Here is a 57,671-nt window from a genome sequence, read left to right on the forward strand (position 1 = left end):
ACGAGGGACAGAACCAGGGCAAATGAGGTTCGCACGGTGCTCGTATGAGCAACGGCCGTGCCACCGCCGGCGCCAGCTCGTGGCTAGTCGAACACTTCGACGATCACGACCGTGATGTTGTCGGGGCCACCCTTCGCGTTGGCGGCCGCAATCAAGTGCGCACACGCGCCCTGCGGGTCGCCACGAAATCGCGCCAGGGTGTCGGCCAGTTCCGCGTCGGGAACCATCCGCGTGAGGCCGTCGCTGCACAGCAACAGGCAGTCGCCCGCCGACACGCGCACTTCGTCCAGCTCCACTTCGACGTCGAGCTCGCGGCCCAGCGCGCGTAACAGGACGTTCTGGTGGACCGACGTCAGGCTCTGCTCGCGGTCAATCAGGCCGGCGCGCACCTGCGCCTCCACCAGCGAGTGATCGCTCGTCACCGGCTCGATCTGGCCGTCGTGCCAGAGGTAGGCGCGGCTGTCGCCGACGTGCGCAAGGCTCAGGATGTCGCCCTCGATCCAGGCGCTGACCACGGTCGTGCCCATGCCGGTGTGGACCTTGTCGGCCTCGGCGTGGTCGTAGATGGCGTCGTTCGCCGCGCACACCGCGTCGCCCAGACGCGCGGATCGCGGCAAACGGGCGCCGGCGGTCGTGACGCCAGGCGCTTCGTCGAAGAGGTCGCCGATCACCTTCACGGCGATCTGGCTGGCCACTTCTCCGGAGGCGGCGCCGCCCATGCCGTCGCACACCACGAACAGGCCTTGTTCGGGGCGCGCGAGGTAGGCGTCTTCGTTGATGGGACGGACGCGGCCCACGTCGGTCGCCGCCCCCACTTTCAATTGCATCGGGGGTATTCTCTCCGCATGAGATGGCTCGTCAAAGAAGAACCTGAAAACTACTCGTACGCGCGGTTTCAGGCCGACGGGAGCACCGTGTGGGCCGGCGTCAAGAACCCCGTGGCCCAGAGAAACCTGCAATCGATGAAGAAGGGCGAACCGGTGTTCTTCTACCACACCGGCAAGGAGAAGGCGGTCATCGGCACCGCCACCGTGGCGGTGGAGGCCTATCCGGACCCGAAGAACGCGAACCTGGTGGTGGTGGAACTGGCCGCCGGCAAGCCGCTCAAGCGGCCGGTGACGCTGGCGGAGATCAAGGCCGACAAGCGCTTCGCCGACATGCCCCTGGTCCGGATTCCCCGGTTGTCGGTTCAGCCGGTGACCGACGAGCAATGGGACATGATCGAGGCGATGAGCAAGTTCGCCTAGGCGGACTTACCCACCGAATCCAGCGCGTCCCACCGCGCCATGGCGGTGAGCAGCTCCCGCTCGATCGCCTCCACGCGCGTCACGGCTTGCCGGATAACGTCGGCACCCTCTTTGTAGAAGTCGGGCCTCGCCATCGCCGCCTGCAGCCGCTTCTGCTCCTCTTCGAGCGCGGCGATGCGCTTGGGCAGGTCGGCGTATTCCTTCTCTTCCTTGAACGACCGCTTGGACTTGGTCTTTGATCCCGACGACTGTCTGCCGGTTCCCGACGATTGCCTGGTAACTCCCGACGCTTCCTTGGTAAGTCCCGACGATTCTTTGGCAGCTCCCGGCAGTGCTTTTGACTGCCTGAGCCAATCCTCGTAGCCGCCGACGTACTCCTGCACCTTGCCGTCGCCCTCGAACACCAGCGTGCTGCTGACGACGTTGTCCAGGAAGCGGCGGTCGTGGCTGACGAGCAGCAGCGTGCCGGGCCATTCGACCAGTTGCGCCTCGAGGAGCTCGAGCGTCTCGAGATCCAGGTCGTTGGTCGGCTCGTCCAGCACCAGCACGTTGGCGGGCCGCGTGAACAGGCGCGCGAGCAGCAGGCGGTTGCGCTCGCCGCCCGACAGCGCCTTCACCGGCGAACGGGCGCGCTCGGGCGAGAACAGGAAGTCGGCAAGATAGCCGTGCACGTGCTTGGGCACGCCGTTCACCGTCACGGTGTCGGCGCCGTCGCCGACGGTGTCCACCACCGTGCGTTCCGGATCGAGTTGCTCGCGCTGCTGGTCGTAGTAGGCCACCTGCACGTTGGCGCCGCGCCGCACCTCGCCCGCCTGCGGCGGAATCTCCCCCAGCAACAACCGCAGGAGCGTCGTCTTGCCGGCGCCGTTGGGTCCGATCAAGCCGATGCGGTCGCCGCGCATGACCCGGAGCGAGAGGTCGCGGACCACCGGCGAGGCGCCGAACGAATGACTGAGGCCCTTCGCCTCGAACACCATCTTGCCGGACGGGTCGGCCTGGTCCACCTGCATGCGGACGTTGCCCATCTGGGCGCGGCGCGCCGCGCGCTCGGCCCGCATGGCCATCAGCGCCTTGACGCGGCCCTCGTCGCGCGTGCGCCGCGCCTTGACGCCGCGCCGCAGCCACACTTCTTCCGACGCCATCTTCTTGTCGAACTTGGCGTTCTGCAGTTCTTCGTTGGCCAGCCACTCTTCCTTCTTGCGCTCGAAGGTGGCGTAGTCGCCGGGCCACGAGGTCAGCGTGCCGCGGTCGATCTCGACGATGCGGGTGGCGACCTTTTCGAGGAAGGCGCGGTCGTGCGTCACGAAGATGACCGCGCCGGCGTAGCCCAGGAGAAAGGCTTCGAGCCACTCGATGGCTTCGATGTCGAGATGGTTGGTCGGTTCGTCCAGCAGCAGCACGTCCGGCTGGCTCACCAGGGCGCGGGCCAGCAACACGCGCCGCTTCCATCCGCCCGACAGCGTGTCCACGATCGCTTCGGAGGGCAGCCCCAGCTTGGTCACGATCAGCTCGACGCGCTGCTCGAGGCTCCAGCCATCACGCTCTTCCAGCTCGTGCTGGAAGTTCCCCAGCCGCGTCATCGCCTCTTCGCTGTAGTCGGTGGCCACCTCGACGGCGGCGTGGTGATAGTTGGTGATCAGGCTGGAAAGGTCACCCAGCCCGTCGGCAATCACGTCGAAGACCGGCCGGTTGGCGGCCAGGGGCACGTCCTGGACGAGCCGGGCCACGCGCGCCCCGGGCTGGGTCCACACCGTGCCGGAGTCGGGCTTCAGGTCACCGCCGATGATCTGCATGAGCGTGGACTTGCCGGTCCCGTTGCGGCCGATGATGGCGATGCGTTCGCCGGGTTCGACCTGCAGGGCAGCGCGGTCGAGCAGCGGCAGGTGGCCGTAGGCGTGGGAGATCTGGTCGAGCACAACAAGTGGCATGGAACTCTCAAGCGTACCGCAAAACGGGCCATGGACTAGCCAGCCGCAGATTTGACGCAGATTACTGACGTCGGCGAACTCCTTGAGCCGATGCGGCGCCGTCATGCCCGGGGCGAGCTCGGCGGCTGCCCGCGTCGTCTGGGGCTAATCTGCGGCTGCCTGCGTCATCTGCGGCCCTGGTGTATTCTGCGGCCCATGAACACGCCGTTTCGACTTGCCTTGCTTGCCTTGGCCCTTCTGGTATCTGTGTTATCTGCGTCATCTGCGGCCCAGTCTGCGTCTGCGGCCCAGTCATCGGCGTTGGAGGCAGAAACCCTCCAGCACTTCCAGGCGCTGCTCAAGCTCGACACGCAGAGTCCGCCGGGCAACGAGGTCCGCGCGGTCGAGTACCTCAAGCAGGTGCTCGACAAGGAAGGCATCCCCTACCAGGTGTTCGCCAAGGACCCGACGCGGCCCAACCTGGTCGCGCGGATCAAGGGCAACGGCAAGAAGAAGCCCATCCTGATCATGGGCCACACCGATGTCGTCACCGTGGACGCCAAGAAGTGGACGCATCCGCCCTTCGGCGCCGTGCGTGAAGGCGGCTACATCTATGGCCGGGGCGCCGTCGACGACAAGGACAACCTGACCGCGGCGCTGATGATGATCCTGCGCCTCAAGCGCGAGGGGACGCCGCTGGACCGCGACGTCATCATGCTCGCCGAGTCTGGCGAGGAAGGGGCGCCGGACGTCGGCGCCCAGTTCATGGCCGACAATCACCTCGACGCGATCAACGCGGAGTTCTGCTTCGCCGAAGGCGGCGGCGTGGTCCGCGAGGGCGGCAAGGTGCGGCAGGCCAACGTCGGCACCACCGAGAAGGAGCCGCGGCCGATCGAGGTCATCGCGCGCGGCCCCGCGGGCCACGGCTCGGTGCCGTCGAAGAACAACGCCGTCACGCACTTGTCGGCCGCGGTGGGCAAGGTCGCCAACTGGGTGCCGCCGCTCCGCGTCAACGAGACGACCGGCGCCTACTTCCGCAAGCTGCAAACGATGGTGACGCCTGAGGTGGCCAGGGTCTACCGCGACGTGCTGAGCCCCGACCCCAAGGTGAACGGCCCGGCGGCCGAGTGGCTGCTCGAGAACCAGCCCGCGCACTGGTCCATGCTCCACACCTCGCTCGTTCCCACCATCGTCGACGCCGGGTTCCGCTACAACGTGATCCCCTCGGAGGTGAAGGCGACCTTCGACGTGCGGCTGCATCCGGATGAAGACCAGTCGAAGTTCCTGGACGAAGTGCGCAAGGTGATCAACGACCCCACCGTCGAAGTGCGGTGGTTCCGCGATCGCTACCGGCCGGCGGGCGGGTCTCGGCTCGACACCGAGGCCTATGCGGTGCTCGAAGCGCAGCTCAAGAAGCACTACAGCACCGAGGCGCTCCCCACCATGGGCACCGGCGCCACCGACATGTCGAACATCCGCGCGAAGGGCCCGCAGTGCTACGGCATCGGCCCCGCGATCGACACCGAAGACGGCCCCAAGGGCTTCGGCGCGCACAGCGACCAGGAGCGCATCCTCGAATCGGAGCTGCATCGCTTCGTGCGGTTCCAGTACGAACTGGTGATGGAGCTCGCGCGGGCCCGGTAGGGCCTTGACTTTCCGCGGTCCGGCAGGCAGATTTCTCTTCATTCGGCCCGGTCGCTCTCGTCCGTGCGTGTTCGTCGTCATTCAGCGCGTTGCTGCAAGACCTGTTGGGAGGCTAACCATGAAACGGCTAACAAGCGCGGTGGTCGCGGCGTTGTTCATCGTGACGGCAACGGCATTCGCGCAGCAGGGCACGGCGGATCTTCGCGGGAAGGTTGCCGACCAGCAGGGTGGGGCGCTGCCGGGAGTCACGATTGTGGCCCGGCATCAGGAAAGCGGGCTCTACCGCGAAACGGTCAGCGGGGCCGACGGCACGTTCTTCCTGAGTGCGATGGCCCCGGGGGTCTACGAACTGTCGGCTGAGTTGACGGGCTTCAAGAAGTACCAGCGGCGCGATGTGGAGCTGGCGGTCGGGCGCACCACGCAGTCCGACGTGCAGCTCCAGGTCGGCGGGATCGAGGAGTCGGTCACGGTCACGGGAGAGTCTCCTCTGGTCGATACCAGTTCGAAGGCGATCGGCGGAAACGTGAGCGCCAAGGAGTTCGTCGAGATCCCGAGCTTCAACCGCAACTTTGCCGGCTACCTGGGCCTGCTGCCGGGAGTCGTCGCCACGGTGTCGATGACCACGTTCGGCGCCGACTCGATCAGCGTGGCTGGCCAGAACGTCCGGAACGTCAACTACACGATGGACGGGTCCAACAACAACGACACGTTCAACGGCGGCAACGGCGGCGCCCAGGCCCGCGTGCCCCTCGAGGCCGTCCAGGAATTCCAACTGCTGACCAGCCAGTTCGACGCCGAGTACGGGATGTCGTCAGGGGGCGTGGTGAACTCGGTGTCGAAAGCGGGCACCAACAGCTTCCGCGGCAGCGTGTTCGGGTTCTTCCAGGATGAGCGCGGCACGGCCCTCGACTATTTCGCGGCCAAGCAGGGGCTCGAGAAGCCGGCGACCAAGCAACAGCAATTCGGCGGCACGCTCGGCGGCCCCATCCTGAAAGACAAGATGCATTTCTTCGCCAGCGTCGAGCGCGTCATCCTCGACGGCGGCGTCACGATCAACATCCCCAGCCGCCCGGACCTGAACCGCACGGCGTTCGAGAACACGCGGGTCTGGAACACCTACCTCCGCGTCGATCACCAGTTGACGTCCAACCACACCTACGGGGTCCGCTGGCTTCGCGAGACCTCACCGCAACCCGTACAACTGCTGGACACCTGGACGGAGCCCCGCACCGAGGCCGAGACCGACGTCGATTGGACCGTGGTCGGCAACCTCAGTTCGGTGATCGGATCGACCAAGGTCAACACCTTCCGGGTCTCCGCGGTGAAAGAAGACGTCTTCTTCGGCAACCCGAATTTCAACAGCAACGGCCACGACCAGAAGATCCTGTTGCCAACGCTCAACCACCTGAACTTCAGCGACCAGCAGAGTGCCCGCGCGAACCGGCGGCTCGACGTCGCCTACGGTGCCGACAACGTGTTTGCGTGGTTTGTGCCCAACAAGGCGGGTGACCACGACCTCAAGTTCGGCGTCAACTACCTGTATTCGACGCTGCGGGTCGAGGACTACGGCAACATGAACGGCACCTTCACCTTCAACCAGGACCAGCCGTTCAACGCCGCCAATCCTCGCACCTACCCGGAACGGCTGTCGGTGCGCGTCGCCAACCCCGTTAACTTCCTGATGAAGGGCCACTTCATCGGCATGTTCGCGCAGGACAAGTGGAAGGTGAAGGACCGGCTCACGATCAGCGCCGGCGCACGCTACGACATCGAGGTGCTGCCCACGCCCAACCGGGACAACCCGCTGTCTTCCGGCGATCCGGACAGTTACCCAATGGACTCGAACAACATCGCGCCCCGTCTCGGTTTCAACTACACCATGGACGCCGAGGGACGGTCGGCCCTGCGCGGCGGCGTCGGCCTGTTCTATCAACGCACGTCGTACACGTTCCTGACCAACATGTTTTCGAACGGCCGTAATTCGAGTTCGTTTACGGTGCAATTCCCGACCAATAACATCGATCCGGGGCCGCGCGCCGGCACCATTCCGACCGACCCGATGCTGCGCAACGGACCGGTCGTCAATCACGCGGCGATCGATGCGCTGTTTCCACCGGGGACGACCCAGCGGAATGTCGGCACGGTCCGATTCGACAATCCCGATCGGCAGGTCGCCTGGTCGAGACAGTACAGTCTCGGATACGAACGGCAGATCGGCGCCAGCCTGGGCGTGGGAATCGATTTCATCCGGTCCGAACAGCGCGCGCAGTACATGCTGAAGGATCTGAACCCCGGCCGTCGGTCAACGGGCCTTGCCACCGGCAGCGTGACGCGCACCAACCCTCTTGTCGGCAGTGTCGGAGAGTTCGCCGCGCGCGTGGACACGCTCGTCAACGAAGGCTGGATCAACTACAACACGATTCAGGTCTCGGCGACCAAGCGGCCCACCAACGGCCTGATGGCGCGTTTCTCGTACGCCTACTCGCGCGGCCGCGGCAACACCGCCACCGGCCAGGGGGACACGATCAACTCGCAGTTCCTTGACGACCTGCGTCTGACGGGCAACGAAATCGGCCCGACCAATGTCGATCGTCCGCACATCGTCTCGTTGGCGGCCTCTTATGACGTGCCGCGCACGGGCGGGCTCAAGGTGAGCGGCGTCGTGCAGGCGCGCGCCGGCACGCCGTTCTCGCTAATCGACACGACGTTCGATGCCGACCAGAACGGCCTCACCGCGAACGAGTACCTTCCGGCCGGCACTTATCGTGGCACCGGCGAGGATGCGATCACGGTCGACTACAAGGGGGGACGCAACGGGGCGCGAGGGCCTAATTTCCTGAGTGTGGATTTCCGGGCTGGATACCAGATCCGGATGGCCGGCGTGCGCAGCCTCAACTTGTTCGTCGACGTCTTCAACATGACTAACGAACCGAACTTCGCCAACCCGTCCGGCGACCGGAGAGCGGCGGCGACCTTTCTGAGGTTGACCACGATCTTCAACGGCGGGCCGACCCGGACCGTGCAATTCAACATCAGGTACGGCTTCTAATGTGCGCGTCGGGCCCCCGCCTCGGGGGTCCGACTACCCACTCACTCCCCGGACGGACCACTAGTGCATCAGAAACTGAGGCATGATGCCTCGATGGCGATGAATCGCGGGTGGTCGTATCGGGAGCAAGTCGGGCCCGAAGGCGCCGGTCGCACCGTGCTCGACTACCTGGCCGCCACCCGCACCCACTCGACCGCCGCGGCATGGGCGGAGCGGCTGGGCCGTGGCGAGATCGAGATCGAAGGCGTGCGCGCCCGCGGCGCCGCGGTCCTTCGCCCCGGCCAGATCGTGGTGTGGCATCGTCCGCCCTGGGACGAGCCGGACGTGCCGTCGCGGTTCGAGGTGATCTACGAAGACGAGTCGATGGTGGCGGTAGACAAGCCCAGCGGCCTGCCCACCATGCCCGCGGGCGGGTTCTTGCAGCACACGCTGCTCCACCTGGTGCGCGAGCGGTATCCCGAGGCGAGCCCCATGCACCGGCTGGGCCGCTGCACCTCAGGCGTGGTGTTGTTCTCGCGGACCCACGAGGCGGGATCGGCGCTCGCGAGGGCCTGGCGCGACCACGCGGTGACGAAGACCTACCGCGCGCTCGGCACCGGCGTCGCGCACACGGACAGGTTCGAGATCGATGCCGCCATTGGCCCGGTACCGCATCCACTGCTGGGCGAGGTGGAGGCCGCCTCGGCGACCGGCAAGCCGTCACACAGCGTCGCGACGGTCCTCGAACGCGGAACGGATCGCACGCTGTTCAGCGTGGACATCACGACCGGCCGATCGCACCAGATCCGGATTCACCTCGCCTATGCGGGGCATCCACTGGTGGGCGATCCGCTTACGGCGAGGGCGGCACGATCAAGATCGACCCTGGACTCCCCGGTGACGGCGGCTACCTGCTGCATGCCGAGCACTTGCGCTTCGCGCACCCGATCACGGGGCACGCGCTACACTTGCACGCACCGCCGCCGGCCGCGCTCCGCACCACGGCCGAGGCATCCCTGGTCCGCTCCCACTAGAATCGAGACGCCATGCCGCTCAACCACTACATCACGCTTGGCCACTCCGGGCTCCGGGTCAGCCCGCTGTGCCTGGGGACCATGACGTTTGGCGAAGACTGGGGCTGGGGCTCCACCGTGGCCGAGTCTGAAGCCATCCTCGATCGCTTCCTGGAACGCGGCGGCAACTTCATCGACACCGCGAACGGCTACACCAAGGGCCACTCCGAAGTGATCATCGGCGACTACTTCGCCAAGTCGCCCGGGCGCCGCGACCGGGCGGTGATTGCCACCAAGTTCCTCACCAACCTCTATCGCGGCGACCCGAACGGCGGCGGCGCGGGCCGCAAGTCGATCATCGCGGCCTGTGAGCAATCGCTGCGCCGGCTCCGCACCGACTACATCGATCTCTACTGGATGCACTTCTGGGACCGCTTCACGCCAATCGAAGAGACGATGCGCGCGCTCGACGACCTGGTTCGGGCGGGCAAGGTCCGCTACATCGGCATTTCCGACACACCGGCGTGGAAAGTCGCCCAGGCGCAGACCCAGGCCCACTTCCGCGGCTGGGCGCCAATCATCGCGCTGCAAATCGAGTACTCACTCATCGAGCGCACGGTGGAAGGCGAACTGACGCCGATGGCGCTGGAGCTGGGTCTCGGCGTGACGCCGTGGTCACCGCTCCGTGGCGGCGTGCTGTCGGGGAAGTACACGCGCCAGAACCAGGGCCAACTGAAGGCCGACCGCGGTGAGCGGGTCACCAACTTCCTGACCGAGCGCACCTACACCATCATCGACGAACTGATTCGCATTGCCGGCGAGCTCAACTCGACGGCGGCGGCCGTGGCGCTGGCCTGGGTGCAGTCGCGGCCGGGCGTCGCCTCCACCATCATCGGCGCGCGCCGGCTCGATCAACTCGACCAGAACCTGGCCGCGCTCGACATCGTGCTCACCGAGGCGCACCTCGCCGCGTTGAACACCGTGTCGGCACCGACCCTCGCCTTCCCCGCCGGCTTCGGGCCGATGGCGGCCATGTTCGGGCAGGGCGGCACCACCATCAACGGCACGCCGTCGCAGATGTGGCCATTGCTGCCGCAGAGTGACGACGACCGTTACTGACCGGGAAGACAGCCGCAGATACGCTCGCGGGCGCGTGTCGCTTGTCTCAATGCAGCCGCAGATTACGCAGATTACACAGATTCAGCGACGGCCCGCCCGCGCGAACCGCATGCCGGAGGACCCGCGTCGCCGGGCGCGGGCGAACGAGGCTGCTACTGCGAATGACCGCGAGCGGTCACCGGCCAGACCACCTCCACGCGATCCTTGCGAATGCCGTAGATGTAGTCGTACAGGTTCACCACCGGATCGCAGTGCGGCACGATCAGCTCGAGGCGATCGCCCATCTTGTAGCTCTTGCTGGCTTCCTTGAACGTGATGGTGCCGAACTCGTCCGAGCCGGGGTTGTAGTCCATGCCCGGCTCGCCGATCACGCCGGGTCGCGGCACGTTGAGCGTGAGGGCCTTGGCGCCGGCGTCGGTGGTGAGCCGGCCCGGGAAGCGGTTGTTGACGATGGTGGCGAGCACGGTCAGCGATGATGCGAAATCCGAGTAGACCGGGTTACCGTCTTCGCCACCAATCGCCAGGTACTGCATGTCCATGAAGATGTAGCTGCCGACCTGCACGTCGGTGAACCCCGGCACGAGGTGCTGGATGTTGTAGGTGCCGGTGCCGCCGCCGCTGAAGATTTCGGTGTTGAGGCCGGCTCGCTTCATGGCCTCGAAGGTGCGCGCGTTGTCGTCGATGTTCTTGAGCGCGCGCTCCTTGCGCTCGGCGAAGCCGGTGATGTGCTGGGCGCCGCCGTCGTACGACAGCACGCCGCGGAGCTTCAGGTTCGGCAGCCGGTCCACAAGCTTGGCCAGGGCGAGGGCATCGTCGCCAGGCGGAATGCCGCTGCGAGTGCCCACCGCCATGTCGACCACCACGTCGGCCGTCACGCCCGCTTCTTTGGCGGCGGCGTTCAGGTCATGCGCGTTCGGCTCGTAGTCCACCGCCTGGATGAATTGCGGCGTGCGCTGGCGCAATTGCATAGCACGGCGGATCTTGTTGGCCGACAGGTTGCCGGTGGTCATGCAGATACGATCGAGGCCCTGCCCGGCCAGCGCCTCCGCCTCGCTCAGCTTGGCGGCGCAGATGCCGAGCGCGCCGGCGGCCATCTGCAGTTTCGCGATGGGCGCGCACTTGTGGGTCTTGGCATGCGGCCGGCTGCCGATCTTGTTGGCGGCCAGCGAGCGCTGCATCTTCGCGATGTTCCGCTCGAGCTTGTCGAGGTCGACGCACAGCGCCGGCGTGTCGAGATCCCACTTCGAGATGCCGGTGGTCATCGGCTTGACCGGCGCGAGAATCTCTTCCGCGGTGTAGCCCTTCACGGGCCTGGGGATCCACACGTGGGCCGCCGTGGCCGCCGATGTGGCGAGAAATGCGCGACGAGTCGAATGGGACTTCATGCTGGCTCCTGTTGCTTGTCCAAGGAAGACTGCCGCAGATTACACAGATTACGCAGATTCATCCACGGCAATCCCACGCGAACAAGGATGCCGGAGGACCCACGCCGGCCTTCGGCCGGCAGGTGAGGCCCCGGGCTACGAACCCGAGAGACATCGGAGCCCTCTTGGACGTCTCTCGAGGTTCGTGGCCGGGGCCTCACCGCCGTCGCCGGGCAAAGCCCGGCGACGTGGGTCCTCGTGCCTCTGCGTCTAATCTGCGCAATCTGCGGCCCGTTAAGACAGGCGCGGGCGGACCTTGCGGATCCACCACAGGATGAAACCGGACACGAACAGGATCGGCGGCCCAAGTCCGAACAGGAACCAGATGACCTTCCCGGTCTGGCCGCCGACGCCGCCGACGTGCAGCGGCGCCATCGCGGCCATCGCCGCATCCCCCATCGTTCGCCCGGACGAGGTCGTGGCCAGGCGATCCCCGGTGTATTGATCCAGGTAGATCGACGTGAGTTCCGACCCGGCCGGCGTTGGGCTCTCGTTGGCGAACATCACGAGGAACGCACCGCGATCGCCGAACGGCATCACCACTCGAGCGACGTGCTGTCCCGCCGCGAATCCCCTCGCCCGATCGAGCATCTGGGCCCACGACGGCGGGGTGTTGCCCGCCGCCGGCGCGCCCGACTGCGGCGACCGCGCCACCGTAATCGTTGACACGCTGTCCACGACCGCTCGCAATCCTGACGGGAACACGAACGACAGGCCGGTGACGGCAAACATGACGGTGAACGCCACGGTCCAGATGCCGATCGCGCGATGCAACTCCCACAGCACGCGGCGGCTTGGCCGCCATAGCCTTGGCGACGGCGGGCCGTCGCGGCTGGTGTCCACCATGAATCCCCGGCGCCAGGCCCTGGCGCCCGGCCACCAGATCACGAGACCCGTGGCGCACAGGATCAGGATGGCGAACGCGCCGGCGCCGTTGACCAGCCGCCCGGCGCGCCCACCCAACAGGTTGAAGTGCAGTTCCTGCAACGCCTGGATCGGCGTGTGGTCCGGCAGTTCGCCCAGCACGTCGGTGCTGACCGGATCGACCAGGACGGTCCTGAACTCGACGCCGCTCGTGACATAGGCGAGATAGGTGGGCCGTGACGTGGTGGGCGCCTCCACTCCCGACAATCGGTGCCGGGGATAGGCGCGGCTGACGCTCGCCATCACCGCCACGGGTTCGGCCAATGGGCCGGTGGCGCGAGCGGTGAACAGGTGGGGGTGCAGCGCCCGCTGCATGTCGATGCGAAAGACGAGCGCTGCCCCGCTGATGCCGATGACGAACACGTACAGGCCCGTCGCGACTCCCACGACGACGTGAATGTGGAAGAGGAGACGTCTCATCGCTGTCTCACTGCCAGCCGCGTTGTCAGCGGCGGGCGCCGAGATTGAAGCGCGCGCCGGCGACGACGGCGCGCGGCATCGCCGGATAGCCGAGCACGCTGTCGTAGGCCTGGTCGCCGAGGTTGTCGCCGCGAACGAAGAGCGTCAGCGTGTCGTGGACGCGGAGATCGAGCCCGAGCCCCATCACCGTGTAGCCGGGGTTGACCGTGATGTCGGTGGTGATGGCCGCCGGTCGCGCAGCGTTCGGCACGGTTCGGAGGAAGAGAAAGCTGTTGTCGTGCCGTTCGCCGACGAGCCGCGCATGGAAGGACACCGAGGCGCGGCCGCGGACCCACGACGCGCGGACGGCGCCCGAGTGCTTCGGCCGGCGCAGCAGCGGCTGTCCCGGCTGGAACTGCTGGCTGGTGCTGATGTTGGTGACCACGCGGTTGTCCACCAGGGCATAGCTCGCCGCCGCGGTGAAGCCGGCCACCGGACGCTGCAGCGCCCACTCCACTTCCCACCCATCCGCCTTCGAGCCGTCGATGTTGATGAGCTCGGCCACGCCGTCACCGACGCGGCCGCCGCGGTAGGCGATCTGATCCGTGTAGTCGTTGTTGAAGTAGGTCACCAAGGTATGGAACCGCTGGTCGGCGAACGTGGCTTCGACGCCGACATCACCGGTGCGCGCGCGCTCCACGGCGAGGTCCGGCGCCGGATCGGCGTAGGGACCGCCAAACCGATCGCCAAGCGACGGCGACTTGATGCCCTTGCCGAGGTTGCCGAACACCTTCACCGACGACACCGCGCCGCGACGGAAGGGCACGACGAAGCCGCCCACCGACAGCTTCGGGCTGAAGAAGGTGTCGAAGCCCTCCTTGCGGTCGAAGCGGCCGCCCACGGTGGCGAACCAGCGATCGCGGGCCGTGAATTGCTGCTGGACGAACGCCGAGTGGTTGGTGAGCCCCCTGCCGGCGCTGAGCGGGTCGCTCTCGCGCTCCCACTCGTACCCGGCGCTCAAGCGGTGGCCGGACCAGGCGTAGTCGGCTTGATACCGGACGGCCGGCCGGCGGAACTGCGACGTGCTGGTGAACGGAAAGTCGTACGACTGCCCGGAGGCCAGGAACTGTCCCGGCGCCGGCGTCGCGCCGGCGGCCACCAGGGCGTTGAACTCCGCGGCGTCAACCAGGCGCACCAGCCGCGTGCCGTTCGGGAAGATCGCGTTGGGCGTGCCGGCGAGCACGGCGTAGGTGACGACGCCGGGGTCGCTCACCGTGTCGGCCGACACGCTCTTGTAGCGGAAGTAGTTGAACGTCGCCGTGCCGGTCAGCCGCGATCCCAGCGAGTGCGACAGGTCGACGTGGCCCGAGAGGTCGCGCGTCTCGTAGGCGCCGCCGCTGTCCCGGGCGCCGTAGCTGATCGGCCCGACGGCCTTGCCGGAGCCCTTGGTGTAGCGCACCGCGCCGCGCACGCCGGCGCGGCGGCCGAGCGTGGCGCCCAGGCCCGCGTCAAACGCCGTCTGCTCGAACCGATCGTCTTCCGGCAACAGGTCCGCAAACGCGCCGCTGGACCGGCGATGCGAGATACCCGCGGAGTAGTCCACCGAACGGGACGCGCCGCCATTGAGGCGCAGGTCGCTGCGGAGGGCGCCGAACGAGCCGCCTTCGGCCGACCCGGTCGCCTGCGCGCCATCGCCGGCGCCGGCGCGCCTGGTAAAGATCTGCACCACGGCGCCCATCGCGTCGGATCCCCACAGGGAGGACTGCGCGCCGCGCACCACCTCCACGCGATCGATCTCGGCGGCGTTGATGCGGCTGAAGTCGAATCCGCCGCCACTCTGGTTGACGCGCACGCCGTCGATCAGGACCAGGTTGTAGTCCGACTCGCCGCCGCGCGAGAACATCGACGCCAGCGCGCCGTCGCGCCCGTTGCTCTCGATGTTCACGCCCGGCACGTAGCGGACCACGTCGGCGAGCGAGGCGCCGCCGAGCGCCTCGATGTCGGCGCGCGTGAATGCGGTCACCGACTCGGTGACATGGGCGCGACTCTCGGCCCCGCGCGCTGCCGTCACGACCAGCGCGTCGGCGACGCCGCCCAGCTGCAACGTCACGTGCTTCGTCACCGTCTGCCACCCGCCGGCCACCGCGATCACTTGATCGGCGAAACCGTCGCGGTGCACGCGCACTTCGACCGGCACGCCGGCCGGGAGGTCGAGGCGGTAGTGCCCGTCGGCGCCGGTCGCGGCGCTGGCAATTGAACGGCCGGCGGCGAGGGCCTCGACCGTGGCTCCGGCAACGACGGCGCCCGACGTATCGGACACGACGCCTTGCATGGCGATGCCGGCCGGCGCCGCCTGATCGATGCGGCGTCCGGCGTTAGCCGGACCGGCAGCGACCTGAAGAATGAACAGGAAAACGAGTACAGAACGAAACGGCAGGTACATGACCGCAGCCTCCTCGGGCCAGTCGAATGGTTGCTGCTTGGGCAGGTCTCCTGGCTTGGAGGATGCAGTAGTGGCTGCGGCTCGCTTCACCTTCCCCGGCAACACGCCGAGTGGCATTCGAAGCGAGCGTTCCGTCCTTACAGTGGCGGGACCGCGCCGGTGTTACACCGGACTTCCCTGTTAGGCCCTCGTGGGCACCCGAGCAAGGTCAGTTATATCACGCGGTCGCGCGTCAGTCGCGAACCAGGCCGGCGTTGCCGGCCATGGCCGGCTCGCGCCGGTGACGCATCGCGATCAGCTTGCCGACCGCAATCACGAAGATCGCGCCGGCCGCGGGAATGGCCAGGTGGAGCGCTCGCGAGGTCCCGTGCAGGAGCGGCGCCACCATCGGGTCGGTGATCGCCATGTCGAGCGCGGTCCAGCCGAGAATGCCGGCGCCAAGGGTGATGATGATCGGCCAGCGTTCCATCAGCTTCATCAACATGCTGGCGCCGAATACCACCAGTGGAATGCTGATCAGCAGCCCGAGGGCCAGCAGCAGCACGCTGCCCTTCGCCGCCGCCGCCACCGCCACGACGTTGTCGAGGCTCATCACGAAGTCGGCCACCACGATCGTCTTCACCGCCGCCCACAGGTGGTCCGCCGGGGCCACGTCGGCCTCGTCCGATTCGGGGAGCAGCAGCTTCACGGCGATCCACAGCAACATGGCGCCGCCGGCCAGCTTCAGATAGGGAAAGCGCAGCATCTGCACGGCGACCGCCGCCAGCAGCACGCGCAGGGCCACGGCCGCGCCGGCGCCCCAGAACACGGCGCGTTTCTGCTGCCGCTCTGGCAGCGAGCGCGCCGCCAGGGCGATGACCACGGCGTTGTCCCCCGACAGGATCACGTCGATGCCGATGATCGTGAAAAAGCCGGTCAGGAAGGCGGGCGTGAACAGTTCATCCATGACAGGGTAGCCCGATCATACCTTGAGGCCCGGCGGGGCGCTCCACGCTATACTGGATCCCGAACTTCCCTTGATTTCCTTCGCCAATATCAACAAGCAGTACGGCAAGCAGCTCCTGTTCGTCGACGCCTCGTTCCAGCTGAACCCCGGCGAGAAGATGGGGCTGGTGGGGCCCAACGGCGCCGGCAAGACCACGATCTTCCGGATGATCATGGGCGAAGAAGGCCCGGACGAGGGCGACGTCACCGTCCCGAAAAAGCTGACCATCGGCTACTTCCGCCAGGACGTCGAAGAGATGTCGGGCCGCTCGGTGCTCGACGAGGCCATTGCCGGCAGCGGCCGCGCCGGCGACCTCCATCACGAACTCGAAGAGCTGCAGCACGCCATGGCCGATCCGGCGCGCGCGCACGACATGGACAGGATCCTCGCGCGCTTCGGCGAGGTGCAGGAAGAGTACGACCACCTCGGCGGCTACGCCCTCGAAAGCCAGGCCCGCGAAGTGCTCCATGGCCTCGGCTTCGACGACGACCGCGTTGACGGCGACGTCGGCGCGCTGTCGGGCGGCTGGAAGATGCGCGTCGCCATGGCCCGCGTGCTGCTCGGCAAGCCCGACGTGCTGCTGATGGACGAGCCGACCAACCACCTCGACCTCAAGTCGATCATCTGGCTCGAAAGCTTCCTGAAGTCGCACGACGGCGCCCTGCTCATGACTTCGCACGACCGCGAATTCATGAACCGCATCGTCTCGAAGATCGCCGAAATCGACAGCGGCGAGATCACGCTCTACTCGGGCGACTACGACTTCTACGAGCGCGAGCGCGCCTTGCGCGAGGCCAACAAGGAAGCCGCCTACGCGCGCCAGCAGTCGATGCTCGCCAAGGAACAGCGCTTCATCGATCGCTTCAAGACCCACGCCGCCAAGGCCTCGCAGGTGCAGAGCCGCATCAAGGCGCCCGACAAGATCGAGAAGCTCGAGCTGCCCAAGCAGCGCGTGGTGGTGAAGTTCACCTTCAAGGATCCGCCCCGCTCCGGCGACCAGGTGGCGGTGATCGAGGGACTCGCCAAGGCCTACGGCGAGCGCGTGATCTACGAGGGCTTCAACCTCACCATCCGCCGCGGTGAGCGCTGGGCGGTGATGGGCCGCAACGGCGCCGGCAAGACCACGCTGCTCAAGATGCTCGCCGGCGCGCTGGCGCCCGACGACGGCGAGGTGCGGCTGGGCGCCAGCCTGAAGATGGGCTACTTCGCGCAGCAGTCGCTCGACCTGCTGGACGGCGATCTCACGGTGTTCGAGCAACTGCAGAAGGACTTCTCGCGGGAAGGCGTTGGCGCGCTGCGCTCGCTGGCCGGCGCCTTCCAGTTCTCGGGCGACGATGTCGACAAGAAGATCCGGGCGCTGTCGGGCGGCGAGAAGTCACGCCTGGTGATGGCGCGCATGCTCTTCGACCCGCCCAACTTCCTGATCCTGGACGAGCCGACCAACCACCTCGACCTGGCGACCAAGGAAATGCTGGTGGATTCGCTCAAGGCCTTCGAGGGGACGATGATCTTCGTGTCCCACGATCGCGCCTTCCTGCGCGGCATCAGCAACCGCGTGCTGGAGCTCGGCGGCGAGACCGGCACCGACACGCACCCGCACGCGTATCCGGGCTCCTACGTGGAATACGTCGAGCGCACCGGCCACGAAGCGCCCGGCATTCATTCCTAGCCCGAGCGGCGACCGCGCGAGGTGAAGCGCGTGAACGAAGTCGAACAACGGCTCTTCGACCTGACCAACGGGCAACGCCGCCGCGGCGGGCTCCGTCCGCTGGTCGAAGCCGCCACCTTGTCGCTCGCCGCGAGGCGCCACAGCGAAGACATGCTGCGCCGGCGTTTCTTCGCGCACGTCAACCCCGACAGAAAAACGCATGCGGATCGCATCAACGCGGTCCTGCAATGGACGTCGGGCGAAACGGCGGAGAATCTCTGGATGCGTTCGGGTCCGGTGACACCGGCGAACCTGACGGGCATTGTGGACGAGGCGATCAGGCAACTGATGGCCAGCCGCAGCCATCGGGCCAACATCCTGAACCGCCGCTACGACCACCTCGGCATTGGCGTCGCCCTGACCGCGTCCGAGGTGCGCGTGACCCAGCTGTTCGCTCGATTCGAACGCTGAGTCACGCGACCGATGCCTTAGCGGCTAGAAGTGCACGCGCACGCCGCCCCACACCAGGTAGTTGTTCTTGATGTCGTCGGCGTGATCGAGGAACATCCGCCCTTCGCCGATGAAGTAGACGGGATGCGACGGGTGGGTCCCGAGCGGGATGCCGAAGTGCAGCATCCACGCGGGGGTAACGGTGTCACTGCGGGTCACGTCCCAAAGCGACACGCCGGTCCCGATGAACGAGCCGCCGCCGACATACTTGTTCAGTTCCACGTCGGCGAAGACTTCGTGCTCGCGCACCTTCTTGTCGTCGGTGACGAGGCTCAAGGCCACGCCGAGGCCACCGGCCAGTTCCCAGTCGTTGTCGAAGCGCTTGGCGGCGCCGAACTTGAAGCCGACCAGCGGTGAGCACTGGGCGAAGTCGGTCGCGCCCGCGTTGGCGAGAACCGGCGAACCGTCAACGGTCGAGCGGCCGTCGATCGGGCGGACCCGGCGATCCTTGCCGCCGAGCACGTCGAAGAAGAACGGCGACGCCTTAACGCTGGCCACGGCCGGGGCCGTCTCCACGATGACGGGCGGCGCGGGCGGCGGGGGCTCGACCACCACCGGCGGCGCGGGCGGCGGTGGGGTCACCACCGGCGCGGGCGGCGGCGGAGCCGGTGCGGGCGGCGCCTCGCGACGGATCTCCTGCACCGACACCAGCGACAGGTTGCCGCATTCCTTCGGGACGATGAATGTATGGATGCGATTGTCGGCGGTCACCCGGAACAGGTAGGTCTTGAACGGCTGGCGTCCGGACCAGCGGAGCTTTTCGAGCCGGCTCGGCGTGCGATCGCGCCGTCCCATGTTCGGCCGGTAGGCCATCCACTCGATGGTGGCGCCGCGCTGAAATTCGCATTCGACCAGCACGCCATCCACGGGCGTCGCATCGCTGCATGACGCGATCACGGCAGCGGGCGCGCCGCTCGACAACACGGCCAGCACGGCATCGGCGGTTCCGCTCACGCCCGCGTCACCCAGGACCTTGCGGACGTCGTCCGCCATGCCTTTGGTCTCCGCCATGCGCTTGAGGCTCGCCGGGTTGGTCAGCTCCGGCTTGTGGAACGACGTCGAGCCGCCCAGCCGCGTCGCATTTCGGTAGCCGTCCGCGTCACGCGGCGGCTGGGCGGTGGCGACCGAGACCGACAGCAGCGAAACAACGGCCGCAAGCCCGGCGCCGATGGTGACACGTCTGATTACACTTGAGCTTTTTCCGTACATAACGCCATCCTTCGAGTCGCTGCGCCAAGGCCCTCGGCGCACGACAATAGTTTTTCCGGCGGTGGCGGAACCACTGCGGCGCGTCCGCTACCGCCGGTCGATACCCCCGACCCAGCCGGGCCGTGGGCTCTGCATGAAGAGATTGCAAGAGGGCTGCCGTCGCGGGCGCAGGCAATCCACACTGGGAGCACTCAAGTTGTCCCATCCGGTGCCTGATTCGGGCAGGTGGGAGGTCCAGCCGCACCGTATAATGCCGTGCTGGCGCGTCATGCCGGGGCGCCGGGCGGAGGACTTTTGATGGATCAGCACAAGCGAGCGCGGCGATCGTTGGTGACGGGCATGGGAGCGGCCGCGGCCGCCGTGGCCCTGGCAGGCACGCGGGTGGGCGCTCAAGCTCAGGCGCCGCCGCCGGCGCCACCGCCGGCCACCGCCTTCAAGCCGGTGCGTCACGACAAGGACGCCTGGTTGGACAAGATCCCCGGCAAACACCGCATGGTGCTCGACGTCACCTCGGCCACCGGCGTCGGCGAGGCCCTTGGCTTTGCCAACAACCTCTTCACCGGCAACAAGACCGGCTACAACCTGGACGATGCCGACCTGGCCATGGTGATCTGCCTGCGGCACTCCGCCACCGTCTTCGCGTTCACCGATCCCCTCTGGGCGAAATACGGCAAGGCGATGGCCGACGCGGTGAAATACACGTCGCGCACCGGTGAGCCGCCCACCACCAATCCTTACAACGCGGCACCGCGCAGTGCGTTCGATGGCCTGGCCAAGCGTGGCGTGCAGTTCATGGTGTGCGACACCGCCAGCCATCGCTTTGCCCGCATGCTGGCGGGCAGCGGCGACGGCGAAGCCGTCTACAAGGAGATGGCCGCGAACATGATCCCGAGCAGCCGCTTCATGCCGGCGGGCGTCGTCGGGACCACGCGCGCGCAAGAGTACGGCTACAGCCTGTTGTTCGTCGGGTAAGTTCCGTTCGTCGGGTTCGTGTCCGTTCGTCAAACCCGTCTGCGCAAGGGGGCCCAATGGATTCGATTCAGCGTCGTGGATTTCTCGGGCGGCTGATTGGCGCGGCGTCGGCGTTCGGCGTGTCGCTGGCCACGCCACTCGCCGCGTCGGCCCAGGCACCGGCGGCCGAGACGTGGCTCGCGGAGGTGAAGGGCACGCACCGGTGCGTCTTCGATTTTTCGAAGCACATGAACGGCGTCGGGCTCCTGCACATCCTCAACTACCTGAGCACCTATGCGGCGGCCTACAAGGCGGCGCCGGGTTCAGTGGGCGCCGTCGGGACCTTTTACGGCATCGGCCCGGGGGCCAGCATCTCGCTGGCGTTCAACGACGCGATGTGGGCGAAGTACGGGCTTGGTGAGTACGCCGGACTCAAGGACGCCGCGGGCAAGCCCTACGCGCGCAATCCATTTCACCGCCCGACCGCCAGCGAGTTGCATCTCTTGATGCAGGCCATGCAGACGCCCACGATTCCGATGTTCGCCGGCGCCATGCCCGCCCTCGGCATCGAGAGCCTGCAGAAGATGGGCACCAAGTTCCTGATCTGCGCCAACGCGCTCGGGGCGTGGTGCGGAGAACTCGAGGCGCGGGGCAAGGGCAAGTCGGCGGATCTCGACAAGGAACTCCGCGCCAACATGCTGCCGGGCGTGACCATCGTGCCGGCCATGGTGATTGCGATCGAACAGGCGCAGGCCGCCGGCATCGCCTACAACCGCCAATGAGGTTGGCGACGGGAACGACGAAATGATGGAGGCTCACATGAAGATACTGATGCGCACGGCCGCTGCCGCCGTGTTGTTGCTGGCCCCTGCCGCAGCGCTGGCGCAGGACCCGCGGATTGCCGACGCCGTGCGCGTGCTGCCGCAGGACCTGCGCGCCGGCGCGACCGTGGTCACCTACGACGCGGCGACGGGCGCCCGCACGGTGCTCCGCCAGGGCACCAATTTCATCGAGTGCCAGCCGACGATGGCCGACGGCTTCACGCGCTGCTATCACAAGTCGCTCGGCCCGCGCCGCGACCTCGAGGCGAAGCTGCGCGCCGGGAAGAAGACCGACGAGCAGATCGCGGCGGCCGTCGCCGAAGCGGTGAAGGCCGGCACGGTGCCGCCCAGCGCGCCCGCCATGATGTCGTACCGCGGCTACGACAAGCGCGACCGCATCCAGAACCTGTGGGTGATCTCGCTGCCCAACCGCACGCCCGAATCGGTGGGCGTGTCGATCGACAGCCAGCGCGACGAGGCGCTCGAGGGCTACGGGCTGCCCTGGATGATGCTGCCGGGCACGCCCGGCGCGCACGTGATGATCCCGATCAACCCCGCGGTGAAGGTCTCGGCCATCACCGACGTCGCCCCCACTGAAGTCGAGCAGGCCGTGCTGCCGCTGCCCGACGACCTGAAGGCCGGCGCCACCGTCTATAAGTACGACCCCAAGACCGGCGAGCGCATCACGCTGAAGAAAGGCACCAACCAGGTGGAGTGCACGCCGCGCGGCGCCGACGGCTTCACGTGGTGCTACAACGTCGTTGGCGCGGCGCGGCGCGACTTCTCGGCGAAGCTGCGCGCGCAGGGCAAGTCCGACAAGGAAGTGACCGAGGCGGTGGACGCGGCCACCAAGGCCGGCACGCTCAAGCCGACACCCTTCGGCACCATGTCATACCGGCTCTACGGCAAGAAGGATCGCATCCAGTTGCTGTGGGTGCTGTCGGTGCCCGGCGCCACGCCGGAGTCGATCGCCGTCTCGGAAGGCAGCCAGCGCGACGAAGCCCTCAAGGGCCAGGGCGTGCCGTGGCTGATGCTGCCCGGCACCCCGGGGGCCCACATCATGATCCCGATCAACAAGTAGCGTGGCCGATATCGCTGAAACCCGCGCCGTGCCCAGGGTCGATACCACCCTGGTGCACGCGCACGGGATCGCCGCCCTGGTGACCCTGCTTCTCTCGGTCACCTTCGGCATCATCGTCGCGTTCCAGTTGCTCTATCCGGATCTCGGCGCGGGCACGCCCTGGCTCAGTTGGGGACGCCTGCGCTATTCCCACACCCAGGGCATCATGCTCGGCTGGCTGGGGAACGCCTTCTTGGCGTTCCTGTACCACGCCGTGCCGATCCTGAGCGGCCGCCCGGTGACGAGCCCGCGGCTGGGCCGCTGGTTGTTCGCGCTGTGGAATTTTGCGGTCATGCTGCCAGGCTGGGTGCTGGTGCTGGCGGGCGTGAGCCAGCCGCTCGAGTGGGCCGAGTTCCCGCTCGTCGTTGACGCCGTCGTGGTCGTCTCCCTGCTGATGGCGGCGGTGCAGTTCCTGCCGCCGTTCTTCACGCGCGGGCTCGAATACCTCTACGTGTCGAGCTGGTACATCATCGGCGGCCTGGTCTTCACGCTGCTGGCCTATCCGATGGGCAACATCGTGCCGGAGTTCGTGCCCGGGGCGAGCGGCGCCGCCTTCAGCGGCCTGTGGATTCACGACGCGGTGGGGCTGTTCGTGACGCCGCTGGCGCTGGCCATCATTTACTTCGTGATCCCCGCCGCGACGCGGCGGCCCATCTACAGCCACTTCCTGTCGATGCTCGGCTTCTGGCTGTTGTTCTTCCTGTATCCGCTGAACGGCACGCACCACTACGTGTTCTCGGTGATCCCGATGTCGGCGCAGCTCGCTGCCATCACGGCTTCGGCGCTGCTCGGCGTGGACGTGATTATCGTGGTGGCCAACCTGCTGTTGTCGCTCCGGGGCGCGGGGGTGATTCCGAGGGATCCGGGCCTGCGCTTCGTGGCCACCGGCACCTACTTCTACCTGATCGTCAGCCTCCAGGGATCGATGCAGGCGCAGATGTCGATCAACCAGGCCGTGCACTTCACCGACTGGGTGGTGGGCCACTCGCACCTGGCCATGCTCGGGTTCGCGTCGTTTGCCGCGGCCGGCGGCCTGGTGCACGCGTGGCAGCGCATCCCATGGGCGCGCTACAACGCGCGCGCCATCAATCACGCCTACTGGTTGCTGGTGGCGGGATTGCTGTTGATGGTGGTGGACCTGACGATTGCGGGACTGGTGCAGGGGCGCCTGTGGTCCGACGGCGCGCCGTGGATCGAGTCGGTGCGGGCATCGAGGGTGTTCTGGGTGATTCGCGCGCACGGTTCCTCGTGGCTGCTGGCTGGCGGCTTCATCTCGCTGCTGGTGGGACTCACCACCGGCCCAAGGGGCGGCGGATTGACGGCGGTGGAAGACAGCGTCGGCGTTGCGCCGGTTGAGCAGATCGCGCCGAAGCTGGTGCCGGTCGCGGGAGGCGCGTCATGAGCACCACGCCGGGACGGGCCGTGCGCAAGGCCTATCTCGTGGCCAGCGTGGCCGGGGTGTTGTTCTTCGTGATGTCGGTGGGACTGCTCGGCGTGTGGCCCAGGCGCGTGATCGAGGCGCAGACGGCGGCGATGTCGCCCGAGCACCCGCTGGGCATGAGCGCGAGCGCGCTGCGCGGCCGCGCCATCTACGGCCGCGAAGGGTGCGCCTACTGCCACACGCAGCAGATTCGCTATCTCCACACCGACATGTCGCGGTTTGGCGCGCCGACGCTGGCGTGGGAAACGCGATTCGATTATCCGCACCTGTGGGGCACGCGGCGCATCGGCCCCGACCTGTCGCGCGCGGCAGGCACCCGATCGGCGGATTGGCACTTCGCCCACCTGTTCGCGCCACGGTCGGTGGTGACCGCGTCGGTGATGCCGGCATACCCGTCGCTCTTCGACGGCGCGCCCGACCGCCCGCGCCAGGCGGCACGCGACCTGCTGTCGTATCTCGAGACCCTGGGCCGCGCCCGCGAGATTGCCGGCCCCGAGGGCGAGGCCCACGCGCGCGAGGCGTGCAACTGCGCCGACGACGAGATGTTGCAGATGGCGTTTGACGGGCCCGTCAACGCCAACCCGGCGAAGACGCGGCGCGGCGGCGAGGTGCCGGCGCTGCCGCCTGCCGCCGACCTCGCCCGCGGGCGGCAGCTGTACGGCGACCATTGCGCCAGCTGCCACGGCAGCTCGGGCCAGGGCGACGGACCCGGCGCGACGGCGCTCAAGCCGCGGCCCGGCAACCTGGCCGAGCACGAATACAGCGACGCGCAGCTGGCGGAGGTGCTGTGGAACGGCGTGGCGGGCACCGCCATGCCGGCGTGGCGCGACCATCCACTCGCGGACCTGGCCGCGCTGGCCGCGGTGGTGAAAAGCTTTGCCGCCGCCCGCGCGGAGCCGGCACTGCCCGAGCACCTGGCCGAGATCGGCGCGCGCGTCTACGCCTCCAGTTGCGCGCAGTGCCACGGCCAGCAAGGCGACGGCCGCGGCACGGCGGCCGCGGCGCTGGCGATGGCGCCGGCTAATTTCCGGCAGCAGCGGCCCTCGCTCGACCTCAGCCTTCGCGCGCTGCGTAACGGCGTGGATGGGACGCCGATGGCACCGTGGAACTCGCGCCTGGGCGCCGACGAGATGCTGGCCGTTGCCCATCACGTCAGGGGCTTCTACGATGGGGGATCCCGATGATCACCGACCTCATCGTGGTCTCGTCGGTCGTGTTCACGGTGGCGTTCACCGCCGCGTGGTGGCGACGACCGGATTTTCGGGCCTGGATCGAGCGGCCCAAGTTTGATTTTCAGCGTGCCGTGCAGGGGTATGATCGCGCCCAGCGCCCGGACGGCGACATCAAGAGGAGCCACTCCGCGTGAGCACCGACGACACGCGTCCCGACCGTAGCGGCCTTGCCGCCGCCGTGGTGGTGTGCGCGGCGATTGGCGCCGCGGCCATCGCCGCCACCCTCTATTTCGGCGACGGGCGGTCCGCCGAGGCGAGCGCCGCACCGCCGGCCATGGCCACCGAGGAGTACGGCCGCCGCCTGTTGCGTGAGACGCCCGAGTTGCTGGGACAGGACCATCCCGATCCCGAGCGGCGCATGATCGGCAACCGCCTGGCGTGCGCGTCGTGCCACATCGACATCGGCACCGAGCCCGGCACGCTGACGCTGCTGCAGACCACCGAGCACTACCCGCGCTTCTCGGGCCGCCAGGGCGCGATGACCGACATCGAAGATCGCATCAACGAGTGCATGCAGCGCAGCATGAACGGCAAGCCGCTGCCCATGGACAATCCCGAGATGATCGCGATGGCGTCGTACCTGCGGTCGCTGGGGGCGCAGTACGCGGCGATGGGTGCCGGCTCGAAGAAGGCGCAGGAGCCTTCCACCTTCAAGACACCCAATCGCCGGGCCGACATCCTGATGGGCCAGGTCGTGTTCAGCACGAAATGCGCCACCTGCCACGGCAACGACGGCGCCGGGCTGCTCGCCACGGGCGACCTGCGCAAGGGCTACCTGTTCCCGCCGCTCTGGGGGCCCGACAGCTACAACGACGGCGCCGGCATGGGCCGCGTGCTCACGGCCGCCCGCTTCATCAAGGCCCGCATGCCGCTTGGCAAGGCCGACTTGGCCGACGACGAGGCGTTCGACGTGGCGGCGTTCATCAACAGCAAGCCGCGTCCCGAGATGCCGAACCTCGAGAAGGACTATCCGGACCCCGCCGCGAAGCCCATCGACAACGGCTACGGGCCCTACGCCGATCCGTTTCCGCAGGACCAGCACAAGTACGGACCGTTCCCGGAAATCGACGCGTATTACAAGGCGTTGAAGAAGCCCGGGAAGTAGGTTACTGGCCGGGAGGGCACTACTGGTCGGGAGGCAGCGATTGCTCGAGCATGCTGATGCAGCTCAGCGTGTTACGGGCGAAGCCGGCATGGCGGCGGCCCTTTCAGGGCCGCGATTGCGACCAGTCTTCCCACAGCAGACCGTCCACCCGCTCGAACTCGCGGACGTTAGCGGTGACCAGGGTGATCCCACGCCGCGCTGCCTGTCCGGCGAGAAGCGAGTCGTACGCACCGATGGCACGGCGTTCCTGTTCCAGCAACGCGCGCACCTCTCCGGCGGCACGGGCGTCGGCATCATCGAACGGCAGCACCTGGATGGGACCCGCGAGAAACGCCTGCACCCGCTCGGTGTTGTAGTCGCGCCTCGCGCTCTTGGCGACGCCGTACCACAGCTCGTGGATGGCCACCGTCGAGATACACACCACCGATCCTTCGGCCAGGGTCTCTTTGAACCGGCGTCGAACGGGCACGGACGACCCGTTGATCAATGCGATGCAGGCGTTGGTGTCGAGCGTGTATTCGATCACGGGAAGTCGGTGCGCGGCGGCGCCGCCGGCTGATTGCGGCCCTCGGGCATGAAGGGCTCAACGGCGTAGCGGTCGAGATCGGCAAACCAGTCGTCCACGTTCGACACCACCGGCTCGAGCAACACCCCGCGGCCTTGCCGCGTGACCCGTACTTCAGTGCCAGGGAAGCGGAATTCCAGCGGCAGGCGCACCGCCTGACTGCGACCGTTCAGAAAGAGCTTGGCGAGTTTACTCACGGCATGACACCTCAGACCGCAAGTATATATCAATGATATATACCAAGGCAACTCAGAAGCAAAACCATTTCAAATCAATATGTTGCGGGTCCCTGTCTTATGGCCGTGAGTAGGGGTCGATCACCGATAGTTGACGATCGGGGGCCGTCGTCAGCTCCGCCGGCAACATGGCCATCGGCTCGTCGTGGTCGAGGAATTCCCTGCAGATCCGGTGGAACTCGCCGGCGGTCTGCGTGCGGCGGATCTGATGCAGGAAGGACCCCGGCACGCCTTCGCCGAGATAGTTGAGGAACTTCTTCATCCGCTCGCATTGCACCTGTTCGGGCCTGTCGAAACCGGCCTGCGAGTCCCACAGGGCGCGAATGTAGTCCCCGACCTCGCGCCCCGTCGGCACGGTCACGGTCTCGCCGCGCAGCTGCTGGCGGATCTGGTTGAACAGCCATGGGCTGCGGATCACGCCGCGCCCAATCATCAGGCCGCGAGCGCCGGTGCGCGTCAGCAGGTCCTGCGCCTGGGCCGCCGAGTAGACGTGCCCGTTCGCAATCACCGGACACGACATGGCCTCGGCGGCCTGCCGGATGCGGTCGTAATGCACGGGCAGCCGGTACGACTGCGCCACCGTTCGCGCGTGCACCGTCAGGGCATCGAGCGAGTGCCGGGCGAAGATGGGCAGCAGCCGATCGAACTCCTCCACCGCCGAAAAGCCCAGCCGCGTCTTCACCGTGAATTTGATGTGGATCGCATCCCGCAGGGCGCCCAGGATGGCATCGATGCGGTCGGGCTCGCGCAGCAGCCCGCCCCCGGCGCATTTCCGGTAGACGATGGGCGCCGGGCAGCCGAGGTTCAGGTCGATGGCGGCCACCGGCAACTGCTGGAGGACCTTCGCCGTGCGGATGAGCGCCGGGATGTCGTTGCCGATCAGCTGGGCAATCACCGGCCGGCCAGTGGTGTTCGTGGTGATGTCGTCGAGAATCCGCTTCTCCGGCGTCGACGTCGAGTGCACACGGAAGTACTCCGTCCAGTAGACATCGGCGCCACCGTAACGATGGACGAGCGTCCAGAACGCGCCGTCGGTGACGTCCTGCATCGGCGCCAGCGCCAGCACTGGCTCGCGGCCCGAGAACAGCGTCACCCTGCGTGCTCCTCCCACACCTTCGCCACCTCCACGATCACGTCAACCGCCTTCTCCATGTCCTGCACCGAGACCCACTCGAGACGGGAATGGAAGTTCTGCTCACCGGCGAAGAGGTTCGGCGTCGGCAGCCCCATGAACGACAACCGTGATCCGTCGGTGCCGCCGCGAATGGGGCGCTCGCGGACGGCGAGGCCGGCCCGCGCAATCGCTTCGCGCGCATGCGCGACCACCAGCGGGTGCTGGTCAATCACCTCGCGCATGTTGCGATATGACTCCTCGACCACCGCCTCGAACGTGGCGCCCGCCACGCCGCCGGCCACGTCCGCGGCCAGCGCGCGAAGCCACGCCTCCTTCTCGGCCAGGCCCGCCGTCACGAAGTCGCGGACCAGCAGCTTGACGGACGTGCGATCAACGCCGGCCTCGACGACATACGGGTGAACGAACCCGGCGCGGCCGTCGGTCGTTTCCGGCGACAGCCGGTCGGCGGGCAACCGCTCGATGAACCGCGCCGCCAGCTTGATGGCATTCACCATGTGCCCCTTGGCGTAGCCCGGGTGCGTGTTGAAGCCGCGGAACGTGATGGTGATGGCGTCGGCCGAGAAGCTCTCGAACTCCAGCTCGCCACGCGGGCCGCCGTCCATGGTGTAGGCGTAGCGCGCGCCGAAGCGGGCGACGTCGAAGTACTTCGTCCCCTGCCCCACTTCCTCGTCCGGCGTGAAGGCGATGCGGATGGCGCCATGCGGAATCTCCGGGTGCGTCATCAGCCGTTCGGCCGCGGTCATGATCTCGGCGACGCCGCTCTTGTTGTCCGCCCCGAGCAGCGTCGTGCCGGATGCGGTGACGATGTCGTGGTCCAGGCACTCGCCGAGATACGGCGTGTCGGCCACCCGCAGCACCGCCGAGGCGTCGTCGGGAAGCACCAGGTCGCGCCCGTCGTAGGCGCGGTGAACCACCGGCTTCACGCCGGCGCCGCTCATCTCGGGCGAGGTGTCGACATGGGCGATGAACCCGATGACCGGCACGTCCGGCTTTCTCGTGGTCGCGGGGATGGTGGCCGTCACGTAGCCGTGCTCGTCGAGCTCGGCGTCGGCGACCCCCATCGCCCGCAACTCGGCGACCAGGTCGCGAAGCAGGACGAGCTGACCGGGCGTGCTGGGGTAGGTGCTCGCGCCTTCTCGAGACTGCGTGTCGTAGGTGACGTAGCGGAGAAAGCGTTCGAGTACCGGGCTCGGCTTGGACGTCCCTGTCGTCAAGCCATGCCCTCCCGCCGCGCCTTCATGACCAGCACCTTGTCGATGCGGCGGCCGTCCATGTCGATCACCTCGAACTGCATCCCGCCCCACTCGAAGTGGTCGGCGGCCTTCGGCACGCGGCCAAGGCGCGCCATCACGAAGCCGCCGATGGTGTGATACGCGCCGGCTTCTTCTTCGGGAAGGGGGTCGAGCGCGAAATGGGTCGAGACCGTCTCCATCGAGGCGGACCCATCGACCAGCCACGAGCCGTCGGCGCGAGCCACGAACTCCCCCACCGCCTCGGCCGCGTCCCCGGGCAGCTCGCCGACGATGGCCGTCAACAGGTCGGTGACGGTAACCAGGCCTTCGACGGCGCCGTACTCATCCATCACCAGCGCCACGTGCTTGTGCGATCCGCGAAACGACTCGAGCAGCTGCACCGCCGGCATCGAATCGGGCACGAACAGCGCCTCGCGCGTCAGCGTGCGCAGGTCGATGTTCACGCCCCGGAACGCCATCGGCAGCAGGTCGGCGGAGCGGACGATGCCGAGCACTTCGTCGAGGCCGCCGTGGCACACCACGAACTGCGTGTGCGAGTGGGAGGCCAGGAACTCGCGCAGTTCCTCCTCGCTGGCATCGACGTCGATCCATTCGATGTCGGGGCGCGGCGTCATGATCGCGGCCACCCGCTGGTCGCCGAGCTGGAACACCCGCTGGACGATGTTCTCTTCGGCGGCGCCGACCGCGCCGGTCTCCGCGCCCTGGCTGATCAGCGCCTTGATCTCGTCTTCGGTGAGGTTCGGCTCGGCGTTGCCCTTGATGCCGAAGATGCGCAGCACCAGGTTGGTGGACGCCGTCAGCAGCGCCACCGCCGGCGCGCCAATGCGCGACAGCGCGATCATCGGCCCGGCCACCCACGAGGCAATCGCCTCGGGATTGTTCAGGCCGATGCGCTTGGGCACCAGCTCGCCGATGATCAGCGACAGGTAGGTGATGGCCGCGACGACCAGGCCAAGGGCGATGATCTCGGCATAGGGCGCGAGCACCGCGACCTGCGCGATCGGCACGGCGAGCTTTTCAGCCAGGGTCGCGCCGCCGTAGGCGCCGGCGAGCACGCCGACCATGGTGATCCCGACCTGCACGGTGGCGAGGAACTGGTTGGGATCGTGGGCCAGCGCGAGCGCCGACTTGGCGCGCTCGTCGCCGTCTTCGGCGCGTTGCTGCAGCCGCACCTTCTTGGCCGCCACGACGGCGATTTCAGACATGGCGAACACGCCGTTGGCGAGGATCAGGATGAAGATGACGATGAGTTCGGTGGCGATGACCAATTCTACCCGTTCGGCCCCTGATTCCCGCCGCTCGACCGGGGCCGGCGAACCACCCCCGGAGCCGCCCGTATAGTCAGGTAGCCATGCTCACCCTGACCAACGTCCGTAAGACCTTTGGAACCACCGTGGCGGTCGATGGCCTTTCGCTCTCGGTTCGCAAGGGCGAGTTGTTCGGCCTGCTGGGCCCCAACGGCGCCGGCAAGAGCACCAGCGTCAGCCTGGCCGTGGGCCTGCTCACCCCCGACAGCGGCACCGTCGTCATCGACGGGCTCGGCAACCCGGCCGACCCCGCGGTGCGCCAGCACATTGGCGTCGCCCCGCAGGCGCTCGCGCTCTACGACCTGATGAGCGCGCAAGAGAACCTGCGCTTCTTCGGCGAGGTCTACGGCCTCTCCGGCGCGGCGCTGTCGAAGCGGGTGGCGTGGTGCCTGGACTTCGTCGGCCTCACCGAGCGCAAGAACGACGGCGTCGGCACCTACTCGGGCGGCATGAAGCGGCGCCTGAACCTGGCGGCGGCGCTCGTGCACGACCCGGAATTGCTGTTGCTGGATGAGCCGACGGTGGGCGTCGATCCGCAGTCGCGCAACAAGATCTTCGAGAACATCGAGGCGCTGCACGGCGAAGGCCGCACCGTGATCTACACGACGCACTACATGGAGGAAGCCGAGCGGCTGTGCCAGCGCATCGCGATCGTCGATGCCGGCAAGCTGCTCGGACTCGGCACGCTGCCGGAACTGCTCGCCACGCAGGGTGGCCCCGCCACGCTCGTCGTCACCACCAACGGCGCCGAGCATCGCGTGCAAACAGCAGATCCGCTGGCGGAACTCAATCGCCTCGCGGCGAAGGCGCCGATCGACGCCTTCCAGATGGAACGCCCCACGCTCGAGCAGGTGTTCCTGCACCTGACCGGCCGCAGCCTCCGAGACTGAGCCATGTCCAAGATCATTTCGCTCGCCCTCAAGGATCTTCGCCTCATGCCGCGCAGCAAGGGCGGCATGTTCTTCACGTTCGCGTGGCCGATCATCGTGACCGTGCTGTTTGGCTTCGCCTTCGGCGGCAACAGCAGCGGCGAACAATCGCGGGTGCGCATCGCCGTGGTCGATGAAGACAACAGCGATGGCTCGCGCCAGTTCCTGAAGGAGATCGAACAGTCGTTCGAGCTCACGCCGATGGCGCGGGCCGAGGCCGAAACTGCCGTGCGCCTGGGTCAGCGGACCGGCTACGTCGCCGTGAAGGCGGGCTTCGGGCGCGCCTCGGAGCGGATGTTCTACGGCACGCCGAGGGAAGTGGAGATCGGCGTCGACCCGGCGCGGAAGGCGGAAGCCGGGATGATCGAAGGGCTGCTGATGAAGCACGGCGCCGAGGGCATGCAGAAGGTGTTCACCGATCCCGCTGCCTCGACGCAAATGGTGGACCGGGCGCTGGCCGACTTGAAGGCGGCCCCCGCCGCGGCCGGCCGGGCGGCGCCGGTCGAGCGCTTTCTCGGCGAGGTCAAGACGTTCGTGAACACGCCGGCGGCGCCGGGCGACCCTGGCGCGCCGCGGGACCAGTGGCAGCCGCTCAAGGTCACGTCGAAGCCGATCGCGCGCGAACGGCGCGGGCCCGCGAACGCGTTCGACGTGACGTTCCCGCAAGGCGTGATCTGGGGCCTGATCGGCTGCGTCATGACGTTCGGCATCAGCCTGGTCACCGAGCGCACGCACGGCACGCTGGTGCGGCTGCGGATGGCGCCCCTGACACGCGCGCAAATCCTCGGCGGCAAGGCGCTCGCCTGCTTCGTCTCGATCATGGCCGTGGAGCTGGTGCTGCTCGGCGTGGCCCTCGCCCTCGGCGTGCGGCCCTCGTCCATGGCCATGCTGGGTCTGGCCGGGGTGTCGGCGGCCATCTGCTTCGTGGGCTTCATGATGCTGATCGCGAGCCTCGGCAAGACCGAGCAGACGGCGTCGGGCGCGGCCTGGGCGATCCTGATGCCGCTGTCGGTGTTCGGCGGCGCCATGGTGCCGCAATTCGTGATGCCGCAGTGGATGCAGGCGATCGGCGTGATCAGCCCGATCCGGTGGGCGATTCTCGCGATTGAAGGCGGGGTGTGGCGGCAGTTCACGCTGAACGAGATGGCGCTGCCGTGCGCGGTCCTGATTTTTGTGGGGATCGCGTGCTTCGCCGTGGGCACGCGGGGCCTGCGGGAAAGCTAGCGGCGCGAAAGGGTCAGACCCTCCCCTGCATCCCAGCGAGGGTCAGACCCCTTATACTCGCTGGGAATGTTCAAGCGGAAAACCGAGGGGTCCGTCATCTGCTCGTCGTGCGGCGTGCTGGTGGGCGTCAACGACGGCACTTGCTACAACTGCGGGCGGCGCAACCCCGGCCTCTGGGGTTTCGGCCCCGCGCTCCGCAGCCTCGGCAACGACCTCGGCTTCGTCCACATTGTCACCGGCGGCACGATCATCCTTTACGTGCTGTCGCTGGTCCTCTCGCGGGATGGCATCCAGGTGGGGCTGTCACCCTCCACGCAGATGCTCATCCTGCTCGGCGCGAGCGGCGCCTTCCCAGTGGTCGCGCTCGGGCGCTGGTGGACCTTCCTCACGGCGGGCTGGCTGCACGGCGGCATCCTCCACATCTTTTTCAACGTGCTGTGGATCCGCAACCTCGCACCCGAGATTGCGAACCTGTATGGCCCTGGACGGATGATCATCATCTACACCGTCTCGGGCATCACCGGCTTCGGGTTGAGCACGGCCTTGTTCCTCCTGCCCGTCCGGATCCCGTTTCTAGGTGGCGCCAACGTGACCGTGGGCGCATCGGCCGCCATCTTCGGACTGCTGGGCGCGCTGGTGCACTACGGCAAGCGCACGGGCAGCAGCCACATCGGCCAGTCGGGCCTGCAGTACGCGCTGTTCATGGGCGTGATGGGGTTCATCATGCCGGGCATCGACAACAGCGCCCATCTGGGTGGCTTTGCCGGCGGCTACCTCGCATCGATGATTCTCGATCCCCTCAAGCCGGAACGCGTCGATCATCTCGCCGTCGCGGTGGTCTGCCTGCTCGTCACGTTCATCGCCATCGTCGCGTCGGTCATCACGGCACTGCCGTACTTCCAGTAAATACAGGAGGGGTGGTCCACCGCACCAGGCCCTTCGACTCGAGCCGGTCGAGGGTGGTGTAGAACGCGCCGCGCGACGGCTCGTGACCCGACGCGCGCAGCACTTCGCGGCGGATCTCGATCGGCTGCGCCTTGGCATCGCACCGCAGGATGGCGAGCATCACCCGCTGTTCGAACTCGCCCAAAAATGCACGTCCCATGCTGTTAACCCGATACGAGTCTACAAAGTGAACGGCTCCCGACTGAACGATCATTCAGTCCATTGGAGTGGATCCATTCAATTATTTGGATAAGTCGCCATTGGTCGCTGGATTTGGCTCTTTGGCGACGAATTCAGGCCCAAAATCGACCCTGCGCGATTGTGGCGAGTGGCACAAATGCTGCTCTTTGGGACGTGAACCTCTCAGGTTGGGTCGAACTGCCGATAAGACGGGACGGCTCATGTGTTCGTTGAAATACGCCCCGGCGTTTTGGAGGAATGGGAATGACGTTTAGAACCGCGCTAGTCGCGTCGGCGCTGCTGCTCATCGTGGGCATCAGTACCGCCGCTGCCCAGCAGACCGGCGAAATCTTCGGTCGTGCTGCCGATCGTTCGGGAGCCGTGCTCCCGGGCGTGACCGTTACCGTGGCGGGCTCGGCCCTGATCCAGCCCCGCGTCTCGGTAACCTCGGAGACCGGCAGCTACCGCGTGCCCGAGCTGCCGATCGGCACCTACACGGTGACGTTCGAGCTGCCCGGCTTCCGCACCATGGTCATGCAGGACATTCGCGTCACCATCGGCTTCCGCGCCCAGGTCAACGGCTCGCTCGAGCTGTCGTCGGTGCAGGAAACCGTGACCGTGACCGGCGAAAGCCCGCTGGTCGACACGCGTGAAACCGGCACCAAGACCAGCTTCGACCTCGAGACGATGCAGAACATCCCGTCGGCGCGCGACCCGTGGGTCATGCTCGAGCGCACGCCCGGCATCACCATGGACCGCTCCAACGTCGGCGGCAGCCAGTCGGGCCAGCAGTCCGGCTACATCTCGCGCGGCGCCAGCACCGGCAACAACAAGTGGTCGATCGACGGCGTTGACATCACCGACATGTCGGCGACCGGCGCGTCCCCGATTTACTACGACTTCGACATGCTCGAGGAAATGCAAATCACGACGGGCGGCGCCGACGTCACCCAGCAGACCGGCGGCGTCGGCATCAACCTGGTGATGAAGAGCGGCACCGACAAGTTCAAGGGCTCGGCCCGCTACTACAACACCGACGAGAAGTTCCAGGCCGACAACGTCGATGACGAGATCCGCGCCGACGGCGCCGGCTCGGGCGCGCCGATCCAGAACATCCAGGATCGCGGCTTCGAAGTGGGCGGCCCGATCAAGGCCGGCAAGGCGTGGTATTGGGGCAGCTACGGCGCCCAGAACATCAAGGTCGGCGTGGTCGGCTTCTACAAGAACGACCCGGCCTGCGGTCCTCCCCGGCCGACCGAGACCGACGCGGTGCGCGCCTGTCTCCAGACCGACCTGACGGAGCTGAACAACTACAACTGGAAGCTCCAGTACGTGCCGTTCACCAACAACAAGCTGACGTTCCAGAACACCTGGGCGGAAAAAGTCCGCAACGCGCGCGACGGTTCGGTCACGCGCCCGGTCGAGACCACCTTCCGCCAGAAGGCGGTGTCGAGCGACTTCGGTGCCTTCGGCTGGATCACCGGTCCCTCGCCGTTCTGGAAGGCCAGCGATCAGCACGTGTTCAGCGATCGCCTGCTGATGGACGTGATGTGGTCGCACCTGGGCAACAACTTCGCCCTCGACTTCCACGAAGACTCGCTGCGCGACGTGCAGGCGGCCTTCGAGACCTCCACGGGCGGCTGGTCGCGTTCGTACCAGTCGTCGTCATTCCTGCGCCCGACCAACAGCTTCGACGTCACCAGCAGCTACTTCCTGCCGAATTCGATGGGCGGCGATCACGCGTTCAAGATCGGCTACCGCTGGCGCTCGGCCCACACCAAGAGCCTGAACCACCGCGGCGGCTTCGTCGATGCGCGCTTCACCAACGGCGTCGCCAACTCCGCCGACCTGTGGCGCGACGGCAACGCCATCGCCCACCTGGATACCCACGCGGTCTACCTGCAGGACACCTTCACGAAGGGTCGCGTGACGCTGAACCTCGGCTTCCGGTTCGACCGGCAGGACGACACGGCGATTGCCGCCGACGTGCCCAATAACCCGCTCGCGCCCACGCAGCTGCCGGCCATCAGCTTCCCCGGCGCCGATGCCGACGTGACGTGGAATGACTTCTCGCCGCGCGTGGGTATGACCTACGACTTCACCGGCGACGGCAAGACGGTGGGTTCGGCGTCCTACGCGGCCTACTACGGCCAGATGGCGCCCGGCCAGCTGTCGAGCGTGCTCGCCGCGACCGGCGCGATCTTCGTGCGCTACCCGTGGACCGACGCCAACGGCGACAAGTTCGTCTCGGCCAACGAGCTCGACTTCAACACCATCCTGAGCCGCAGCGCGGCCTACGATCCGGCGAACCCCGGCAACTTCCGCACCGCCGGCACGGTGGACCCCAACGTCAAGAACGACCAGACCCGCGAGTTCATCGTCGGCATCGATCGCCAGATCGGCAACGTGATGGCCGTGGGCGCCAGCTACATCTGGCGCAAGTACGATCGGTTCTTGTGGAACGATCGCACCAACTGGACCAGCGCAAACTACCGCTCCGTCGCCTACACCCCGACGGGCTGCCCGGCCGACGGCCGCTGCGAGCCGATCACCTACTACGAGCCCTCGAGCGCGCTGCCCGCGCCGTTCCAGTACACCAACGTGCCGGACCGCTGGCGCGACTTCAACGGCTTTGAGCTGACCTTCGCCAAGCGCATGTCGAACCGCTGGTCGATGAACGCCAGCTACGCCTACAACGACGCGGTGGACGTGTGGGATTCGCCCGCCTCGTATGAAGACCCGACCTGCACCGTGGCCAGCTGCCCCGGCGAGCAGGTCTACGCGCCGGAAGCGGGCGGCAGCGGCATCGACAACGTGTTCGTCAATGCCAAGTCGCTGGTCAAGGTGTCGGGCACGTATGCCCTGCCCTACGGCATCAACGTCGCCGGTTCGGTCAACTCGCGCCAGGGCTACCCCTTCCCGGCCGCCATCCGCACCCCCAACCGCGCCAACTCGGGCGGCCAGGCGGACGTCAACCTGGATCCGTTCGGCGACGTGCGCCTCCCCTCGCTGACCTCGGTGGACTTCCGCATCGACCGCAACTTCAAGTTCGGCCGCATCACCCTGCGTCCGACGGTTGACGTGTTCAACCTGACCAACGCCAACACCGAGCTGGCCCGTCGCCGCCTGCAGGCGTCGAGCGTGGCGAACAACATCAGCGGCATCATCGCGCCGCGGGTTGCCCGCTTCGGCGTCAGCGTCCGCTGGTAGCAGCGGCGTCGTAACAAACGAAGGGCCGGTGGGAGCGAATCCCACCGGCCCTTTTTCCTGTACTCCGCTTCGTGATGTGGCGTCAACCCGTCGAGCCAGCCCGCAATCTGTTCCCGCGACCAGCGGTGCTCGTCGTTCAGGTGCACCACGCCGTGATGCTCGTCAGCGATACGGCCTCCGTCAATCACCAAGTCGCCAAATCACGAGATCGAAATCACGAGATCGCCAAATCACGAGATCGCCAGATCAGAATCCCTTGCCCAACCGCTCTTGCAGTTTCTCGCGATAACCGCGGCTCAGTGTCAGCCGCGTGCCGTTCTGCAGCACCACCACATACTCACCGTTGAACCACGGCTGCATCTCCTTGATGCGGTCGGTGTTGACGATGCGCGAGCGGTGGATGCGGACGAAGCGCTGGGTATCGAGCCGCCCTTCCATGTTGTTCATGGTCTCGCGGAACAGGTGCGACTCGCCGCTGAGGTGCAGGCGCACGTAGTTGCCGGCCGCCTCGATCCAGTCGATTTCCTGCGTGCGCAGGAAGAACACACGGCCGGCCGACTTGACCACGAGGCGGTCGAGGCGCTGCGGCTCCGGTTTGATGTCCTGCACCAGCGCCATCAGCCGCTTGCCGAGGTCGCCGGCGCGGCGCCGTTCGAGGTGCTCGCGGGCGTGCTGCAGCGTTTGCGCGAAGCGGTCGCGGCCGAACGGCTTGAGCAGGTAGTCGATCGCATGCACTTCGAAGGCCTTGAGCGCGTACTCGTCGTAGGCCGTCACGAACACCACCGCCGGCGGCTGCTCGGCGCCCAGTTGCTGGATCACGCCGAAGCCATCGCACGCCGGCATCTGCACGTCCAGGAACACCAGGTCGGGATGTTGCGATTGGATGGCCGAGACGGCCTGGGTGCCGTCGGAATATTCCCCGACCACCTCGATGTCTTTCTCCTGGTTGAGCATCCCGATGATGCGCTCGCGCGCCATCGGCTCGTCGTCCACTACCACCGTGCGAATCTTGGTCACGCCACACCCTCCACGGCCCTGTCGTCTCTCACCTCAACTGCAAGCTCAGCCATCGGAATGGCGATGAGCACAAGCAACCCGCCCTCGGCAGGCTGCCGAAATTCAAACCGGTGCAGCGACCCGTACAAGTGACCGAGGCGCGACCGGGTATTCGAAAGCCCCACGCCGCGGTTGAAGTCAGTCAACCGCGCCGCCGAGAGCCCCACACCGTTGTCTTGCACGTCCAGTTCGAGCATGGCCCCGACACGGCGGGACCGGACCACGATTTGGCCAGGTGTGGGCCTGGGACCAATACCGTGCTTGATGGCATTTTCGACGAGCGGCTGGAGCAAAAGGTTGGGCACCAGGGCGTCCAGGGTGTCCGCCTGGATGTCGAATACAACAGAGAGACGGTCGCGGAAGCGAGTTTGTTCGATCTCCAGATACTTGGAGAGGAAGTCCAGCTCCTCTTTCAGCTCCACCTGCTGGACCCCGACCCGGTGGAGCGACATGCGGAGCAGGTCGCTCAGCCGCGCGATCATCGCGTCGGCGGCGTCCACGTCCCGGTGCATCAACGCCGAAATGGTGTTCAGCGTGTTGAACAGGAAGTGCGGCTGCATCTGCCGCTGGAGCGTGTGGAGCTGCGCCTCGACGAGGCGGGTTTCCATTTGCGCCGCGCTCAATTCCCTGGCGCGCGCCTGGTGGCTGTACCGGAGGGCGTGGCTGACGCCGACGATCGTCCAGTAGGTCATCATCTCCCAGTCGAAATTCAGGAAGAACATCCGCTGCGCTTCCATCAGCCACGAGTCGAGGGATTCGCCCACCACCCAGTAGGTGGCCATGCGCGAGGCCACGGCCATGGCCACGTGCAGCAGCGTCGCCGCGAACACGCCGGCGATGTGAATGGGGATCGCCGACTTGAACGTCGCCCGCTCGAAGGGAAACCTGTTCGACAGCCAGATGATGCCTGGCGTGAGCACCGCCCACGAGTACCAGTAGGTGAGGTTGAGCGCGAGCAACAGGCTGAAGGCCGCCGGCTTCGCGGTAAAGGTCGAGATGAAGTAGAACGCTGCGAAGGCCGAGAAGAACCCGAGCGCGGTGGCAACGCTGAAGATCACACGAACGGGCACACGTCCGGGAGTGGGAGCCATGACGGCACTATCGACTTGCCGCGGCCTGCGGTCAAGCAGGTTGCCACTCGTCACACCATTCGTCCCAGGTCGCCGCATCTCAACGGCGCTATAGCGAAGAGCGTGCCGCATCCGGTCAATGGGATTTGTCGCGTGTTTTCAGGGATAGGCCGCGTGACAGCGCGGATGAGATCCGGTGAATTGAAGAACCGCGCGGTTCAGTTGTTCGGTTTCAAAATCAAGAATCCCAAAGGTGGGACGGTCAGGCGGAGCGACCACGGATGCCCGTGCGCCGGTTCCGCCTCCGCGTTCACGTGTCCCGCGTTCCCCACGTTGCTGCCGCCGTACGCCTCGGCGTCGCTGTTGAGGAGCTCTCGGTACGCGCCAGGCGCGGGGACGCCCAGGCGATAGTCGCGGCGAGGCACGGGCGTGAAGTTGACGAGGGCGATGGTGAAGGCCCCCTCGTGAGCCCGTCTCATCAACGCAATCACGCTCCGCTCCGCATCGTCGCAGTCGATCCACGAGAATCCGGCCGGGTCGTTGTCGGCCTCCCACAGCGAGGGCTCCTCGCGGTAAACGCGATTGAGGTCGCGCACCCACCGTTGCAGGCCGGCGTGGCGAGGGTCGCCGAGCACTTCCCAGTCAAGCTGCCAGTCGTGGTCCCATTCGCGCCACTGGCCAATCTCGCCGCCCATGAACAGCAGCTTCTTGCCGGGGTGCACGTACATGTAGCCATAGAGCGCGCGCAGGCCCGCGTGCTTCTGCCACACGTCGCCGGGCATCTTGCCGAGCATCGATTTCTTGCCGTAGACCACTTCGTCGTGCGAGAACGGCTGGATGAAGCGCTCGCTATAGGCGTAGACCATCGAGAAGGTGATCTTGTTGTGGTGCCATTTGCGGTGGACCGGATCCTCCTTCGCGTAGTCGAGCATGTCGTGCATCCAGCCCATGTTCCACTTGTAGGTGAATCCGAGGCCGCCGGCGGCGATCGCGTGCGTGACGCCGGGCCACGAGGTGGATTCTTCGGCGCAGACCACGGCGCCCGGGCATTCGTGCTCGACCAGTTGGTTGAGGTGCTTGACGAACTCCACGGCCTCGAGGTTTTCGCGGCCGCCGAACCGATTGGGGACCCACTGCCCCTGTTCCCGCGAGTAGTCGAGATACAACATCGACGCCACGGCATCGACGCGCAGCCCGTCGATGTGGAACTCGCGGAGCCAGAACAGCGCGTTGCTCAGGAGAAACGAGCGGACCTCATGGCGCCCGTAGTTGAAGACGAGCGTGCCCCAGTCCTGGTGCTCGCCCTGCCGCGGGTCGGCGTGCTCGTAGAGCGCGGTGCCGTCGAAGCGCGCGAGTCCGTGCTGGTCCTTCGGGAAATGCCCCGGCACCCAGTCGAGCAGCACGCCGATGCCGGCCTGGTGAAACGCCTCGACCAGCGCCTTGAAGTCGTCGGGCGTGCCGAAGCGGCTGGTCGGCGCGAAGAAGCCAATCACCTGGTAGCCCCAGGAGCCGGTGAACGGATGCTCCATGATGGGCAGCAGCTCGACGTGGGTGTAGCCCATCTCCTTCACGTAGGGGACGAGCCGCTCGATCATTTCGCGGTAGGTCAGCAGCCGGCCATCGGCCGACCGCTGCCAGCTTCCGAGGTGGACCTCGTACACCGACATCGGCCTCTTCAGCCACTGCCCGCTGGCCGCGCGCGACGCCATCCAGTGGTCGTCTTTCCACGGGTAGGGCTCGTCGTGCCACACGATCGACGCGGTTTGCGGGGGCGGCTCGAAGCGGCGCCCGCACGGGTCGGCCTTGAGCACGGCGTGCCCGTCGGCGCCAATCACCTCGAACTTGTAGCGGTCGCCCTGGCCGAGGTCGGGCAGGAAGATCTCCCAGTAGCCGGACGGACGGATGGCGCGCATCGGGTGGACGCGGCCGTCCCAGCCGTTGAAGTCGCCGACCACGCTGACCCGCTGCGCGTTGGGCGCCCACACCGCGAAGTGAACGCCGCGGCGAATGCCATGGGTGATGGCACGGGCGCCCAGCCGCTCGTAGACGCGGTAGTGCGTGCCCTCGCCGAGCAGGTGGAGATCGAAATCGGTCAGCACCGGCCCATAGCGATACGGATCATCCATCTCGGTGGACGACCCATCGGGCCACACCAGCCGGAGGCGGTAATCGAAATCGGCCCGGCACTCGTTGGGCACCACCACCTCGAACAGGCCTTCCGGATGGAGGCGCGTGCAGGCGATGACGTCGGGCTGGCCAAAGGCCACCACCTCGAGGCCACGCACGTGCGGACGGAAGACGCGGATGGCGACACCCGTGTCCGCGTCATGCGGACCGAGGATGGCAAAGGGATCGGGATGCATGCCTCGCACGAGGGCGTCGATCTCGGTGCGCGCCAACTTCGAGGGCATATCCGTATGCTACTCTGCCAGCCGCCATGAACAGACGACGCTTCTTCTCGGCCGTGACCAGCGCCTTTGCCGCCGGCGCCGCCGCGCCCGCGCTGGCCCAGCAATCCGCGGCCGCGCCCGCCCGCATCGATCGCCTCCGCCTCGACGCCGCCGAGAGCATTTTCGGCGTGGACTTCACCGAGGCCGAAGAGCAGATGGCGCTCAACAGCGTCAACCGCAATCTCGACAGCTTCGAGCAGTTGCGCAAGCTCACCGTGCCGCTCGACACCGAGCCCGCCATCACGTTCAGGCCGTACCTGCCCGGGAAGCGGCCCACCGGCAAGGCCACTCCGGGGGCTCGTCTGCGCGTGACCAGGACCACGGTGCCCACCAGCCTCACCTCCGAACAGATCGCGTTTCTTCCGGTGACCGCCCTGGCGGCGTTGATCGAGAGCAAGCGCATCACGTCAACCGAGCTCACGAAGATCTATCTCGATCGGCTGAAGAAGCACGGCGACACGCTCAAGTGCGTGGTCACGCTGACCGAAGACCTCGCGCTCACGCAGGCCGCCGACGCCGATGCGGAGATCAAGGCCGGCAAGTACCGCGGGCCGCTGCACGGCATTCCCTGGGGCGCCAAGGATCTGCTGGCCGCCAGGGGCTACAAGACCACCTGGGGCGCGACGCCGTACAAGGACCAGGTCATCGATCTCGACGCCACCGTGGTCGAGCGGTTGCGCGACGCCGGCGCCGTGCTGGTCGCCAAGCTGTCGATGGGCGCGCTGGCGCAGGGCGGCGTCTGGTTCGGCGGCTCGACGCGCAATCCGTGGAACACGGAACGCAGCTCGAGCGGCTCGTCCGCCGGCCCGGGCGCGGCCACGGCCGCCGGCCTGGTCGGCTTCTCGATCGGCACCGAGACCCTGGGGTCGATCATCTCGCCGTCGGTCACCAACGGCGTCACCGGCCTGCGGCCGACCTACGGCCGCGTCAGCCGCCACGGCGCGATGGCGCTCAGTTGGACCATGGACAAGATCGGGCCGATGTGCCGATCGGTCGAAGACTGCGCGCTGGTCTTGAATGCGATCTACGGAGCCGACGGCCGCGACGACACCGTGACCGACGCGCCGTTCGAGTGGAACCCGGACCGTCCGATCGGGTCGCTGCGAATCGGCTACCTCCAGAAGGAATTCGAGTCGGGCCCGAACAACCCCAACCCGAGCGATGCGCAGCGGCAGGCCGCGGAGGCCCGCAAGGCGATGTACGCGCAGGCCCTCGAGGTGTTCCGCAAGGCCGGGGCGAAGCTGGAACCCCTCGCCCTGCCGGACTTCCCGACCGGCGCGATCGGCTTCGTGCTGAGCGCCGAGGCGGCGGCGGCGTTCGACGACCTCACCCGCAACAAGGAGCAACTGGCCACGCTGACGGCGCAATCACCCGGCGACTGGCCCAACACCTTCCGCAGCTCGCGGTTCATTCCCGCCGTGGAGTACATCCGCGCCATGCGGGCGCGGCGGTTGTTGATGCAGGAGATGGACAAGGTGATGTCGCAGTACGATGTCTTCCTGAGCCCCGCGCCCGGCAGTGCCAGCCTGCAAGTCACCAACCTGACCGGCCATCCCGCGCTCGTGCTCAAGTGCGGGTTCATCGACAACATGCCGGCATCGATCATGATCACCGGGCGGCTCTACGACGAGGCCACGGTCTGCCGCGTCGCGCTCGCCTACGAACAGGCGACCGACTGGCACCGCAAGCACCCGACCATATAGACCACGGTAGGGCACCCCTTTATGGGGTGCCGCCATTCCTGACGGCTACCGCAGGTGTTGGCCGGGCTTGAGCGTCTGGCTCGCCGGCGCCGGAGTGCCCGTTTCAACCCAGCGCACCAGGTGGTCGAACGCCTCGCGCACCGTCGGCAGGTACGACGGCCCCTCCCCCATCGCGTTCGCCACGTCCGCATCGAGCTTCATGCGCGATGTCGCGATGTATTGAAACGACATCACACCGTCATCGTCGCTCGACATGTGCCAGACACCTGCCACCTGGTACAGCCGGTGCGAGGCGCGCGGCTCCGCGCGTTCGGCATAGGCTCGGAGCTCGCGGATCACGAGGTCATCCCACGTCCCCACTACTTCGATGGTGGGCACCTGGATGCGGCCGGTGGTGTCTTCGACCGCCGTCTGCGGCCGCGCCGCCGCCACCACCGCGCCGGACCCGGTGTACGGCCACAGGCGCCGCGCCTCGACCGGCGTGCCAATGGCCTCGGCGTAAGAACGAATCTTGGGATCGGTCGCCGGGACTCCGGCATGCGCGCGCGGATCGATCAACGGCCACAGCGCCGCCATGCGCGTCATGCGATCGAGCCGCGTGACCAGGTCGCCGCCGGCGCCGGCGATGATCAGCGTGCCGGCAAACACTTTTTGCGGATCTTCCGCCGCGAGGCGGGCAATGCCGCCGCCCATGGACAGGCCAACCAGGTACACGCGCACCGGCGCGCGGCCGCCGAGGCGGGCGACCTCGCCTTTCACCAGGTGGGTGAACTCATAGGTGAGCTGCAGGCCACCCGGCGACGACATGGCGCCGTCACGATCGACGCTGGCATAGGCGAACCCGCGGGCCAACGCGTACTGCCCGATCACGTCGTCCAACGCCGTCTCGCTCGTCCCGAACACCTTGCCGGCGCGATCGACGCTGTTGCCGCCGGAGCCGCCGTGCGCGCCGATCACCAGGGCGCCATTCCATTTCAGAGGCGTTCGAATGACAGCGCGCTTACTGACAGATTTGCCACCAAGGCTGCCCGAAACCAAACCTTTGAATTGGCGACCGTCTTTTATGGACGTCTCGGTGTCTAATGTGAAGTGAGATTGCGCGAATGCGCCGCTGGTCACAGCAACCGCAAACAGTACGCTTAGGCACCATCGTTGCATCGGAGCATTGTATGCGCGACATCCTTCATCGTCTCGTGTTTGTCTGGACCACCATCGCATCGGTCGGACTGTTTGGAGACGGGCTCGCTGAAGCGTGCATGTGCCAGCCGGCGACGTGTGGCAATCTGACCCGCGCCGCATCGGTAATCGAAGCGACGGTGGAATCGATCGAGGCCGTGCCGGGCTCGCCAGCGATGCCCGCGAACGCGGCCAGCGCGTCGTCTTTGGGCGTGGGTTCGAAGATCGTGCGGCTGAGAGATGTGAAAGCGTGGCGCGGTGAAGCGCCAACGATGCTCGTGACTGGAGCCGGCGGCGGCGATTGCGGATACGAGTTCTTTCGAGCGGGCACCCGTTATCTGATCGAGACCAATCGGTTGCCCGGAGGCGGCTATGCCGTGAGCATGTGTTCGCTGGTACGCGAAATTCAGCACGCGCAGCCGCTGCTGGAGTATCTCAAGGCGCTCAACGACGGAGTCAAGGAGGTCAGGGTGATTGGCACCGTCGCGCGCATCACAGGATGGCCGCCGTATGAGGACGCGTTCAGGCCGGTCAAGGGCGCAGAGATCACGTTGTCTGGGCCGCGGCAGTTCAAGCGCGTCACCGATGAGGCTGGCGGTTTCGACGCGCGCGGCCTCCCTCCTGGCGCGTATTCGGTGTCGGCACGGGTCGACGGCGCCCCCCTGCGCGCAGATCGTCAGTGGAGCACTTTCGTGATCGAGGAGTCGCCGGCCTGCGTCCAGTTGAATATCCAGGTTCCGGCGACCGGACGCGTGGCGGTTGCCGTCCTCGGAGATGATGGCGCGCCGATGCCAGGGGCCTTTGTTTATCTGGAGTCCGCCGATCATGTTGATCGGGACGGACGCAGGCCGGGCTGGGGACTGACGTTGCCAGAAGGCCAAGCCGTGGTCCCGGACATTCCACCGGGCCGCTACATGATCGCGATCAACCCTGGCGTCGGGCCGTCGCCCGGGTCGCCTTACCTGGAGGCGTCGTCGCCGGTCTTCGTCATCGAAGATGGCAAGACCGCTACTCCACCGCCACTGCGACCTCGGCGCGCGACGAAGATTGCAGTCTCAGGGGTTGTCCGCGACGGCAGCGGCGCGCCACTCGCCGGCGTCGTAGTGGACCAGTGGATTCAGCTGATGAACGGCAGGCGAAGCAGCGACTGGCCTCATCCCAAGACCGACGCGGAGGGTCGGTTCGAAATGCAGCTGTGGAAGGATCAACCCTACGTTGTTACGGTCGGTCCTGAGCGGGACCCATGGGGCCGGATTGAGTTCGTCGCGGACGGCCGCCCGATCGCAGTCACCGCCCGGCCGCGTTGATGCGGCCGCCCACGCGGTTAAGATAGAGACATGACTACTGCAACGTTCGAGACCTCCGAGGGCACCTTCAAGGTCAAGCTCTACGACGACAAGGCGCCGAAGACCGTCGCCAATTTCGTCGGCCTCGCCGACGGCACCAAGGAATGGACCGACCCCAAGACCGGCAAACCGGTCACCCGGCCGTTCTATGACGGGCTGAACTTCCACCGCGTCATCGACGGCTTCATGATCCAGGGCGGCTGCCCGATGGGCAACGGCATGGGCGGCCCCGGCTACAAGTTCGCGGACGAGTTTGGTCCCGGGCTGCGGCACGATCGCGACGGCCTCCTGTCGATGGCCAACTCCGGCCCCAACACCAACGGCAGCCAGTTCTTCATCACGCTCGCGCCGACGCCGTGGCTCGACAACAAGCACGCCATCTTCGGCGAGGTCACCGAGGGCATCGACATCGTCCGCGCCATCGGCAAGGTCAAGACCGCCGCGCAGGATCGCCCGGCGAAGGAGATCGTCGTCAAGTCGGTGAAGATCGAGAAGAGCTAGGCGATGGACCGGCCTTCGCGCCCGCGCGTCGGCCCGGCCAGCCCCGATGTGCTGATGCCGCAGGTCTACGACGAGTTGCGGCGCCTGGCGGCGAATTACCTGCGGCACGAACGCCCGGGGCAGACGCTGCAGGCGACCGCGCTCGTGCACGAAGCGTTCTTGCGGCTCAACGCCGAGAAGAACCACCCCTGGAAGAACCGCACGCACTTTCTCGCCATCGCCGCGCTGTCGATGCGCCAGATTCTCGTGCAGCGCGCCCGCGCCCGCCACGCCGAGAAGCGCGGCGGCGACGCCCAGCGCATCACCCTCGATGAATCGGCGCTCGCCGAGGTCCCCGCCACCCAGCCGGCCGGCGTCGACGTACTCGCCCTCGACGCGGCGCTCGAACGCCTGGCCGCCTTGGAACCGCAGCAGGCGAAGATTGTCGAGTTGCGCTACTTCGGCGGGCTGACGGTCGAAGAAGTCGGCGAGGCCCTCGACATCGCCTCTGCCACGGTGAAGCGCCACTGGACGCTGGCGCGCGCCTGGTTACGCAAGGAATTGGCGGGCCCGCTTGACGCCTGAGCGCTGGCAACGCGTGGGCGCGCTGTTCGATCGCGCGATTGCCGAACCACCGGCCGCGCGCTCGACTGTCGTCCGCGCCTCGTCCGAACCCGCGGACATTCAGGACGAAGTGCTGGCCCTGCTGGCGGCGCACGACACCGGCGACGGGTTTCTCGAGCCGGCCGCCCTGCTCGAAGCCGGCGCCATGGTGGGCGCCTACCGCATTGTCCGCATCCTCGGCCGCGGCGGCATGGGCGTGGTCTACCTGGCCGACGACACGCGGCTGCACCGGCCGGTGGCGCTCAAGGCGCTGCCGCCGCACCTGTTTCGCGATGATCGCATGCGGTCGCGGCTGCGGCAGGAGGCCCGCGCCGCGGCGGCGTTGTCGCATCCCGCCATCGCCACGGTCTATGCGCTCGAGGAGGTCGGCGAACAGCCGTTTATCGCCTCCGAGTACCTGGAAGGCCGCACGCTGCGTGAAGAGCTCGCCGATGGCCCGTTGCCGCCCGATCGCGCCTTGGCCACCACGACGGAAATCGCCCAGGCCCTGGTCGCCGCGCACGACCGCGGCATCGTGCATCGCGACCTCAAGCCCGAGAACATCGTGCGAGGCCCGAACGGCTCGGTGAAGATCCTCGACTTCGGCCTCGCGCAGTTCGACACCGCGGCGCAGGACCTGGCGTCGGTCACGCGACTGACCGAACCCGGCGTGATGGCGGGGACGCCGCCCTACATGGCGCCCGAGCAGTTGCTTGGCCAGCCGACCAGCGCGCGCACCGATCAGTTCGCCTTCGGCGTGTTGCTGTACGAGCTGCTGACCGGCCGCCACCCGTTCGGCGACGGTTCGCTGCCCATGATCATCGCCCGTGTGCTGTCGGCGGAGCCCGAACCCGCGGACGCCATTCCGCCCGACCTGTGGCCCATCATCGCGCGCACGTTGCAGAAAAAACCGGCTGATCGCTTTTCAACCACCGCAGAACTCGCCAGCGCACTGGAGCATCTGGGCCCGCCTTCGCTCGCGCGGGAACCTGGCGCGAGCTACGGCGAGGTCGCGCCGAAGCGGCCCGCGGCCGCGAAGGCGGACACCCCAGGCACCTTGAATGGTGCCAGTGCCTGGTGGCAAACCCACCAACTCGTCGTCGCGCTGGTGTACTGGTTCATGGCGTGGCCGGCATGGGAGGTGCACAAGTGGACCGGCCGTTACGGCGTCCTCAACTTCCTGCTCACGCTCGTCACCATCATCGTCGCGGGCAACCTGCGATTACACCTGTGGTTCACGTCGCGCACCTTCCCGTCGGAACTGGCCGCGCAACGCGCCAACGTCTGGCGCGGCATCCGGGTGGCCGACTACGCGTTCGCGCTGATCATGACGGCCACCGGCCTGGTGATCGCCGACGCCCACACCGGATGGGGCGCGTTGTTCGTGGCTTTCGGCTTGGGTTCAGCACTCGGCTTCCTGGTCATCGAGCCGGCGACGGCACGGGCCGCCTTCGACACAGCTGCCGCCCGGCGGCGTGGATAGCGCGGATTCGCTCCGGGCACTAATTGGGCATTATGGCCAATTAGGGTAAAATACCCACCATGAGTTCCACCCTCACCGATCTGCCGCGGATTCCAGCCTCCGACGTCAAGAAGCGCGGATGGCGCGGGGTCATGCGCGCACTGGCGTCGAAGGGGCCAGTGGTCGTGACGAATCACTCGGAGCCCGAGGCGGTCATTCTCTCCGCCCAGGACTATGCACGCCTCCTCACGATCGTGAAAGAGACCGAGTCGAGAACGGAGGAGGGGCTGGAATCGCTCCGCCGCCGTTTCGACGAACGGCTCGCGGGGCTGCGCCAGCCCGGGGCCGGCGATCGGCTGCGCGCACTCAGCAGGAGCCCGGCGAGACTTCGCGGCAAGGTCAAGGCCGGTACTGGCTACTGATGGCGCGGCCGGTCCTGTACGTGCTGGCCGGCGTGAACGGTGCGGGCAAGAGCTCAATCGGCGGTCACCTGCTGACGCGCGCCGGTCTGGACTGGTTCAACCCCGACACGTTTGCACGCGAACTGATGGCGAGCACCAGCTGCGACCTGGAGTCGGCCAACGCACACGCGTGGACCGAGAGCGTGCGCCGGCTCGACGAAGCGGTGGCGCAGGGACAATCGTACGCGTTCGAGACCACCCTGGGCGGCCGCACCGTTGCCGCGCGAATTCAGGCGGCCACCGACACGCACGACGTGATCATCTGGTTCTGCGGGCTGGATTCTCCTGAGCGGCACCTGCAGCGGGTGCGTGCCCGCGTGTCTCAGGGTGGCCACGACATTCCCGAAGCGAAGATCCGGGCCCGCTATCCACGGGCCCAGCGCAACGTGATCGCCCTGATGCCACACGTGGCCCATATGCGCGTGTACGACAACTCCACGGAAGCGGCGACCGGCTTCCCGGTCCCCGATCCGTTGCTCGTGATGGAGTGGGAACATGGGCATCTCGTGCACCCTCCTGCGCACGACCCGGCCGCCCTCGGGCGCACGCCTGAATGGGCCAAGGCGTTGGTCGAAGCCGCGTTATCGCTCGACTTGCTGAAGGTCAAGGGCGAAAACGCGATATAAAGAGGCCGTGCTCGACGACCTCGTGAATGCCCTTCGCCAATGGCGGCGCACGCCCGTCGTCACCGCCGTGGCGCTGGTGTCGCTTGGCCTCGGCATCGGCGCCAACGTCGCGCTCTTCGGATTGGTTGACACGCTGCTGTTGCGGTCGCTGCCCGTGCGCGATCCGCAATCGCTCATCCGCTTCGCCTGGAACGACAGCCACTTTAGCGGCGCGGCCGACCTCACCATTGCCACGCGGGCGTGGGCGCACGTGCGCGACCAGCAACCGTTTGCCGAATCGGTCTTCGTCGTCGCCAACGATCGCGTGAACCTCGCGCGCGGCGGCGAGGCGCGCCATGTGCCGGCGCTGTTCGTGAGTGGCGGCGGCCTCGACGCGCTGGGCGTGCAGCCGACGATCGGCCGAACGCTACAACCGGCGGACGATCGGCCCGAGGCCCCGCCCGCCGCGATGATCAGTCACGCTTTGTGGCAGCGCGACTACGGCGGCCAGGCGAGCGTCCTCGGCCAGACGATCTTCATCAACGACCAGCCGTTCTCGATTGTCGGCGTCGCCCCGCCATGGTTCTTTGGCGTCGTCGTCGGCCAGGGTGCCGATGTGTTGGTGCCGGTGGCCGCGGAAACGGCGGTGCGCAGAGGGGCCGGCCTGGGCGAGCGGCGCGCCGACACGCCGTGGTTGACACTGTACGGGCGGCTGCGGCCCGGCCAATCCGCCGACGATGCGACCGCGCTGTTGCAGGGGTGGTCGCCTGAATTGCGCGACGGCCTGCGTGGTCCTGTCCCGGTCGGCACGGAGCCGGAGCCATTCATGCCATACGCCATTTCCGGCGCGCAGGGCATTTCGTTCCTGCGGTCGCAATACGAACGACCGCTCCTGGTCCTGCTGGCAGCGGTCGCTCTGGTGCTGCTGATTGCGTGCGCCAACCTCGCGGCCCTGGTGCTGGCGCGATTCACCGATCGCCATCACGAGTTGGGTGTCCGTCTGGCGCTTGGCGCGGGACGGGCGCGCCTGATGCGCATGCTGGTGGCCGAGAGCCTGTTGCTGTCGGCGGCCGGCGCCCTCATCGGCGTCTGGTTCGCGGATGTCGCGGTGGTAGCGGTGATGCCTTACCTGTCATCCAGCAGTACCCAACCAGCGGACCTGCGGGTCGTCATTGACGCGCGCCTGATGGCATTCGCGGCTCTGCTGGCTGTGGGTAGCGGCATCATCTCGGGCGTGGTACCGGCCTGGCGCGCCTCGAGGGTATCGCCACAACTGTCGATGGCGGCGTCAGCCAGGGGCGGTCTTCACGGCAGGCGCGCGGCGCGCAGCATGCGACTGCTGGTGGCGGCGCAGGTCGCGCTCTCGCTGGTGCTGGTGGCCGGCGCTTCGGTGATGGTCCGGTCCTTTGTCGCGCTGACCGCGAACGCGACCGGCGTCGAGCCCGACCGCGTGCTTGTCATGCGCATAAGTGGCGGTCTGGCCGGCGCCGACGCGGCGACCCGCTTCGATCGCATCGAACGCATTCGCCAGTCGCTGGGGGCGCTGCCGGGAGTCGAAGCCGTATCGGCGGGCATGTTCACGCCGCTCAGCGGCATCATGTCGGTGTCGCGGGTGGACGTCCCCGGGAGTCTCTTCAATCCCGCGAGCGGTAACGGCACGACCGTGCTGAACGGCCGGGGCAGCGGCTTCGGCCCCTTCAACCAGGTCCTGCCGGGATTCTTTCGTGTCGTCGGCACGCCGATCATCAACGGCCGGGACTTCGATGACCGCGACGGGCCGGCATCCCAGCCCGTGGCCATCGTGAACCAGGCGTTCGCGGCGCGTCACTTTGGCGACGGCAATCCGATCGGCCGGACACTCTCCGTCAATGGCAAGACGCTCGCAATCGTCGGTGTCGCCGCCGATTCGCGCCTCATGACACTGAAGGAGACGGCACCGATGGCGCTGGCATTCGGCGTGGTGAGCCAGGTGCTTACTACTGGCCCCATCCCCTCGCTTCGCTTCGCGATGCGCAGCCAGGATCCCGACGCCCTGCGTGCCCCGGCCGCTGCGGCCGTCCGCAACGTCGATCCCCGGCTGACTCTCGAGTTCAGGACGATGCGGGATGAAGCGGAGGCGTCGGTGAACCGAGAACGATTGATGGCGTGGCTAGCGGGCCTGTTCGCCGCGCTCGGCCTCACCATGGCGGTGACAGGCCTCTATGGCACGTTCACCTACGCGGTGGCGCGGCGCCGCGGAGAGATCGGTGTGCGCATAGCGCTGGGGGCCGCGCGCGCCGATATTCTGCGAATGGTGTTGCGCGAAGCCGGGGTCGTCTTGGCGATCGGCACCGTCATCGGACTCGCGGGCGCGCTCGCGAGCGGCCGCCTGCTGCAGAGCCTGCTGTTCGCGACCAGCGCGCGCGACCCCTGGATGCTCACCGTCGCCCTCACGGGCGTAGTCGGCGCGGCGGTGGTGGCCAGCCTGGTTCCCGCGCGGCGCGCGTCACGGATCGACCCGATCGCCGCTTTGCGGGAAGAATAGCAGCCATGATCTGGGATCAGGACACCGAACTGCATCGAGACCCGCCGGCCTGGTCGCTGACGGGCCGCATGTACCTGTGGGCCGACGGCTCGCCCGCGCACGTCCAGCAGGAGCGGTTCCGGTTGATGGGTTCGGGCTGGGAAGCCTACGCCTTGATCAGCCGCAGCACGCAGTCCGGCAACAAGTGGCTGCCCCTCACGCTCCGCCTCGAAGCGGACGTGCGGGCCCAGTGGGAACAATCCGGGATCGACGCGGTCAACCACATCTTCGAGCAGCTCTCGAACTACCTGCTGCTCCGCGAGTGGTACGACGACGACCTGGGTGTCCTCTACCTGAAGTAGTGCGCCAAGGGCGCCAGGCACCCTACTTCTTCTTTTCGTCGGCCGCCGGCAGTTGCGGAAGGCCGCTTGAACTCGAAGGCGCGATCAAGCCGGCCTGCGAGTAAATCAGCAGCTTCTCCCGCGTATCGACGATGTCGAGGTTGCGCATCGTCAGCTGGCCGATGCGATCCTGCGGCGTGAAGAACACTTCCTCACCCTTCTCCATCGTCAGGCGTTCCGGCTTGTAGGTCAGGTTCGGGCTCGAGGTCTCGAGAATCGAGTAGTCGTTGCCGCGCCGAAGCTCAACGGTCACCTCGCCGGTCACGGGGCGCGCGACCCAGCGCTGGGCGCTCTCGCGCAGCATCAGCGTCTGCGGATCGAACCAGCGCCCCTGATACAGCAGCCGGCCGAGGCGACGGCCGTTGTTGCGGTACTGCTCGATGGTGTCTTCGTTGTGGATGCCGGTGATCAGGCGCTCGTAGGCGATGAACAGCAGCGCCAGGCCCGGCGCCTCGTAGATGCCGCGGCTCTTCGCTTCGATGATGCGGTTCTCGATCTGATCGCTCATACCCAGGCCGTGGCGGCCGCCAATGACGTTGGCCGCCATGAACATGTCGAGCGCAGTGGCGAACGTCTTGCCGTTCAACGCCACCGGGTGTCCCTCTTCGAACCGGATGGTCACCGTCTCCGGCTTGACCGCGACATCCTCACGCCAGAACGCGACGCCCATGATCGGCTGGACGATGGTGATGCCCTTGTTGAGGAATTCGAGATCCTTGGCTTCGTGGGTGGCGCCGAGAATGTTGGAGTCGGTCGAGTAGGCCTTCTCGACGCTCATCTTGTACTGGAAGCCGTGCCGGATCATGTACTCCGACATCTCCTTGCGGCCGCCGAGCTCGTCGATGAACTGCTGGTCGAGCCACGGCTTGTAGATGCGGAGGTTCGGGTTGGCGAGCAGGCCGTAGCGGTAGAACCGCTCGATGTCGTTGCCCTTGTAGGTGCTGCCGTCGCCCCAGATGTTGACGGCGTCTTCGCGCATGGCGGCGACCAGCATCGTGCCGGTGACCGCGCGTCCGAGGGGCGTGGTGTTGAAGTAGGTCTGGCCCGCCGTGGTGATGTGGAACGCACCGCACTGCAGCGCCGCCATGCCTTCGGCCACCAGCTGCGCCCGACACTCGATCAGCCGCGCCTTCTCGGCGCCGTAGCTGATCGCCTTGCGGGGAATCTCGTCGTAATCGGCTTCGTCGGGCTGGCCGAGGTTCGCCGTATAGGCGTAGGGCACCGCGCCCTTTGCCCGCATCCAGTGCAGGGCGGCGCTGGTGTCGAGGCCGCCCGAAAAGGCGATGCCGACGTTCTCTCCGACGGGAAGGCTCTGAAGGATGTTGGGCACGTCTCAATGTTAATTCAGGAACCGTTCGATCTCTGCGACGACGCGCGAGGGCTCCTCTTCGTGGGGCCAATGGCCCGAGTGTTCGAGGCGGACCACCGAGGCGTGCGGCAGTAGCGCCTGCCAGCGCGCCAGGTGGTAAGGCTTGAAGGCGGTGTCTTTCATGCCCCAGAGCACCAGCGTTGGCACGCGCAGGCGGGGGAGCGCGTCCAGGAGTGACTGGTAATGCGCGCGCGATCCAAGCAGCGCCCGGGCCAGCGTATGCAGCACCTGGACGCGGGCCTCGCGGTCGCGGAACACCTCGAGATACTGGCGATGAATGGCCTTGGTCAGCAGCTTTCGATCGCCGTAGGCCGACGGCATGATCAGCCGCTGTGAGGCGTTGGCGTAGCGATAGAGGAAGCGCCCCACCGCGCCGCCGATCAGCTTCGCGGGTCCGGCCATGGCCCGGTCGTCATCGATGGGCCACGCGAACGTGTTGAGGATGACGAGCTTCCGGACCGGTGATGACGCGCGCACGGCAAGCGGCAGGCCGATGGGTCCGCCGAAGTCGTGCACCACCAGGGTGAACGCGTCCAATCCCAGCTGGTCCACGAACTCGCGGAGCGCTTCCGCATGCGCCTCGGGTGTGTAGGCAAAGCCCGGCGCGCGTTCCGACAGGCCAAACCCGAAATGGTCCGGCGCGACGCACCGATACCGTTTCGAGAGCGCGGCGATCACGTGCCGGTACTCGAAGGACCAGGTCGGCGTGCCGTGGACCAGCAGGACCGGCGGACCGGTGCCCTCGTCCACGTAGTGCATGTCCCCTGCTGACAGCGACACATGGCGGGACTGAAAGGGGTATGCCCCACGGTCCACCCACGAGGAATCAGGACTTATGGCCTCCCAATTTATGGAAGGCCATCCGATCTGTCCAGCCGCCGCGACTCGAACAGCGCTAGAGCCGTCCGGTCAAGACCAGCACCAACAGCACGATGAGGACGATCGTCAGCGTGCTGGTCGGGGCGTATCCCCACGAACGGCTGTGCGGCCATGCCGGGAGCGCGCCCAGGGCCATCAAGACGAGAATCACGAGGAGGATCGTTAACATACCCGGCTGAAAAGCAATTCGCGGTCCAACCCGGGGACGACCGATCCAGCGGCCGAGGGTGCCAAATAGTCAGCCCGACTGCCCAGATTGGGTAGCCACCGGGCCACTTCCGCGGAAGGCAGGGCCGGCGGATAGCCAAAATCGTGGCATCGATCTTGATGATGTCAGGAGCACGAAGACGACTGGTACTATGGTGAGCAACCGCGAGACCGTTACTCGGGACCGACATTGGTAGCCCGTCCGCACCGGCCGGCGCGACCTGTGCACACACTAGGGGCACGCCATCTGGGCAGGGTTCTTGGATTGCCGGAGGGCATCTGTTTCTCCATCGATGGGATGTTGAACTTCGGGACGGCGACAAGCCATTTCGCGACGAGTTGCTCAGCTCTGAGCGGCTCGAGGAGCGCGCGCTCGCCCTGGCGGCGAGCTTCACGGTCGATCCCAACCGGCGCCGCACGCGGAGTATCTATCCTCGGCTGACCCTGAACGCGCGCGTCCTGCGCCACGTCTACCAGACGCTGGCGGAAGACGTCCACGAAGGCGAATTCGTCACGCCGGCCACCGAGTGGTTCCTCGACAACTATCACCTCATCTCGGCGGAGATCGTCGAGATCCGCGAGCAAATGCCGCGGCGGTTCTACCGGGAGCTGCCGGCGCTGGCGACGCGCGAGAAAGCCGGCGACGCCCGCATCTACGCGATTGCCATCGAACTGCTGCGCCATAGCGACAGCCGGCTCGAGGTGCCGCAGCTGACCCAGTTCCTCAACAGTTACCAGCGCGTGGCGCCACTCACCATCGGCGAGCTGTGGGCGTGGCCGATCATGCTGAAACTGGCACTGATTGAGAACCTGCGCCGGCTGGTGTCGGAACTCCTGGCGTCAAGCACCGCGCGGCACGCGGCCGACGTCCACGTCGCCCGCATCGACGCCGGCTCGCCCGAGGCGGCGGTCCGCATTCCCGAAGACTCGCCCGACGCCTACCTCGTGCAGATGCTCCACCGCGCACGCGAGTACGACGCGCGCCGGTCGCCGCTGCGCGCGGCCCTGGAAGCCCACCTCATCGCCCGCAACACGGTCGCCGAGGAAATCGTGCGCGCGGAGCACCAGCGCCAGGCGACCAGCCAGGCGTCGGTGGCCAACGCCATCACCAGTTTGCGCCTGTGCGCGACCATCGACTGGCGTAATTACGTCGAATCGGTGAGCCTCGTCGACAGCGTGCTGCGCCGCGACCCGGGCGGGATGTACGCGCGCATGGACTTCCTGAGCCGCGACCGCCAGCGCCAGGCGGTCGAGGAACTCGCCGAGCCGAGCGGTGAAGCGCAGATCCGCGTTGCCCTCAAGGCGGTCGAGTCGGCGCGCCAGGCGGCGGAACGCAAGGTGCCGCGTGCCGCGGCGCACGTCGGCTACCACCTCGTCGGCAAGGGCCGCGAGGGCCTCGAGATTGACCTCGCCTATCGCCCGAAGCTTCGCCTCCGCATCCGGCGGTTTGGCCTGCGGCACGCCACCGGCGGCTACCTCGGATCGATCACGCTGCTGACGCTGCTGCTCGTCGCCGGCGGGCTGTGGTACGCGCGCACGGCCGGCGCGTCGCCGCCGTGGCTGGGCCTGGCCGCCCTGCTGCTGTTGATCCCGGCCAGCGATCTCGCCCTCAGCCTGGTGCAGCGGGTGGTGACATGGCGGGTGCCGCCGCAGCGGCTGCCGCGGCTCGACCTGACTGACGGCGTGCCGGAGGAGGGGCGCACCATGGTGGTGGTGCCGACGCTGCTGACCAGCGTGCGCAACGTGCAGCAGCGCCTCGAGCACCTCGAAGTGGTGGCGCTCGGCAACCTCGACCCCCAGGTGCACTTCGCGCTGCTCACCGACTTTCTCGACGCGCCGCAGGCGGAGATGCCCGGGGAAGAGGTGGTGCTGGCGGCCGCCCGCGCGGGCATCGAGGCCTTGAACGCGCAGTTCACCGGCGGCGGGCCGCGCTTCTTCCTGTTCCATCGCGAACGCCTCTGGAACCCGCGCGAGCAGGTGTGGATGGGGTGGGAACGCAAGCGCGGCAAGCTCGAGGAGTTCAACCGCCTGCTGCGCGGCGCCACCGACACCAGCTTCTCGACCCAGGTCGGGCCGCTCGAACTGCTGCCGGGGGTGCGTTACTGCATCACCCTGGACTCCGACACGCAGCTGCCGCGCGACGCGGCACGCGAGCTGATCGGCATCATCCTCCACCCGCTCAATCAGCCCGTCGTCCATCCGACCTTGAAGCGCGTGGTCGAGGGCTACGCCGTGCTCCAGCCGCGCGTCAGCGTGACCATGGCCAGCGCGGCGGGGTCGCTGTTCGCCCGGACCTACGCCGGCCACACCGGCGTCGATCCCTACACGACGGCGGTGTCGGACGTCTACCAGGACCTGTTCGGCGAGGGCATCTACACCGGCAAGGGCCTCTACGACGTCGATGCGTTCATGGCCGCGCTCGAGGGCCGCGTCCCCGAGAACGCGTTGCTGTCGCACGACCTGTTCGAGGGCATTCACGCCCGCGCCGCACTGGTCACCGACGTCGAACTGGTGGACGACTACCCCTCCAACGTGCTCGTGCACGCCAAGCGGCAGAACCGGTGGGTCCGCGGCGACTGGCAGATCCTGTGGTGGCTGTTCCCGTGGGTGCCGACGCGCACCGGCCTCGAGCGCAATCGCCTGCCGCTGATCTCGCGCTGGAAGATCCTCGACAACCTGCGGCGCAGCCTGGTCGCGCCGGCGCTGGTCGCGCTGTTCATCGCCGGCTGGGCGTTCCTGCCGGGCG

General features: G+C 67.2%; 49 protein-coding genes, 2 pseudogenes and 1 riboswitch (2 of these 52 cut by a window edge). Of the genes and pseudogenes, 28 read left to right on the forward strand and 23 right to left on the reverse strand.

The genetic code is table 11. From position 1 onward, the window contains the following. Positions 1–35 carry the 5' portion of a L,D-transpeptidase family protein gene (locus WC815_18975; protein MFA5910867.1) on the reverse strand. Its footprint begins 1,573 nt before the window's first position, so 35 of the gene's 1,608 nt are visible here — the first part of the coding sequence; the start codon lies at positions 33–35; the stop codon falls past the left edge of the window. Positions 36–83: 48 nt separating this feature from the next. Continuing rightward, entirely contained in the window at positions 84–827 is a 744-nt protein-coding gene (locus WC815_18980; GenBank protein MFA5910868.1) for a Stp1/IreP family PP2C-type Ser/Thr phosphatase, read from the reverse strand. A gap of 18 nt (positions 828–845) precedes the next feature. On the opposite strand from WC815_18980, the gene WC815_18985 reads away from it, so the two are divergent. Further along, positions 846–1,247, forward strand: coding sequence for an EVE domain-containing protein (locus WC815_18985; protein ID MFA5910869.1), 402 nt, complete (start codon positions 846–848; stop codon positions 1,245–1,247). Here WC815_18985 and WC815_18990 read toward each other — a convergent pair. From WC815_18990 to WC815_19000, 3 genes and pseudogenes are all read right to left on the reverse strand, one after another. Further along, positions 1,244–1,795, reverse strand: coding sequence for a hypothetical protein (locus tag WC815_18990; GenBank protein ID MFA5910870.1), 552 nt, complete (start codon positions 1,793–1,795; stop codon positions 1,244–1,246). The genes WC815_18985 and WC815_18990 overlap by 4 nt on opposite strands. After that, a pseudogene (locus WC815_18995) lies at positions 1,781–2,311 on the reverse strand (ATP-binding cassette domain-containing protein). The gene WC815_18990 and the pseudogene WC815_18995 overlap by 15 nt, the downstream one beginning before the upstream one ends. Then, positions 2,306–3,280, reverse strand: a pseudogene (locus WC815_19000) (ATP-binding cassette domain-containing protein). The pseudogenes WC815_18995 and WC815_19000 overlap by 6 nt, the downstream one beginning before the upstream one ends. Positions 3,281–3,475: 195 nt before the next feature. Between WC815_19000 and WC815_19005 the strand changes: the two are divergent. The 4 genes from WC815_19005 (at position 3,476) to WC815_19020 (ending at position 9,958) form a co-directional block, all read left to right on the forward strand. Continuing rightward, positions 3,476–4,798, forward strand: coding sequence for a M20/M25/M40 family metallo-hydrolase (locus WC815_19005; GenBank protein ID MFA5910871.1), 1,323 nt, complete (start codon positions 3,476–3,478; stop codon positions 4,796–4,798). 118 nt (positions 4,799–4,916) lie between these two features. Then, positions 4,917–7,847 carry a carboxypeptidase regulatory-like domain-containing protein gene (locus WC815_19010; protein MFA5910872.1) on the forward strand — a complete coding sequence of 977 codons (2,931 nt, stop codon included), beginning with the start codon at positions 4,917–4,919 and terminating at the stop codon, positions 7,845–7,847. A 93-nt stretch (positions 7,848–7,940) separates the two neighbouring features. Continuing rightward, entirely contained in the window at positions 7,941–8,945 is a 1,005-nt protein-coding gene (locus WC815_19015) for an RluA family pseudouridine synthase (protein ID MFA5910873.1), read from the forward strand. Beyond that, complete coding sequence (locus WC815_19020) at positions 8,873–9,958, forward strand: aldo/keto reductase (GenBank protein MFA5910874.1); 1,086 nt, start codon at positions 8,873–8,875, stop codon at positions 9,956–9,958. Before WC815_19015 ends, WC815_19020 begins: the two co-directional genes overlap by 73 nt. Positions 9,959–10,110: 152 nt before the next feature. Here the strand turns inward: WC815_19020 and WC815_19025 are convergent, their stop codons facing one another. From WC815_19025 to WC815_19040, 4 genes are all read right to left on the reverse strand, one after another. Next, entirely contained in the window at positions 10,111–11,343 is a 1,233-nt protein-coding gene (locus tag WC815_19025) for a DSD1 family PLP-dependent enzyme (protein MFA5910875.1), read from the reverse strand. A 273-nt stretch (positions 11,344–11,616) separates the two neighbouring features. After that, a complete protein-coding gene (locus WC815_19030; GenBank protein ID MFA5910876.1) occupies positions 11,617–12,726 on the reverse strand; it encodes a PepSY-associated TM helix domain-containing protein in 1,110 nt (369 codons plus the stop codon). A gap of 25 nt (positions 12,727–12,751) precedes the next feature. Then, positions 12,752–15,148, reverse strand: coding sequence for a TonB-dependent receptor (locus WC815_19035; protein ID MFA5910877.1), 2,397 nt, complete (start codon positions 15,146–15,148; stop codon positions 12,752–12,754). A gap of 22 nt (positions 15,149–15,170) precedes the next feature. Further along, a riboswitch (cobalamin riboswitch) is annotated at positions 15,171–15,365 on the reverse strand. A 15-nt stretch (positions 15,366–15,380) separates the two neighbouring features. After that, the gene (locus WC815_19040) at positions 15,381–16,094 is read right to left on the reverse strand and encodes a TerC family protein (GenBank protein MFA5910878.1); all 714 of its coding nucleotides are present in this window, start codon (positions 16,092–16,094) and stop codon (positions 15,381–15,383) included. Positions 16,095–16,164: 70 nt separating this feature from the next. Between WC815_19040 and WC815_19045 the strand changes: the two genes are divergently transcribed. Both WC815_19045 and WC815_19050 read left to right on the forward strand, forming a co-directional pair. After that, a complete protein-coding gene (locus WC815_19045; protein MFA5910879.1) occupies positions 16,165–17,802 on the forward strand; it encodes an ABC-F family ATP-binding cassette domain-containing protein in 1,638 nt (545 codons plus the stop codon). 30 nt (positions 17,803–17,832) lie between these two features. Next, positions 17,833–18,252: a CAP domain-containing protein gene (locus WC815_19050; GenBank protein MFA5910880.1), complete on the forward strand. Its 420-nt coding sequence runs from the start codon at positions 17,833–17,835 to the stop codon at positions 18,250–18,252. A 24-nt stretch (positions 18,253–18,276) separates the two neighbouring features. Here the strand turns inward: WC815_19050 and WC815_19055 are convergent, their stop codons facing one another. Continuing rightward, positions 18,277–19,500: a hypothetical protein gene (locus WC815_19055; protein MFA5910881.1), complete on the reverse strand. Its 1,224-nt coding sequence runs from the start codon at positions 19,498–19,500 to the stop codon at positions 18,277–18,279. A 255-nt stretch (positions 19,501–19,755) separates the two neighbouring features. On the opposite strand from WC815_19055, the gene WC815_19060 reads away from it, so the two are divergent. Genes WC815_19060 through WC815_19090 form a run of 7 tightly spaced genes read left to right on the forward strand, consistent with a single transcriptional unit; the run spans position 19,756 to position 26,170 of the window. Next, a complete protein-coding gene (locus tag WC815_19060; protein MFA5910882.1) occupies positions 19,756–20,472 on the forward strand; it encodes a hypothetical protein in 717 nt (238 codons plus the stop codon). 56 nt (positions 20,473–20,528) lie between these two features. Continuing rightward, positions 20,529–21,233 carry a hypothetical protein gene (locus WC815_19065; protein ID MFA5910883.1) on the forward strand — a complete coding sequence of 235 codons (705 nt, stop codon included), beginning with the start codon at positions 20,529–20,531 and terminating at the stop codon, positions 21,231–21,233. A gap of 37 nt (positions 21,234–21,270) precedes the next feature. Then, positions 21,271–22,353 (forward strand): hypothetical protein, encoded by a 1,083-nt coding sequence (locus WC815_19070; protein ID MFA5910884.1) that lies wholly within the window; start codon positions 21,271–21,273, stop codon positions 22,351–22,353. 1 nt (position 22,354) lies between these two features. Further along, on the forward strand, positions 22,355–23,794 hold the full coding sequence (locus tag WC815_19075) for a cbb3-type cytochrome c oxidase subunit I (GenBank protein ID MFA5910885.1): 1,440 nt from the start codon (positions 22,355–22,357) through the stop codon (positions 23,792–23,794). Then, positions 23,791–25,017, forward strand: a complete 1,227-nt coding sequence (locus WC815_19080) for a cbb3-type cytochrome c oxidase subunit II (GenBank protein MFA5910886.1) — start codon at positions 23,791–23,793, stop codon at positions 25,015–25,017. The genes WC815_19075 and WC815_19080 overlap by 4 nt, the downstream gene beginning before the upstream one ends. Then, positions 25,014–25,199 (forward strand): hypothetical protein, encoded by a 186-nt coding sequence (locus WC815_19085; GenBank protein MFA5910887.1) that lies wholly within the window; start codon positions 25,014–25,016, stop codon positions 25,197–25,199. Before WC815_19080 ends, WC815_19085 begins: the two co-directional genes overlap by 4 nt. Next, the gene (locus tag WC815_19090) at positions 25,196–26,170 is read left to right on the forward strand and encodes a c-type cytochrome (protein ID MFA5910888.1); all 975 of its coding nucleotides are present in this window, start codon (positions 25,196–25,198) and stop codon (positions 26,168–26,170) included. The genes WC815_19085 and WC815_19090 overlap by 4 nt, the downstream gene beginning before the upstream one ends. A 103-nt stretch (positions 26,171–26,273) precedes the next feature. Here the strand turns inward: WC815_19090 and WC815_19095 are convergent, their stop codons facing one another. The 5 genes from WC815_19095 to WC815_19115 form a co-directional block, all read right to left on the reverse strand. Beyond that, positions 26,274–26,696 carry a type II toxin-antitoxin system VapC family toxin gene (locus tag WC815_19095; protein ID MFA5910889.1) on the reverse strand — a complete coding sequence of 141 codons (423 nt, stop codon included), beginning with the start codon at positions 26,694–26,696 and terminating at the stop codon, positions 26,274–26,276. Continuing rightward, on the reverse strand, positions 26,693–26,932 hold the full coding sequence (locus tag WC815_19100) for an antitoxin (GenBank protein ID MFA5910890.1): 240 nt from the start codon (positions 26,930–26,932) through the stop codon (positions 26,693–26,695). The genes WC815_19095 and WC815_19100 overlap by 4 nt, the downstream gene beginning before the upstream one ends. 97 nt (positions 26,933–27,029) lie before the next feature. Continuing rightward, entirely contained in the window at positions 27,030–28,064 is a 1,035-nt protein-coding gene (locus WC815_19105; protein MFA5910891.1) for a tRNA-dihydrouridine synthase family protein, read from the reverse strand. Next, positions 28,061–29,320 (reverse strand): peptidase T, encoded by a 1,260-nt coding sequence (gene pepT, locus WC815_19110; GenBank protein ID MFA5910892.1) that lies wholly within the window; start codon positions 29,318–29,320, stop codon positions 28,061–28,063. The genes WC815_19105 and pepT overlap by 4 nt, the downstream gene beginning before the upstream one ends. Beyond that, positions 29,317–30,627, reverse strand: coding sequence for a hemolysin family protein (locus WC815_19115; GenBank protein ID MFA5910893.1), 1,311 nt, complete (start codon positions 30,625–30,627; stop codon positions 29,317–29,319). Before WC815_19115 ends, pepT begins: the two co-directional genes overlap by 4 nt. Positions 30,628–30,710: 83 nt before the next feature. On the opposite strand from WC815_19115, the gene WC815_19120 reads away from it, so the two are divergent. From WC815_19120 to WC815_19130, 3 genes are all read left to right on the forward strand, one after another. Then, positions 30,711–31,556 carry an ABC transporter ATP-binding protein gene (locus WC815_19120; protein MFA5910894.1) on the forward strand — a complete coding sequence of 282 codons (846 nt, stop codon included), beginning with the start codon at positions 30,711–30,713 and terminating at the stop codon, positions 31,554–31,556. Between the two features lie 3 nt (positions 31,557–31,559). Next, positions 31,560–32,819, forward strand: coding sequence for an ABC transporter permease (locus tag WC815_19125; GenBank protein MFA5910895.1), 1,260 nt, complete (start codon positions 31,560–31,562; stop codon positions 32,817–32,819). Positions 32,820–32,885: 66 nt separating this feature from the next. Next, positions 32,886–33,725, forward strand: coding sequence for a rhomboid family intramembrane serine protease (locus tag WC815_19130; GenBank protein ID MFA5910896.1), 840 nt, complete (start codon positions 32,886–32,888; stop codon positions 33,723–33,725). Here the strand turns inward: WC815_19130 and WC815_19135 are convergent. After that, positions 33,700–33,924: a hypothetical protein gene (locus WC815_19135; protein MFA5910897.1), complete on the reverse strand. Its 225-nt coding sequence runs from the start codon at positions 33,922–33,924 to the stop codon at positions 33,700–33,702. The genes WC815_19130 and WC815_19135 overlap by 26 nt on opposite strands. 284 nt (positions 33,925–34,208) lie before the next feature. Between WC815_19135 and WC815_19140 the strand changes: the two genes are divergently transcribed. After that, a complete protein-coding gene (locus WC815_19140; protein ID MFA5910898.1) occupies positions 34,209–37,154 on the forward strand; it encodes a TonB-dependent receptor in 2,946 nt (981 codons plus the stop codon). Positions 37,155–37,400: 246 nt separating this feature from the next. Here the strand turns inward: WC815_19140 and WC815_19145 are convergent, their stop codons facing one another. From WC815_19145 to glgB, 3 genes are all read right to left on the reverse strand, one after another. Beyond that, a complete protein-coding gene (locus tag WC815_19145; GenBank protein ID MFA5910899.1) occupies positions 37,401–38,171 on the reverse strand; it encodes a LytTR family DNA-binding domain-containing protein in 771 nt (256 codons plus the stop codon). Next, positions 38,168–39,301 carry a sensor histidine kinase gene (locus WC815_19150; protein MFA5910900.1) on the reverse strand — a complete coding sequence of 378 codons (1,134 nt, stop codon included), beginning with the start codon at positions 39,299–39,301 and terminating at the stop codon, positions 38,168–38,170. The genes WC815_19145 and WC815_19150 overlap by 4 nt, the downstream gene beginning before the upstream one ends. 197 nt (positions 39,302–39,498) lie before the next feature. After that, positions 39,499–41,691, reverse strand: a complete 2,193-nt coding sequence (gene glgB / locus WC815_19155) for a 1,4-alpha-glucan branching protein GlgB (GenBank protein ID MFA5910901.1) — start codon at positions 41,689–41,691, stop codon at positions 39,499–39,501. Positions 41,692–41,717: 26 nt separating this feature from the next. Here glgB and WC815_19160 point away from each other — a divergent pair, with 26 nt between their 5' ends. Next, the gene (locus WC815_19160; GenBank protein MFA5910902.1) at positions 41,718–43,433 is read left to right on the forward strand and encodes an amidase; all 1,716 of its coding nucleotides are present in this window, start codon (positions 41,718–41,720) and stop codon (positions 43,431–43,433) included. 45 nt (positions 43,434–43,478) lie between these two features. Here the strand turns inward: WC815_19160 and WC815_19165 are convergent, their stop codons facing one another. After that, positions 43,479–44,390: an alpha/beta fold hydrolase gene (locus WC815_19165; protein ID MFA5910903.1), complete on the reverse strand. Its 912-nt coding sequence runs from the start codon at positions 44,388–44,390 to the stop codon at positions 43,479–43,481. 212 nt (positions 44,391–44,602) lie between these two features. Between WC815_19165 and WC815_19170 the strand changes: the two genes are divergently transcribed. From WC815_19170 to WC815_19205, 8 genes are read left to right on the forward strand one after another with little or no spacing between them, the layout of a single operon-like run. Continuing rightward, positions 44,603–45,916 carry a carboxypeptidase regulatory-like domain-containing protein gene (locus WC815_19170; protein MFA5910904.1) on the forward strand — a complete coding sequence of 438 codons (1,314 nt, stop codon included), beginning with the start codon at positions 44,603–44,605 and terminating at the stop codon, positions 45,914–45,916. 30 nt (positions 45,917–45,946) lie between these two features. Further along, entirely contained in the window at positions 45,947–46,456 is a 510-nt protein-coding gene (locus WC815_19175) for a peptidylprolyl isomerase (GenBank protein ID MFA5910905.1), read from the forward strand. 3 nt (positions 46,457–46,459) lie between these two features. Continuing rightward, the gene (locus WC815_19180; protein ID MFA5910906.1) at positions 46,460–47,020 is read left to right on the forward strand and encodes an ECF-type sigma factor; all 561 of its coding nucleotides are present in this window, start codon (positions 46,460–46,462) and stop codon (positions 47,018–47,020) included. Next, positions 47,010–48,521 (forward strand): serine/threonine-protein kinase, encoded by a 1,512-nt coding sequence (locus WC815_19185; protein ID MFA5910907.1) that lies wholly within the window; start codon positions 47,010–47,012, stop codon positions 48,519–48,521. Before WC815_19180 ends, WC815_19185 begins: the two co-directional genes overlap by 11 nt. A 59-nt stretch (positions 48,522–48,580) precedes the next feature. Continuing rightward, entirely contained in the window at positions 48,581–48,922 is a 342-nt protein-coding gene (locus tag WC815_19190) for a type II toxin-antitoxin system prevent-host-death family antitoxin (GenBank protein MFA5910908.1), read from the forward strand. Further along, a complete protein-coding gene (locus WC815_19195; GenBank protein MFA5910909.1) occupies positions 48,922–49,587 on the forward strand; it encodes an AAA family ATPase in 666 nt (221 codons plus the stop codon). The genes WC815_19190 and WC815_19195 overlap by 1 nt, the downstream gene beginning before the upstream one ends. A gap of 7 nt (positions 49,588–49,594) precedes the next feature. Further along, complete coding sequence (locus WC815_19200; protein ID MFA5910910.1) at positions 49,595–52,090, forward strand: ABC transporter permease; 2,496 nt, start codon at positions 49,595–49,597, stop codon at positions 52,088–52,090. A gap of 5 nt (positions 52,091–52,095) precedes the next feature. Further along, complete coding sequence (locus WC815_19205) at positions 52,096–52,431, forward strand: hypothetical protein (GenBank protein MFA5910911.1); 336 nt, start codon at positions 52,096–52,098, stop codon at positions 52,429–52,431. A 22-nt stretch (positions 52,432–52,453) separates the two neighbouring features. Here WC815_19205 and argG read toward each other — a convergent pair whose 3' ends face one another. From argG to WC815_19220, 3 genes are all read right to left on the reverse strand, one after another. After that, entirely contained in the window at positions 52,454–53,800 is a 1,347-nt protein-coding gene (gene argG / locus WC815_19210; protein MFA5910912.1) for an argininosuccinate synthase, read from the reverse strand. A 9-nt stretch (positions 53,801–53,809) separates the two neighbouring features. Then, entirely contained in the window at positions 53,810–54,619 is an 810-nt protein-coding gene (locus WC815_19215; GenBank protein ID MFA5910913.1) for an alpha/beta fold hydrolase, read from the reverse strand. 115 nt (positions 54,620–54,734) lie between these two features. Next, on the reverse strand, positions 54,735–54,887 hold the full coding sequence (locus tag WC815_19220; GenBank protein MFA5910914.1) for a DUF3309 family protein: 153 nt from the start codon (positions 54,885–54,887) through the stop codon (positions 54,735–54,737). 377 nt (positions 54,888–55,264) lie between these two features. Here WC815_19220 and WC815_19225 point away from each other — a divergent pair. Then, positions 55,265–57,671, forward strand: part of the annotated coding region (locus WC815_19225; protein MFA5910915.1) for a protein ndvB (this coding region is incomplete at its 3' end). Its footprint extends 849 nt past the window's final position; 2,407 of its 3,256 annotated nt are in view.

The sequence above is a fragment of the Vicinamibacterales bacterium genome (assembly GCA_041659285.1).
Taxonomy (GTDB): Bacteria; Acidobacteriota; Vicinamibacteria; order Vicinamibacterales; family UBA2999; genus 12-FULL-67-14b.

Excerpts from the sequence above, each read along its gene's own strand:
- WC815_19195 (MFA5910909.1), top strand. The coding sequence starts at position 48,922 with ATGGCGCGGCCGGTCCTGTACGTGCTGGCCGGCGTGAACGGTGCGGGC.
- WC815_19140 (MFA5910898.1), top strand. The coding sequence starts at position 34,209 with ATGACGTTTAGAACCGCGCTAGTCGCGTCGGCGCTGCTGCTCATCGTG.
- WC815_19085 (MFA5910887.1), top strand. The coding sequence starts at position 25,014 with ATGATCACCGACCTCATCGTGGTCTCGTCGGTCGTGTTCACGGTGGCG.
- glgB (MFA5910901.1), bottom strand. The coding sequence starts at position 41,691 with ATGCCCTCGAAGTTGGCGCGCACCGAGATCGACGCCCTCGTGCGAGGC.
- WC815_19040 (MFA5910878.1), bottom strand. The coding sequence starts at position 16,094 with ATGGATGAACTGTTCACGCCCGCCTTCCTGACCGGCTTTTTCACGATC.
- WC815_19220 (MFA5910914.1), bottom strand. The coding sequence starts at position 54,887 with ATGTTAACGATCCTCCTCGTGATTCTCGTCTTGATGGCCCTGGGCGCG.
- WC815_19125 (MFA5910895.1), top strand. The coding sequence starts at position 31,560 with ATGTCCAAGATCATTTCGCTCGCCCTCAAGGATCTTCGCCTCATGCCG.
- WC815_19135 (MFA5910897.1), bottom strand. The coding sequence starts at position 33,924 with ATGGGACGTGCATTTTTGGGCGAGTTCGAACAGCGGGTGATGCTCGCC.
- WC815_19160 (MFA5910902.1), top strand. The coding sequence starts at position 41,718 with ATGAACAGACGACGCTTCTTCTCGGCCGTGACCAGCGCCTTTGCCGCC.
- WC815_19130 (MFA5910896.1), top strand. The coding sequence starts at position 32,886 with ATGTTCAAGCGGAAAACCGAGGGGTCCGTCATCTGCTCGTCGTGCGGC.
- WC815_19180 (MFA5910906.1), top strand. The coding sequence starts at position 46,460 with ATGGACCGGCCTTCGCGCCCGCGCGTCGGCCCGGCCAGCCCCGATGTG.
- WC815_19025 (MFA5910875.1), bottom strand. The coding sequence starts at position 11,343 with ATGAAGTCCCATTCGACTCGTCGCGCATTTCTCGCCACATCGGCGGCC.
- WC815_19065 (MFA5910883.1), top strand. The coding sequence starts at position 20,529 with ATGGATTCGATTCAGCGTCGTGGATTTCTCGGGCGGCTGATTGGCGCG.
- WC815_19070 (MFA5910884.1), top strand. The coding sequence starts at position 21,271 with ATGAAGATACTGATGCGCACGGCCGCTGCCGCCGTGTTGTTGCTGGCC.
- WC815_19020 (MFA5910874.1), top strand. The coding sequence starts at position 8,873 with ATGCCGCTCAACCACTACATCACGCTTGGCCACTCCGGGCTCCGGGTC.
- WC815_19010 (MFA5910872.1), top strand. The coding sequence starts at position 4,917 with ATGAAACGGCTAACAAGCGCGGTGGTCGCGGCGTTGTTCATCGTGACG.
- WC815_19030 (MFA5910876.1), bottom strand. The coding sequence starts at position 12,726 with ATGAGACGTCTCCTCTTCCACATTCACGTCGTCGTGGGAGTCGCGACG.
- WC815_19015 (MFA5910873.1), top strand. The coding sequence starts at position 7,941 with ATGGCGATGAATCGCGGGTGGTCGTATCGGGAGCAAGTCGGGCCCGAA.
- WC815_19035 (MFA5910877.1), bottom strand. The coding sequence starts at position 15,148 with ATGTACCTGCCGTTTCGTTCTGTACTCGTTTTCCTGTTCATTCTTCAG.
- WC815_19170 (MFA5910904.1), top strand. The coding sequence starts at position 44,603 with ATGCGCGACATCCTTCATCGTCTCGTGTTTGTCTGGACCACCATCGCA.
- WC815_19150 (MFA5910900.1), bottom strand. The coding sequence starts at position 39,301 with ATGGCTCCCACTCCCGGACGTGTGCCCGTTCGTGTGATCTTCAGCGTT.
- WC815_19205 (MFA5910911.1), top strand. The coding sequence starts at position 52,096 with ATGATCTGGGATCAGGACACCGAACTGCATCGAGACCCGCCGGCCTGG.
- WC815_19190 (MFA5910908.1), top strand. The coding sequence starts at position 48,581 with ATGAGTTCCACCCTCACCGATCTGCCGCGGATTCCAGCCTCCGACGTC.
- WC815_19080 (MFA5910886.1), top strand. The coding sequence starts at position 23,791 with ATGAGCACCACGCCGGGACGGGCCGTGCGCAAGGCCTATCTCGTGGCC.
- WC815_18985 (MFA5910869.1), top strand. The coding sequence starts at position 846 with ATGAGATGGCTCGTCAAAGAAGAACCTGAAAACTACTCGTACGCGCGG.
- WC815_19120 (MFA5910894.1), top strand. The coding sequence starts at position 30,711 with ATGCTCACCCTGACCAACGTCCGTAAGACCTTTGGAACCACCGTGGCG.
- WC815_19055 (MFA5910881.1), bottom strand. The coding sequence starts at position 19,500 with ATGTACGGAAAAAGCTCAAGTGTAATCAGACGTGTCACCATCGGCGCC.
- WC815_18980 (MFA5910868.1), bottom strand. The coding sequence starts at position 827 with ATGCAATTGAAAGTGGGGGCGGCGACCGACGTGGGCCGCGTCCGTCCC.
- WC815_19175 (MFA5910905.1), top strand. The coding sequence starts at position 45,947 with ATGACTACTGCAACGTTCGAGACCTCCGAGGGCACCTTCAAGGTCAAG.